The following is a 57,671-nucleotide window of genomic DNA, read 5'->3' on the forward strand; positions in this document are numbered from 1 at the left end:
GAAGCGGCGCGGCACCAATGTGCTGCGGCTCGAATCGAATCTGGCCCGAGTGGAGCCGGACGCGGGCCCCGAGCGCCTGGCTGAGCTGTCGAAGGCCGGGATGCGCTCGTACATGCGCTACTGGATGGAGTCGTTCCGGCTGCCCGTCTGGAGCGCGGAGCGGGTACGGGACAGCGTCGAGATCAAGGACATCCATCTCCTCAACGAGGGCCTGGAGAGCGGGCGGGGCGTCGTCCTCGCCCTGCCGCACCTCGCCAACTGGGATCTGGCGGGGGCCTGGCTGACCCGGGGGATGGGCGTTCCCTTCACGACCGTCGTGGAACGGCTGAAACCCGAATCACTCTTCGACCGCTTCGTCGAATACCGCGAGAGTCTCGGTATGGAGGTGCTGCCGCACACCGGCGGCAGCGCCTTCGGGACGCTCGCCAGGCGACTGCGGGCCGGTGGCCTGGTATGTCTGGTCGCCGACCGCGATCTGTCCGCCTCGGGCGTCGAGGTGACGTTCTTCGGCGAGAAGACACGGATGCCGGCCGGGCCCGCGATGCTGGCGCAGCAGACCGGGGCGCTGCTGTTCCCTGTGACGCTCAACTTCGACGGTCCCAAGCTCATGCGGGGGCGGGTGTATCCGGCCGTCGAGGTACCGGAGACAGGCAAACGCGCCGAGAAGTCGTCTGTGATGACACAGGCCCTGGCGGACAAGTTCGCCGTCGGCATCGCCGAGCACCCGGAGGACTGGCACATGCTGCAACGACTGTGGCTCGCGGACCTCGAACCACGTACCGGCGACAGCGCCGGAGAAGCGGGCAGCGCCGAAGGCGCCGGGAGCACCGAGCGTGCCGGGGGGACCGGGTGAAGATCGGCATCGTCTGCCCGTACTCCTGGGACGTACCGGGCGGCGTGCAGTTCCACATCAGGGATCTCGCGGACCATCTGATCCGCCTCGGCCACGAGGTCTCGGTACTCGCGCCCGCCGACGACGACACACCGCTCCCGCCCTTCGTGGTGTCCGCAGGGCGGGCCGTACCCGTCCCGTACAACGGCTCCGTCGCCCGCCTGAACTTCGGCTTCCTGGCGGCGGCCCGCGTACGGCGCTGGCTGCACGACGGCACCTTCGACGTCATCCACATCCACGAACCCACGGCGCCCTCGCTCGGACTGCTCGCCTGCTGGGCGGCGCAGGGGCCGATCGTCGCGACGTTCCACACCTCGAACCCGCGCTCGCGCGTGATGCTCGCCGCGTACCCGATCCTCCAGCCGGCGCTGGAGAAGATAAGCGCACGGATCGCCGTCAGCGAGTACGCGCGGCGCACGCTGGTCGAGCACCTGGGCGGCGACGCGGTCGTCATCCCCAACGGTGTCGACGTCGGCTTCTTCGCGAAGGCCGAGGTCAATCCGGAGTGGCAGGGCGGCACGATCGGCTTCGTCGGGCGCATCGACGAACCCCGCAAGGGGCTGCCCGTGCTGATGAAGGCCCTGCCGAGGATCCTCGAAGCCTTCCCGCGGACCAGGCTGCTGGTCGCCGGGCGCGGTGACGAGAAGGAAGCGGTGGAGTCGCTTCCCAAGGAGATGCGCGAGCGCGTCGAATTCCTGGGCATGGTGAGCGACGAGGACAAGGCGCGGCTGCTGCGCAGTGTCGACGTGTACGTGGCGCCCAACACAGGGGGCGAGAGCTTCGGCATCATCCTCGTCGAGGCGATGTCGGCGGGCGCGGCGGTGCTGGCGAGCGACCTGGACGCGTTCGCACAGGTCCTGGACCAGGGCGCGGCCGGCGAACTGTTCGCCAACGAGGACGCGGACGCGCTGGCCGAGGCGGCGATACGGCTCCTGGGGGACCCGGAGCGCCGCGACGAACTGCGCCGGCGCGGGAGCGCGCATGTGCGGCGCTTCGACTGGTCGACGGTGGGCGCGGACATTCTCGCTGTCTACGAGACGGTGACCGACGGGGCGGCGTCGGTGGCCACGGACGAACGCGTCGGCCTCCGCGCCCGCTTCGGCCTGGCGACCCGCGACTGACCGGCAGCCGGCCGCTGGGCACGACCTGTCCTCAATCGCCGGACGGGCTCAAGTGAGCCCGTCCGGCGATTGAGGACACCGGGGGGCCGGGGGCCTGTCCCCGGTTTCGGGAAGGGGCGGGGTGGGGGAACTCGGTCCCGCCACCAGTAGCCTGCCGTTCGTGACCGAAACCCTGATCTGGATCTTCGCCGGGCTGTTGGCGATCGGCCTGTACCTCAGCTGGACCGCCGGCCGCCTCGACCGCCTCCACTCACGGATCGACGCCGCACGCGCCTCCCTCGACGCCCAACTGCTGCGCCGCGCCTCGGTCGCCCAGGAGCTGGCCACCGCCGGTGTCCTCGATCCCGCGGCCTCGATCGTGCTCTACCAGGGCGCGCACACCGCCCGCCAGGCCGAGGAGGAGCAGCGCGAGGTGGCCGAGAGCGAGCTGAGCGAGGCGCTGCGGGCCGTGTTCGGGGAGGTCGCGCAGGTCGAGGCCGTACGGGAGGCCCCGGGCGGCGAGGAGGCCGCGCTGGAGCTGGCCGCCGCCGTACGCCGCGTCCCCATGGCCCGGCGCTTCCACAACGATTCCGTACGCGCGGCCCGCGCCCTGCGCCGGCACCGCACGGTCCGCTGGTTCCGGCTGGCCGGCCACGCGCCGTTCCCGCTCGCCTTCGAGATGGACGACGAGCCGCCGGTCGCCCTCGCCGACCGCCCCAGGTAGCGCCCCGCCCCGCCTGCCAGGGCGCGAGAACGATCCACCGGCCTCCCATTGGCCCTTGCTGTGGACTGGTCCGGAGAGGTTTGCTCAGCTCGTCGAACCGCTCCCTTCCCGTTCCCCAGTGAGGTCGTCCCGTGTCCAGCACGCTTCCCACCCCCGGCCAGACCCCCGAGACCGGCACCGCGCGCGTGAAGCGCGGCATGGCCGAGCAGCTCAAGGGCGGCGTGATCATGGACGTCGTCACGCCCGAGCAGGCGAAGATCGCCGAGGACGCGGGCGCGGTCGCCGTGATGGCGCTGGAGCGCGTTCCCGCCGACATCCGTAAGGACGGCGGCGTCGCGCGCATGTCCGACCCCGACATGATCGACGGCATCATCGAGGCCGTCTCGATCCCGGTGATGGCCAAGTCCCGCATCGGCCACTTCGTCGAGGCCCAGGTCCTCCAGTCGCTCGGCGTCGACTACATCGACGAGTCCGAGGTGCTGACCCCGGCTGACGAGGTCAACCACGCGGACAAGTGGGCCTTCACCACACCGTTCGTCTGCGGTGCGACCAACCTGGGCGAGGCCCTGCGCCGTATCGCCGAGGGCGCGGCCATGATCCGCTCCAAGGGCGAGGCCGGCACCGGGAACGTCGTCGAGGCCGTGCGTCACCTGCGCCAGATCAAGAACGAGATCGCCAGGCTGCGCGGCTACGACAACAACGAGCTGTACGCCGCCGCGAAGGAGCTGCGCGCCCCGTACGAGATCGTCAAGGAGGTCGCCGCGCTGGGCAAGCTGCCCGTCGTGCTGTTCTCCGCGGGCGGCGTGGCCACCCCGGCGGACGCCGCGCTGATGCGCCAGCTCGGCGCCGAGGGAGTCTTCGTCGGCTCCGGCATCTTCAAGTCCGGCGACCCCGCCAAGCGCGCCGCCGCCATCGTCAAGGCCACGACCTTCTACGACGACCCGAAGATCGTCGCGGACGCCTCGCGCAACCTCGGAGAGGCCATGGTCGGCATCAACATCGACACCCTGCCCGAGTCCGAGCACTACGCGAACCGTGGCTGGTGACCTGGGCGCCGCGCGCGGCCCGCTGATCGGCGTCCTGGCCCTCCAGGGCGACGTACGGGAGCACCTGGCCGCCCTGGAGGCGGCCGGCGCGGTGCCCACGACCGTACGGCGGCCGGACGAACTGGCCGCCGTCGACGGCCTGGTGATCCCGGGCGGCGAGTCCACGACCATGTCCAAACTGGCCGTCCTCTTCGGGATGCTGGAGCCGCTGCGCGAGCGTGTACGCGCCGGGATGCCGGTCTACGGCACCTGCGCCGGCCTGATCCTGCTCGCCGAGAAGATCCTCGACCCGCGCTCGGGTCAGGAGACCGTCGGCGGGATCGACATGATCGTCCGCAGGAACGCCTTCGGGCGGCAGAACGAGTCCTTCGAGGCGGCCGTCGACGTCACGGGTGTGGGACCGGTGGACGGGGTCTTCATCCGGGCGCCGTGGGTCGAGTCCGTGGGCGCCGAGGTGGAGGTGCTCGCCGAGCACGGCGGGCATGTCGTCGCCGTACGACAGGGCAACGCCCTCGCGACCGCCTTCCACCCCGAACTCACCGGAGACCACCGGCTGCACGCCTTTTTCACGGAGATGGTGCGCTCCGCGGGGTGAGGGGATCCCGGTAGGATCTCTGCCGAACGGAGCAGAATTGGTTACGCGAAGGAGACAGGCAGATGTCCGGCCACTCTAAATGGGCTACGACGAAGCACAAGAAGGCCGTGATCGATGCCAAGCGCGGCAAGCTCTTCGCGAAGCTGATCAAGAACATCGAGGTCGCGGCCCGCACCGGCGGCGCCGACGTCGACGGTAACCCGACCCTTTTCGACGCCATCCAGAAGGCGAAGAAGAGCTCGGTGCCGAACAAGAACATCGACTCGGCCGTCAAGCGCGGCGCCGGCCTGGAGGCCGGTGGCGCCGACTACGAGACGATCATGTATGAGGGTTACGGGCCCAACGGTGTCGCCGTCCTCATCGAGTGCCTCACCGACAACCGCAACCGCGCCGCGTCCGACGTCCGCGTCGCGATGACCCGCAACGGCGGCTCGATGGCCGACCCCGGCTCCGTGTCGTACCTGTTCCACCGCAAGGGCGTCGTGATCGTCCCCAAGGGCGAGCTGGGCGAGGACGACGTCCTCGGCGCGGTCCTCGAAGCCGGCGCCGAGGAGGTCAACGACCTCGGTGAGTCCTTCGAGGTGCTCAGCGAGGCCACCGACCTCGTCGAGGTCCGCACGGCGCTCCAGCAGGCCGGCATCGACTACGACTCGGCCGACACCAACTTCGTTCCGACCATGCAGGTCGAGCTGGACGAGGACGGCGCACGGAAGATCTTCAAGCTGATCGACGCGCTGGAGGACAGCGACGACGTGCAGAACGTCTTCGCCAACTTCGACGTCTCGGACGACGTCATGGAGAAGGTCGACGCCTGACCCGCGGTTGCCGGCGGCGGGCGGTCGCCGGCGCCAACTCGGCTTCACACGGCGGGCCGACGGGGACACGCCCCCCGTCGGCCCGCCGCGTTGTCGGTGCCGACCGATACTGTGCTGATCAGGGGTTCTGACTCACCGGCAGAACGTGTGATCGAGCGGGACCGAGAGTGCGAGGGGGATGGGCGCGATGCGAGTACTGGGCGTGGACCCCGGACTGACGCGGTGCGGTGTCGGCGTCGTCGAAGGCGTCGCCGGGCGCCCGTTGACGATGCTGGGTGTCGGAGTCGTGCGTACGTCCGCCGACGCGGACCTCGGATCGCGACTGGTCGACATCGAGCGGGGCGTGGAAGCCTGGCTGGACGAGCACCGGCCCGAACTGGTCGCCGTGGAGCGGGTGTTCAGCCAGCACAACGTCCGTACGGTGATGGGGACGGCCCAGGCGAGCGCCGTCGCCATGCTCTGCGCCGCACGCCGCGGCATCCCCGTCGCCCTGCACACCCCCAGCGAGGTCAAGGCCGCCGTCACGGGCAGCGGACGCGCCGACAAGGCACAGGTCGGCGCCATGGTGACCCGGCTGCTGCGGCTCGACGCCCCGCCCAAACCGGCCGACGCGGCAGACGCCCTCGCCCTGGCCATCTGCCACATCTGGCGCGCCCCCGCGGTCAACCGCCTCCAGCAGGCGCACGCCGCCGCCAAGGCGTCCCGCCCCTCCAGCCACGTACCCGTACGGAAGGTCCCCCGATGATCGCCTTCGTCAGCGGCCCGGTAGCCGCCCTCGCCCCGACCACCGCGGTGATCGAGGTCGGCGGCGTCGGCATGCTCGTGCAGTGCACGCCGGCCACCCTCGCCGGGCTGCGGATCGGCGAGGAGGCCAGGATCGCCACGTCGCTGGTCGTCCGGGAGGACTCGCTCACGCTGTACGGCTTCGCCGACGACGACGAGCGCCAGACGTTCGAACTGCTCCAGACCGCGAGCGGCGTCGGTCCGCGACTGGCCCAGGCGATGATCGCGGTGCACGCCCCCGACACACTGCGCGTCGCCGTCGCCACGGGTGACGAGAAGACCCTGACCGCCGTCCCCGGCATCGGCAAGAAGGGCGCCCAGAAGCTGCTGCTGGAGCTGAAGGACCGCCTCGGCGAACCTCTCGGTACGCACATCGGCAGACAGGGCGCCGGCGCCCCCGCCCCCGCTTCCTGGAACGATCAGCTCCACTCGGCACTGATCGGCCTCGGGTACGCGACGAGGGAGGCCGACGAGGCGGTCGCGCTGGTCGCGCCCCAGGCCGAGGCGGCGATCGCGGCGGGCGAGGCCCCCGCCGTACCGCGACTCCTGCGCGCCGCGCTCCAGTCGCTCAACCGGACACGCTGACCCGGACCCGCCGCCCCCGCCATGCCGAGCGGCCCGCGCCGGCCGAACTCCACGGGACCGTCCACGGACGACCCGATTCCACGAGGTGATCCACAGTGAACTGGGACGACAGCCGCAGCGGGACGCCGGGAGGCGTACCCCCGGCGGACCCGACCGGCGGACCCGACCCGGCCGAAGGGGCCGACCGGCTCGTCGCCGCGTCGGCCGACGGCGAGGACCAGGCGGTCGAGGCGGCGCTGCGGCCCAAGTCGCTGGACGAGTTCGTCGGGCAGGAGCGCGTACGCGAACAGCTCGACCTCGTCCTGAAGGCGGCCCTCGCCCGCGGCGCCACCGCCGACCACGTCCTGCTCTCCGGCGCCCCCGGCCTCGGCAAGACCACCCTCTCCATGATCATCGCCGCCGAGATGGGCGCCCCCATCCGCATCACCTCGGGCCCCGCCATCCAGCACGCGGGCGACCTCGCCGCGATCCTCTCCTCCCTCCAGGAGGGCGAGGTCCTCTTCCTCGACGAGATCCACCGGATGTCCAGGCCCGCCGAGGAAATGCTCTACATGGCCATGGAGGACTTCCGTGTCGACGTCATCGTCGGCAAGGGCCCCGGCGCCACCGCCATCCCGCTGGAGCTGCCGCCCTTCACCCTCGTCGGTGCCACCACCAGGGCCGGACTGCTGCCGCCCCCGCTGCGCGACCGCTTCGGCTTCACCGCACAGATGGAGTTCTACGAGCCCGTCGAGCTGGAACGGGTGATCCACCGCTCCGCGCACCTGCTCGACCTGGAGATCGACGCGGACGGGGCCGCCGAGATCGCCGGCCGCTCACGGGGCACGCCCCGGATCGCCAACCGACTGCTGCGCCGGGTCCGCGACTACGCGCAGGTCAAGGCCGAGGGTTACATCAACCGCGACATCGCCGCCGTAGCCCTTCGGGTGTACGAGGTCGACGAACGCGGCCTCGACCGACTGGACCGGGCCGTGCTCCAGGCCCTGCTCAAACTGTTCGGCGGCGGACCGGTCGGCCTGTCGACCCTCGCCGTCGCGGTGGGGGAGGAGCGCGAGACCGTCGAGGAGGTCGCCGAGCCCTTCCTGGTACGGGAGGGGCTGCTCGCCCGTACGCCGCGAGGCCGCGTGGCGACCCCCGCGGCATGGGCGCACCTCGGCCTCACGCCACCCCTGCCGGGGCCGGGCGCAAGCGGACAACCGGGGCTGTTCGGGGCGTGAGCGCGCAGTCACTCGCCCCGGCAGGAACCCCGGTGCCATGCTGGGCGTTGTTCCAATGATGCGGACTCGCTTAGACTCCGCCGATGCCGCCCGTAACGGTCGGCTACCCACCCCCGTATACCAGGCCGCTCGACAGCGCGGTCGTGCGAAGGAAGTTCCCTCCCGTGAGTCTCGTGACCCTTCTCCCCTTCATCGTGCTCATCGGGGCCATGTTCCTGATGACCCGGTCCGCCAAGAAGAAGCAGCAGGCCGCCGCGCAGATGCGCGACGAGATGCAGCCCGGCACCGGTGTCCGGACGATCGGGGGCATGTACGCCACCGTCAAGGAAGTTCACGACGACACGGTCCTCCTTGAGGTCGCCCCGGCCGTCCACGCCGTGTACGCGAAGAACTCCATCGGCGCGGTCCTCACCGACGCGGAGTACAACCGCATCGTGCACGGCGACGAGGAGGAGCCGGAGGACGACGCTCCCGTCGTCCCCGACGACGCCTCCTCGCTGACCGAGGACGCCGACGCTCCGAAGCTCGACCTGGGCAAGAAGGACGAGCCCGCCGACGCCGCCGCCGCGGCCGACGACGTCGAGGCGCCCAAGGCCGACGCGGACGCCGAGAAGGCCGAGTCCGTCAAGGACGGCAAGGCCGACGGCGAGAGCGGCGCGAAGTAGTCACGTCCGGTACCGCGCGGCGCCCCCGGGCGCACCGCGGCTCCCGGAGCATGCCCACATTCGCATGTGCAGGTCCCCACAACACTTCGTTGCCGCTCCGTCGCTCACCCGGCGTGGGGCGGTTGGACAGGGAGAAACGAAAAGGTGGCAGCACCTCAGAAGGGCCGAAGGCAGACGGGGGCCCCGGGAAAGCCGGGGCGCACCCTGATTCTGTTCCTGATCGCGATGATCGCCCTCGTCGGAGGGATGTTCGGGGCCGGCGAGCTCACGCCGCGCCTCGGCATCGACCTCGCCGGTGGTACGACCATCACGCTCAAGGCCAAGAGCTCGCCGGGCCAGGCGAACGCGGTCAACGAGACCAACATGAACACCGCGGTCGGCATCATCGAGCGTCGTGTGAATGGTCTCGGCGTTCAGGAGGCCGAGGTTCAGACCCAGGGATCCGACAACATCATTGTCAACATCCCCAAGGGCACGAACTCCCAGCAGGCTCGTGAGCAGGTCGGCACCACCGCTCAGCTGTACTTCCGGCCTGTCCTGACCCTCGGTCCGGGCGACCCCGCCGCGCAGCAGCCGCCGCCGGACGCGAGCCCCGCCCCGAGCGCCGATTCGTCGAAGAGCCCCAGCCCCTCGGGCAGCGACAAGGGCGGCGACAAGCCGGACAAGGAGTCGGCGGACCCGCCGGCGGCCGAGGCTCCCAGCGCCTCCGAGACCACCCAGGGCCGCGCCCTGACGGAGGACCTGAAGGCCGACGCGACGCCCACGCCGTCCGGCTCCGGTAAGCCCGACCCCTCCGGCAGCCCGTCGGCGAGCGAGCCCGCGACGCCGCCCGCCGACCCCGCGACCGAGAAGCTCCAGGCCGATTTCGTCGCGCTCGACTGCACGAACGAGAAGGCCAGGGGCGCCCTCGGGGACAACGCGAAGCCGGGCGAGCCGACGCTGGCCTGCGGCGAGAACGACGGAGTCTGGGAGAAGTACATCCTCGGCCCCGCCGAGGTGGGCGGCAAGGACGTCGACGACGCCAACGCCACCATCAACCAGCAGACCGGCCAGTGGATCGTCCAGATGGACTTCACGGGCGGTGGCTCGAAGAAGTTCCAGGCGATCACCAGCAAGCTCTCGCAGCAGCAGGCCCCGCAGAACCAGTTCGCCATCGTCCTCGACGGTGAGGTCGTCTCGGCGCCCTCGGTGCGCCAGACGCTGAGCGCCAACGCCGAGATCTCCGGCAACTTCACCCAGGAGTCCGCGCAGGACCTGGGCAACATCCTGTCGTACGGCGCGCTGCCCCTCACCTTCCGTGAGGAGACCGTCACCACGGTCACCGCCGCGCTCGGCGGCGAGCAGCTGCACGCCGGTCTGATCGCCGGCGCCATCGGCCTCGCCCTGGTGATCATCTACCTGGTGCTCTACTACCGGGGTCTCGCGCTGATCGCGATCATCAGCCTGCTGGCCTCGGCGGTCATGACGTACGCGATCATGACTCTGCTCGGGCCAGGTATCGGCTTCGCCCTCAACCTTCCCGCGGTGTGTGGTGCGATCGTTGCGATCGGCATCACGGCAGACTCGTTCATCGTGTACTTCGAACGAATCCGTGACGAGATCAGAGAGGGCCGTACGCTGCGGCCGGCCGTCGAACGAGCCTGGCCGAGGGCCAGGCGCACGATCCTGGTGTCCGACTTCGTGTCGTTCCTCGCCGCGGCCGTGCTGTTCACCGTCACCGTAGGCAAGGTCCAGGGCTTCGCGTTCACGCTCGGTCTGACCACGCTGCTCGACGTCGTCGTCGTGTTCTTCTTCACGAAGCCGATCATGACGCTGGTCGCCCGCACGAAGTTCTTCTCGGGCGGTGGTTCGTGGTCCGGTCTCGACCCGAAGCGCCTCGGTGCCAAACCGCCGTTGCGCCGCAGCCCCCGCCGTCTCGGCGCCCCCACCGACCCGAAGGAGGCGTGAGATGTCGCGACTCGGCGATCTCGGCGCCCGGCTCTACCGCGGCGAAGTCGGTTACGACTTCGTCGGGAAGCGCAAGTTCTGGTACGCGCTCTCGATCCTCATCACCATCGCGGCCATCGCGGGCCTGGCGGTGCGGGGGCTCAACATGGGCATCGAGTTCAAGGGCGGTGCCGTCTTCAACACCCCGAAGACGAGCATCTCCGTGGCGGCGGCGCAGGACCACGCGGAGGAGGCCTCCGGCCACGACGCGATCGTCCAGAAGCTCGGCAACGGCGGCCTGCGTATTCAGGTCACCGAGCTGAACACGGCGCAGGCCGACAAGGTGCAGTCCCAGCTCGCCAAAGATCTGAACATCCCCCAGGAGAAGATCAACGCCGACCTGGTCGGTCCGAGCTGGGGCAACCAGATCGCCAACAAGGCGTGGACGGGTCTCGGGATCTTCATGATCCTGGTGGTGATCTATCTGGCGATCGCCTTCGAATGGAGAATGGCGGTCGCCGCGCTGATCGCCCTGATCCACGACCTCACGATCACGGTCGGTGTCTACGCGCTGGTCGGCTTCGAGGTCACCCCGGGTACGGTGATCGGTCTGCTGACCATTCTCGGTTACTCCCTGTACGACACGGTGGTGGTCTTCGACAGCCTCAAGGAGGGGTCGAAGGACATCACCAAGCAGACGCGCTTCACCTACAGCGAGGTCGCCAACCGCAGCATCAACTCCACCCTGGTGCGTTCCATCAACACCACCGTGGTCGCGCTGCTGCCGGTCGCCGGTCTGCTGTTCATCGGTGGCGGTGTCCTCGGCGCCGGCATGCTGAACGACATCTCGCTGTCGCTGTTCGTCGGCCTCGCCGCCGGTGCGTACTCCTCGATCTTCATCGCCACTCCGCTGGTCGCCGACCTCAAGGAGCGCGAGCCGGGGATAAGGGCACTGAAGAAGCGCGTCCTGGCCAAGCGGAAGGCCGCCGCGGCCAGGGGCGAGGCGCCCGACTACTCGGACGAGGGCCCGGACGAGCCGAGGGACTTGGAGCCTGACGACGGCGAGACCTCGGAGCGGGACATCCCGCCCGCCGCCGCGGTCGCGGGTCCCCGGAGCCACGGCGGCCGTGGCCGCGGCCGTCCCTCGGGGAAGCGTCGATGACCGACGACAGTACGAGGGAACTGCTCCTCAGCCGGATCCGTGACGTAGCCGACTATCCGAAGCCGGGCGTGAAGTTCAAGGACATCACGCCGCTGCTCGCGGATCCGAAGGCGTTCACGGCGCTGACCGACGCGCTCGCGGAGCTGTCGGTGCGGCAGGGTGCCACGAAGATCGTCGGCCTGGAGGCGCGCGGCTTCATCCTGGCCGCGCCGGTCGCGGTGCGGGCCGGTATCGGCTTCATCCCCGTCCGCAAGGCGGGGAAGCTGCCCGGTGCGACGCTGTCGCAGGCGTACGACCTGGAGTACGGCAGCGCCGAGATGGAGGTCCACGCCGAGGACCTCCAGGAGGGCGACCGCGTCATCGTCATCGACGACGTGCTCGCCACCGGCGGCACCGCCGCGGCCTCGGTCGAACTCGTACGCCGGGCCGGCGCCGAGGTGGTGGCCGTGGCCGTCCTGCTGGAGCTGGGCTTCCTGGGCGGCAGGGACCGGCTGGAGCCGCATCTGCGCGGCGCTCCGCTGGAGGCACTGATCAAGGTCTGACCCGTCTCGTCACGGGTGACGAGATATCGCCGTGACGAAATACGACATAAGCGGACGCTCCGGGAATTCCACCCGGAGCGTCCGCGTTCTGTTTTCATCACCCCGGAATCCCTCCGCGTCTCTTCGGCAGGTGCTCCGACCTCCCCCGCGGGGGAGTGGGAGGGCGTGTGCGCGCCCGCGCGAGCAGCGGTCTCGTGAGCACCGGCGCGACGGGGTCGATACCATGGCCGTTCCGGACCTGACCGGGGGACCCGGAAACGCACGAGGAGCGCTCTTGCCAGACGAGGCCCAGCCACTCGCCGCCGCCCAGCCCGATCCGCACGCAGACCAGGCCACAGCGGCGCCTGCCACGCCGCAGAAGCCGGCGGACGGGGCGGGGACGGCTGCGCAGACGCCTGCCGAACGCAACGGATCCGGACGTAACGGATCCGAGCCGGCACGGAGCGCGTCGAAGCCCCTGGACCCGGCGACCGGCCCGGCCCCCGCGCCCACCGCGGCTCCCGCCCCGGCGCCCGCAACCGGCTCCTCTCCCGCGAAGAGCCAGCTCCCGGTCCCCGTCACCGCCCCCAAGCCCGCCCCCGCCGCCCCCTCGCGCTCCGGTGGGTCCTCCAACCGTGTACGCGCCCGGCTGGCCCGTCTCGGCGTCCAGCGCTCGTCGCCGTACAACCCGGTCCTCGAACCGCTGCTGCGGACCGTACGCATCAACGACCCCAAGATCGAGACGGCCATACTCCGTCAGATCGAGCGCGCCTACCAGGTCGCCGAGCGCTGGCACCGCGGCCAGAAGCGCAAGAGCGGCGACCCGTACATCACCCACCCCCTCGCAGTGACGACGATCCTCGCCGAACTCGGCATGGACCCGGCCACGCTGATGGCGGGACTGCTGCACGACACCGTCGAGGACACCGAGTACGGCCTGGACACGCTCCGCAAGGACTTCGGTGACCAGGTCGCGCTCCTGGTCGACGGCGTCACCAAGCTCGACAAGGTCAAGTTCGGCGAGGCCGCTCAGGCCGAGACCGTACGCAAGATGGTCGTCGCCATGGCCAAGGACCCGCGCGTCCTGGTCATCAAGCTCGCCGACCGGCTGCACAACATGCGCACCATGCGCTATCTCAAGCGGGAGAAGCAGGAGAAGAAGGCCCGCGAGACGCTGGAGATCTACGCGCCGCTGGCCCACCGCCTGGGCATGAACACCATCAAGTGGGAGCTGGAGGACCTCGCTTTCGCGATCCTCTACCCCAAGATGTACGACGAGATCGTCCGGCTCGTCGCCGAGCGGGCGCCCAAGCGCGACGAGTACCTGGCCATAGTGACCGACGAGGTCCAGTCCGATCTGCGCGCCGCCCGCATCAAGGCGACCGTCACCGGCAGGCCCAAGCACTACTACAGCGTCTACCAGAAGATGATCGTGCGAGGCCGGGACTTCGCCGAGATCTACGACCTGGTGGGAATCCGGGTGCTCGTCGACACGGTCCGCGACTGCTACGCGGCGCTCGGCACCGTCCACGCCCGGTGGAATCCGGTACCGGGGCGGTTCAAGGACTACATCGCGATGCCCAAGTTCAACATGTACCAGTCGCTGCACACGACGGTCATCGGACCCAGCGGCAAGCCCGTCGAGCTCCAGATCCGTACGTTCGACATGCACCGCCGCGCCGAGTACGGCATCGCCGCGCACTGGAAGTACAAGCAGGAGGCCGTCGCCGGGGCGTCCAAGGTCCGTACCGACGTGCCCAAGAACGTGGGCAAGGGCGCCGGCCAGGACACCGTCAACGACATGGCGTGGCTGCGCCAGCTGCTCGACTGGCAGAAGGAGACCGAGGACCCCAGCGAGTTCCTGGAGTCCCTGCGCTTCGACCTGTCGCGCAACGAGGTCTTCGTCTTCACGCCGAAGGGTGACGTCATAGCGCTGCCGGCCGGGGCCACCCCCGTCGACTTCGCCTACGCCGTCCATACGGAGGTCGGCCACCGCACCATAGGAGCGCGGGTCAACGGACGGCTCGTCCCCCTCGAATCGACCCTCGACAACGGCGATCTGGTGGAGGTCTTCACCTCCAAGGCGTCGGGCGCCGGACCCTCCAGGGACTGGCTGGGCTTCGTCAAGTCACCACGGGCCAGGAACAAGATCCGCGCGTGGTTCTCCAAGGAACGCCGCGACGAGGCGATCGAGCACGGCAAGGACGCCATCGCCAAGGCGATGCGCAAGCAGAACCTGCCGATCCAGCGGATCCTCACCGGCGACTCGCTCGTCACGCTCGCGCACGAGATGCGCTACCCCGACATCTCCTCCCTGTACGCGGCGATCGGCGAGGGCCATGTCGCCGCGCAGGGCGTCGTACAGAAACTCGTACAGGCGCTCGGCGGCGAGGAGGCCGCCAACGAGGACATCGCCGAGAGCGCACCGCCCTCGCGCGGACGCTCCAAGCGCCGCTCCAGCAGCGACCCCGGTGTGGTCGTCAAGGGCGTCGAGGACGTGTGGGTGAAGCTCGCCCGCTGCTGTACGCCGGTCCCGGGCGACCCGATCATCGGCTTCGTCACGCGCGGCAGCGGCGTCTCCGTACACCGTGCGGACTGCGTCAACGTCGACTCCCTGTCGCAGCAGCCGGAGCGGATCCTCGAAGTCGAATGGGCGCCCACCCAGTCGTCCGTCTTCCTCGTCGCCATCCAGGTCGAGGCCCTTGACCGGTCCCGGCTGCTCTCCGACGTCACACGCGTGCTGTCCGACCAGCACGTCAACATCCTGTCGGCGGCCGTCCAGACGTCCCGCGACCGGGTCGCCACCTCGCGCTTCACCTTCGAGATGGGCGATCCGAAGCATCTGGGGCACGTACTGAAGGCGGTGCGGGGCGTGGAGGGCGTGTACGACGTCTACCGGGTCACGTCCGCCCGCAGGCCGTAGTTCGGCGGCCGACGCACACGTACGAAGGAGCGGCCCGGCAGTGGGATCACCGCCGGGCCGCTCCTTCGTACGTCTGCGTCAGCCGCCGAACTCCTGAAGACCCTTCAGCGCCTGGTCGAGCAGCGCCTGCCGGCCTTCGAGCTCCCTCGCCAGCTTGTCCGCCCTGGCGTTGTTGCCCGAGGCACGCGCCGTGTCGATCTGCGTACGCAGCTTGTCCACGGCCGCCTGGAGCTGGCCCGTCAGACCCGCGGCACGCGCACGCGCCTCCGGGTTCGTACGGCGCCACTCGTTCTCCTCGGACTCCTGAAGCGCCCGCTCGACGGTCTGCATCCGGCCCTCGACGCGGGGCCTGGCGTCGCGCGGCACATGCCCGATCGCCTCCCAGCGCTCGTTGAGCGCCCGGAACGCGGCACGGGCCGCCTTCAGGTCCGTCACCGGGAGCAGCCGCTCGGCCTCGGTCGCCAGCTCCTCCTTGAGCTTCAGATTCTCCGTCTGCTCCGCGTCCCGCTCGGCGAAGACCTCACCGCGGGCGGCGAAGAAGACGTCCTGGGCGCCGCGGAAGCGGTTCCACAGATCGTCCTCGGCCTCGCGCTGCGCGCGGCCCGCGGCCTTCCACTCCGTCATCAGCTCGCGGTACCGGGCCGCGGTCCCGCCCCAGTCGGTCGAGCCCGAAAGCGCCTCGGCCTCGGTGACCAGCTTCTCCTTGCCCTTACGGGCCTCCTCGCGCTGCGCGTCGAGCGAGGCGAAGTGCGCCTTGCGGCGCTTGGAGAACGCCGAGCGCGCGTGCGAGAAGCGGTGCCACAGCTCGTCGTCGGACTTCCGGTCGAGCCGCGGCAGGCCCTTCCAGATGTCCACCAGCGCGCGCAGCCGCTCACCCGCGGACCGCCACTGGTCGCTCACGGCCAGTTCCTCGGCCTCCGCGACCAGAGCCTGCTTCGACTCACGCGCGGCGTCCGTCTGCTTGGCCTTCTGTACCTTGCGCTCCTCACGGCGCGCCTCGACCGTGGCGACAAGCCCGTCGAGACGCGTACGCAGGGCGGCGAGATCCCCGACGGCGTGATGCTCGTCCACCTGCGCCCGCAGATGGTCGATGGCGGACTGCGCGTCCTTGGCCGAGAGATCGGTGGTCTTCACCCGCTTCTCAAGAAGGCCGATCTCGACCACCAGGCCCTCGTACTTGCGCTCGAAGTAGGCCAAAGCCTCCTCGGGAGAGCCTGCCTGCCACGATCCGACGACCTGCTCGCCCTCGGCCGTGCGCACGTACACGGTGCCTGTCTCGTCGACACGGCCCCACGGGTCGCTGCTCACAGCGCCTCCTCCACCTGATGCCTGCGAGGGGTGCCCCCCGGGCATCGTCCACAGTTTCCTGGACGGGCCTCGCCCGTCTTCCGCGACGCGAAAGCCGATCCGCCGAAGCCGATCCGCGCGCCGCACAACGCCAATCTAGGTGACCGGCGGCCCGGCTGTCCGCACTCCGCACGGCCGAAATTCGCGGGGTCCGGCAGTGGGGTGCTCCGAGGGGCCGTGCCATGGGCCGGGCCGCCGGTCACCCGCTCTCACGTCTTGTCGACGGTGCCCTTCTCGATCGTGACGGTCTTCTTCGGCGCACCGTCACCCTTGTTGTCACCGGTGACACCTCCGGCGGCGACGGCCTTCACGGTCTTCAGGCCGTCGGCGTCCATCGTCCCGAACGGGGTGTACGACGGCGGGAGCTTGGTGTCCTTCCAGACGAGGAAGAACTGGCTGCCACCGCTGTTCGGCTGGCCGGTATTCGCCATCGCCACCGACCCCGCGGGGTAGGTCACCGCGCCGTCCGCGGCGGGCTTGCCGAGCGCGTCCAGATTCTCGTCCGCGATGGTGTAGCCCGGACCGCCCGTACCGTCGCCCTTGGGGTCGCCGCACTGGAGGACGAAGATGTTCTCCGTGGTCAGGCGGTGACACTTCGTGCTGTCGAAGAACTTCTTGTCGGCGAGCGACTTGAAGGAGTTCACCGTTTCGGGCGTCTTCGCCGCGTCCATCTCGATACCGATGTCACCCTGGCTCGTCTTGAGCGACATCGTGTACTTGGCCTTGGCGTCGATCGTCATCTTCGGCCCGGCGGGCTTGCTCTCGCTCGGCGACGGCGGCGCCGACGGGTTGTCCGCGGCGCTGTCCTTCTTGCCGCCGTCGTCCGTCAGACCCGCGATGGCGTACGCGCCGCCACCCGCCGCCACCACGACGGCCAGCGCCGCGGCGATGACCGCGTTACGGCGCCGGGCCTTGTTGCGATTCTCCGCCCGGCGCTGCTGCTGCCGCTCGAACTTCTCCCTGGCAAGCTGGCGCCGGCGCTGCTCGCTGTTGACCACCGGGTCGTCTCCTCGTGTCTTCGTGGGCCTTGTTGAAAGCGGTGCTCAGGCGATGCCCCGTACCAAGTCCTATGAACGCCTGACTAGCCCCGTACGGTATATGGGTTACCTGTGTAATGAGGAGCGCCGGTAGGCTCTGATCTGCTGCAATCTCCCGACGGACGACATTTGAGGACGATCGTGCTTATTGCCGGGTTCCCGGCCGGGGCCTGGGGGACCAACTGTTATCTGGTCGCCCCCGCCGCGGGCGAGGAGTGCGTGATCATCGACCCCGGCCACCAGGCCACCGAGGGCGTCGCGGAGACGATCGCCAAGCACCGTCTCAAGCCCGTCGCCGTCATCCTCACCCACGGCCACATCGACCACGTCGCGTCGGTGGTCCCCGTGTGCGGCGCCCACGGGGTGCCCGCGTGGATCCACCCGTCGGACCGGTACATGATGAGCGACCCCGAGAAGGCCCTCGGCCGCTCCATCGGGATGCCGCTCATGGGCGAGCTGACCGTGGGGGAGCCCGACGACGTCAAGGAGCTGGGTGACGGCGTGGAGCTGGAACTGGCGGGCCTGCGCCTCGGCGTCGCGCACGCGCCCGGCCATACGAAGGGGTCGGTGACCTTCAGGGTGCCCGAGGCCGCGGACATTCCGCCCGTCCTCTTCTCGGGTGACCTGCTGTTCGCCGGCTCCGTCGGACGCACGGACCTGCCCGGCGGCGATCCGGCCGAGATGCTCGAATCGCTGGGCCGTGTGTGCCTGCCGCTCGACGACTCGACCGTGGTGCTGTCCGGCCACGGCCCCCAGACGACCATCGGCCGGGAGCGAGCCACCAACCCGTATCTGCGCGAGGTGGCCGCAGGCTACGGAAGCGGCGAGAGCGCCGCTCCGCGACGAGGAATGTGACGCAGCGAATCCCATGAACACCTTTCAGGCCCCCAAGGGCACGTACGACCTGATCCCGCCGGACTCCGCCGTGTACCTCGCGGTGCGCGAGGCGATCTCCGCACCGCTGAAGAACTCCGGTTACGGCTACATCGAGACCCCAGGCTTCGAGGACGTCGAACTCTTCGCCCGCGGCGTCGGCGAGTCCACCGACATCGTCACCAAGGAGATGTACACCCTCACCACCAAGGGCGGCTCCGAGCTTGCGCTGCGCCCCGAAGGCACGGCCTCCGTACTGCGCGCGGCGCTCGAAGCGAACCTGCACAAGGCCGGCAACCTCCCCGTCAAGCTCTGGTACTCGGGCTCGTACTACCGCTACGAGCGCCCGCAGAAGGGCCGCTACCGCCACTTCTCGCAGGTCGGTGCCGAGGCGATCGGCGCCGAGGACCCGGCGCTCGACGCCGAGCTGATCATCCTCGCCGACCAGGCGTACCGCTCACTCGGGCTGCGCGGCTTCCGCATCCTGCTGAACTCCCTGGGCGACAAGGAGTGCCGCCCCGTCTACCGGGAGGCGCTCCAGGGCTTCCTGCGCGACCTCGACCTGGACGACGACACCCGTCGGCGTATCGAGATCAACCCCCTGCGGGTCCTCGACGACAAGCGGCCCGACGTACGGCGGCAGCTCACCGACGCCCCGAAGCTGCGCGACTACCTGTGCGAGGCGTGCCGGGCGTACCACGCGGAGGTGCGCGACCTGCTGACCGCGGCGGGTGTCGCGTACGAGGACGACGAACGGCTCGTACGGGGCCTGGACTACTACACCCGTACGACCTTCGAGTTCGTCCACGACGGCCTCGGCGCGCAGTCCGCGGTCGGCGGCGGCGGGCGCTACGACGGGCTCTCGGAGATGATCGGCGGCCCCGCGCTGCCGTCCGTCGGCTGGGCGCTCGGTGTGGACCGTACGGTGCTGGCACTGGAGGCCGAGGGCATCACGCTCCAACTGCCGCCCGCCACCAGCGTGTTCGCGGTGCCGCTCGGCGAGGAGGCGCGCCGGCTGCTGTTCGGCGTGGTCACCGAGCTGCGCCGGGCCGGGGTCGCGGCGGACTTCAGCTACGGCGGCAAGGGGCTCAAGGGCGCCATGAAGAACGCCAACCGCTCGGGCGCGCGCTTCACGATCGTCGCCGGTGAGCGTGATCTCGCCGAGGGTGTGGCCCAGGTCAAGGACATGGAGAGCGGCGAGCAGAAGCCCGTACCGCTCGACGCGCTGGTGGCCGACCTCACCGCGAAGCTCGTCTGACCGCGCGGGACAGCGAAAAGACCCCGGACGCCACCGAGTGTCCGGGGTCTTTCGCGTACCTCCTTATGTCCAGCGAACGGTGGACACGGGCACCGTTGCGGCAGAATGGCTGAGCCCTCTGCTTCAGGTGCAGGCCACGAGTGATGGAACGGCGATATGACGAGTGCAGCGCTTGACGACGTGTCCGCCGACCGGGCGGAGCACGGCGCCACCGGTCCCATCGGGGCGGGGCGGGTGCTGGCGTGGCTGTTGGTGGTGACGGGCGCCGCGGGTGTGCTGGCGTCGTGGGTGATCACGATCGACAAGTTCAAGCTGCTGGAGGACCCGAGTTTCACGCCGGGGTGCAGTCTGAACCCGGTGGTCTCGTGCGGGAACATCATGAAGAGCGACCAGGCGTCGGCCTTCGGGTTCCCCAATCCGATGCTGGGTCTGGTGACCTACGCGGTCGTGGTGTGTGTGGGCCTGGGGCTGCTGGCGGGGGCGCGGTACCGGCGGTGGTTCTGGCTCGGGCTGAACGCCGGGATGCTGTTCGGCGTCGGTTTCTGCACCTGGCTCCAGTACCAGTCGCTGTACAACATCAACTCGCTGTGCCTGTGGTGCTGTCTCGCGTGGGTGGCGACGATCGTGATGTTCTCCTACGTCACCACGCACAACGTCACACGCGGGATCATCCCGGCGCCCCGGTGGCTTCGCGGCGCGATGGGCGAGTTCCACTGGGTGCTGCCCGTGCTGTGGATCGGGATCATCGGGATGCTCATCCTGACCCGCTGGTGGGACTTCTGGACGAGCTGACCGCACCGGTTCCGCGCCCATGGCGCCGATCGCCCTGGTCGCACTGTCGGTGGGCTGACATAGGCTTCGGAATGTGGAGCCCGACCTCTTTACCGCAGCGGCCGAAGACCGCCAGGAGAACGACCCGTCCAGCAGCCCCCTCGCTGTACGGATGCGCCCCCGAGTCCTGGACGAGGTCGTCGGCCAGGGGCATCTGCTGAAGCCCGGTTCCCCGATGCGGCGACTGGTCGAGCGGGCCGGGCAGGGCAGGGGACCCGCCGGCCCCTCGTCGGTGCTTCTCTGGGGCCCGCCCGGTACGGGCAAGACGACCCTCGCCTATGTCGTCTCCAAGGCCACCGACGCGCGCTTCGTGGAGCTCTCCGCGATCACCGCGGGCGTCAAGGAGGTCCGCGCCGTCATCGACGGTGCCCGGCGCGCGTCCGGCGGCTTCGGCAAGGAGACCGTCCTGTTCCTGGACGAGATCCACCGCTTCAGCAAGGCCCAGCAGGACTCCCTGCTGCCCGCCGTGGAGAACCGCTGGATCACGCTCATCGCGGCCACCACCGAGAATCCGTACTTCTCGATCATCTCCCCGCTGCTCTCTCGCTCCCTGCTGCTGACGCTGGAGCCGCTCACTGACGACGACCTGCGCGCCCTGCTGCGGCGCGCGCTCACCGAGGAGCGCGGCCTCGGCGGCGCGGTCTCCCTCCCGGACGACTCCGAGGCGCATCTGCTGCGGATCGCCGGGGGCGACGCCCGGCGGGCCCTGACCGCCCTGGAGGCGGCGGCGGGCGCCGCGATCTCCAAGGGCGAGAAGGAGATCAGCCTCGGCACGGTCGAGGAGACGGTCGACCGCGCGGCCGTGAAGTACGACCGCGAGGGCGACCAGCACTACGACGTGGCGAGCGCGCTCATCAAGTCGATCCGGGGCTCGGACGTGGACGCGGCCCTGCACTATCTGGCCCGCATGATCGAGGCGGGCGAGGACCCCCGGTTCATCGCCCGCCGGCTGATGATCTCGGCCAGCGAGGACATCGGCCTGGCGGACCCGACGGCGCTGCCCACCGCCGTCGCCGCGGCCCAGGCCGTGGCGATGATCGGCTTCCCGGAGGCGGCGCTCACCCTGAGCCACGCCACCATCGCGCTGGCACTGGCCCCCAAGTCGAACGCGGCGATGGCCGCGATCTCCGCCGCGCTGGAGGATGTGAAGAAGGGGCTGGCCGGTCCCGTACCGCCGCATCTTCGCGACGGTCACTACAAGGGCGCGGCCAAGCTCGGTCACGCGCAGGGGTACGTCTATCCGCACGACGTGCCGGGCGGTATCGCCGCGCAGCAGTACGCCCCGGAAGAGGTACGGGGCAAGCGGTACTACGAACCGACGCGGTACGGCGCGGAGGCGCGGTACGCGGACGTGGTCGAGAAGGTCCGCGACCGGCTGCGCGGCGACGCCCCCTCCAACTGAGCGGTGCGCGTTCTTCCGATCGTCCCGCAGCCGCTCAGCCGCTCAGCGGCTCGCGGCGTCGAACAGCGCGTGCATGGCGCGGCGCAGTTCGCCCACGTCACGCACCGGCTCGGGGAAGTCGAAGCGGGCGTCGAAGCAGTTGACGCCCGTGAAGCGCACCCGCAGTCCGAAGCGGTCCACACCGACCGGTACGGCCGCCGTCCCGCCGGACCGCTCGCCGAGCAGCGAGCGCAGCGTCCGCACCTCGGCGCTGTGCGCGGCGTGCAAGTGCTGGAGCAGTTCGGCCTCGTGCTCCGACAGCGGGTCCGGTTCGGCCGCGGCGAACTCGTCCGCCTCCACCGGTTCCGCGCCCCACAGGTCGTCCACGAACGCCTCGCCGACCTCCAGCCGCAGCATTGTCCGGCCGGGCTCCGCCCCGTGCGGGAGGCGCGTCAGCCAGCCGGAGACCCAGGCGCGGCCCCGGATACGGTGGGGCACGGAGACGGGTGCGACATCCGTCACCTCCAGCACCGCGGCCAGTTCGTCGGCCTGCGCGTGCGTCGCCGCCCTGACGACGGGGGAGTCGGCCGCGAAGGCCAGCAGCACGTCACCGTCGGTGTCGACGGTGCGCGCGTCCGGCATCAACTGGTCGGGCCGCAGCGCGTCCAGGCCCGGGACGAGCAGCACCGCTGAGCATGTACTCTGTACGAGAGTTCGTGTGCGTTCGGCTGCTGACGGCATCCGGGCGATTTCAAGCCCGCTGGGACGCGGCTGACCATGAGCTGATCGGACCTCCGTCGTATCGATGCCCTGCGCGTCGAGACTGTCTGTGATGCGTGTGGTGTTCCCAGGGCGACGAGACATGCGATCTCCTTTGAGTAAGGTGAGCCTAACCTAACCTACAACGGAGGTCTGGAGAACGTGCCTAACCAGTCGCGTCCCAAGGTCAAGAAGTCACGCGCGCTCGGTATCGCGCTGACGCCGAAGGCCGTGAAGTACTTCGAGGCCCGTCCCTACCCGCCGGGCGAGCACGGCCGCGGCCGCAAGCAGAACAGTGACTACAAGGTCCGTCTGCTCGAGAAGCAGCGTCTGCGTGCCCAGTACGACATCAGCGAGCGCCAGATGGCCCGCGCCTACGACCGCGCCCGCAAGGCCGGCGGCAAGACCGGCGAGGCCCTGGTCGTCGAGCTGGAGCGTCGTCTCGACGCCCTGGTCCTGCGTTCGGGCATCGCCCGCACCATCTACCAGGCCCGTCAGATGGTCGTCCACGGCCACATCGAGGTCAACGGCGGCAAGGTCGACAAGCCGTCGTTCCGCGTCCGTCCCGACGACGTCATCATGGTCCGCGAGCGCAGCCGCGAGAAGGTTCCCTTCCAGGTCGCCCGCGAGGGTGGCTACGACACGGACGGCGAGACCCCGCGCTACCTCCAGGTCAACCTGAAGGCGCTGGCGTTCCGTCTGGACCGCGACCCGCTGCGCAAGGAAATCCCGGTCATCTGCGACGAGCAGCTCGTCGTCGAGTACTACGCCCGCTGATCCAGGCGTAGTTCGCGTCACCGCGATCGACCGCGCTTCAGCCCGCCGCTTCCCCGCCGATCTGGCCGGGGGAGCCGGCGGGCTCTCGCGTTTCCCGGTCCGTCACGCGACCGGTCTCCCGGTCCCGGTCCTGGTCCCGCGCCGTTCCCCCCGTTTCCCGCTCCGTCTCCCGGTCCCGCGTCGGCCCGCGGTCGCCCGGCGGCCGGCTCGCCGGCACGGACGCGGACGACCCGCGCGGCCCGGCCAGCGCCCGCTCGACGGCCGCCGCCTGCGGCAGGGCGCGCCCCTCCGCCACCCGGGCGCCGTACGCCTCCGCCCCCAGCGCCTGCCTCGCCCTCCGTTCGCACTGCTCGTGCGGGGCCCCGAAGGTGGCGGAGCCGAACAGGGGAACCCCGACCGACCGCCAGAGCCGGCCGGCCGCGCCCTGGAGCACCGCGGCCTCCGCCGGGTCCCCCTCGCCCGCCGTCACCAGCGCCATCAGCTCCATCGCCAGCACCAGACCGACCAGGTCGTTGAAGGTGTGGTGGATGGTGATGGCCTCGGCCAGCAGGGCGCGCGCCTCACCGAGCCGGCCGCGCGTCCAGGCCGCGTAGGCGTGGACGTAGAGCGCGTAGGACCGGGCCCAGCGCTCGCCGCTCTCCTCGCAGATCCGCCGCACATCGGCGCACAGCGCCACGGCCGCGTCCAGGTCGCCCAAGAAGACGAGGGACAGGGCGAGTTCCGCCCGGCCCATCAGTACGTTGCTGTTGATCTCGCCCAGCTCGCGGTACGAGCCGAGCGCGGAACGCAGCAGCCGCTCGGCGCGCGGCATGTCGCCGGTGAGGAGCGCGAGACAGCCCAGCCGGTGCACCCCGTAGGCGTGCGCGAGCGCGTTCCCCGTACGGGCGGCCTCTTCCCGGCACTCGTACAGCGCGCCCACCGCGGCCGCGTTGTCGCCCTGGAGGATCGCCACATAGCCCAGCACCCAGAGGGCCTTGAGCCGCGAGTCCTCGTGCCGTGACCCCTCGTGCGACGGCTCGTGGGGTGAGTCGTGGGGCCGGGCGGCCGGCGCGAGGGCCCGGTCCAGCCAGTGCCGTCCCTCGGTGAGCCGTCCGCAGCCCGCCCAGTAGAACCAGAGCGTGCCCGCCAGATACCGGCCCAGATAGGTCTCGCCCTCCGTCTCCAGGCAGAGTTCGATGGCGGCCCGCAGATTGGGCAGCGCGCTGTCGGCGACCGCGGCGATCTCCGCCTGCCGCGGGCTGAACCAGTCCAGTTCGCACCAGGTGGCCAGGCCCATGTACCAGTCACGGTGTCTTCTGCGCATCCGGCCCGTGTCCGCCAGGGCGTCCAGCCACTCGGCGCCGTACGCCCGCACCGTGTCCAGCATCCGGTAGCGCACCCCGGCGGCCGTGTCCTCGCGTACGACCACGGACTGGGCGATCAGCTCGCCGAGTACGTCGAGGACGCTCCCGGCCGGCAGATCGGGGCCGGCGCACACGTATTCGACGGCCTCCAGGTCGAAGTGCCCGACGAAGACGGAGAGCCGCGCCCAGAGCAACCGCTCGGCGGGGGCGCACAGTTCATGGCTCCAGCCGATCGCGGTACGGAGCGTGCGGTGGCGCGGCAGTTCGCCGCGCGAGCCCTCGGTGAGCAGGTGGAAGCGGTCGTCGATCCGGCGCAGGATCTGCTCGATGGACAGGGCGCGCAGCCGGGCGGCGGCCAGTTCGAGCGCGAGCGGGATGCCGTCGAGGCGGCGGCACAACTCCCGTACGGTGTCGCCGTGTTCGCTCAGCGAGCAGCCTCCGGCCAGTACGTCGGCGGCCCGGTCGGCGAAGAGCCGCGCCGCGTCGGTCTCGTCCATCGGGGCCAGCTGGAAGGCGCGTTCGCCCTCCAGCCGGAGCGGCCGGCGGCCGGCCGCCAGCACCTGGAGGCCGGGGCAGCGGCGCAGCAGGTCCCGGACCAGCTCGGCGCAGGGGTCGACGAGCTGCTCGAAACCGTCCAGCACCAGCAGGAGGCGGCGGTCGGCGAGATGGGTGCGCAGCACCTCACGGGCCGACCGGCCGCTGTGGTCGGTGACGCGCAGCGCGTCGAGGAGCGCGTGGTCGAGCAGTCCGGGGTCGCGGATCGAGGAGAGTTCGGCGAGCCGGACACCGTCGCAGTAGCGTTTCTCCAGATCCTCCGGACCCAGGGTCGACAACGCTTGCCCGGCCGCGTGCACGGCCAGCCGTGTCTTGCCGACACCGCCCACCCCCACCAGGGTGATCAGCCTGAATTCGGCGAGAAGGCGTGTCAGCTCGGCCAGTTCGTCGGCACGGCCCACGAACCGGTTCAGCTCCGCGGGGAGATTGCCGGGGACAGGTCGCATGGGACACGCACAGTACTCACACGGACGCACTGCGTACAATCCGCTGCCGCGACTCCCCCTCCGTACCCCCGTGGATGGGGTAGGGTCCGCGACCGCGTCAAACCGGTACGGGGAGTCACTCCAGGCGCGATAGGGTCGAGGGAGGACTTTCTCAGGTCGCCCGGATCCGTCGGATCCGAGCCGGCCGACCAACGACGCAGAGAGCGGTGCAGCGTGACCGGTGGAGAGGTTGCCGGGATCCTGGTGGCCGTCTTCTGGGCGGTTCTGGTCACCCTCCTCGCCGTGGTGCTCGTGAGGCTGGCCCAGACGCTCAAGGCGACCACCAAACTCGTGGCGGACGTGACCGAACAGGCCGTACCGCTGCTGGCCGACGCGTCGGCGACGGTACGCGCGGCGCAGAACCAGCTCGACCGGGTCGACGCCATCGCGACGGACGTCCAGGAGGTCACCTCCAACGCGTCGGCGCTCTCCACCACCGTGGCGTCGACCTTCGGCGGACCCCTCGTCAAGGTCGCGGCGTTCGGCTACGGGGTACGGCGGGCGATGAGCCGCAAGGCGCCGGCCGAGCCGGCGCGCGCCGACCGTGAGGCACCGGCGCCGGCACCGGCGCCGGCACCGGCCGCGCGCGGACGCCGCACCGTCATCGTGGGCAGGACCGTTCCGGCCGCCCGACGCAGCAGGAAGCAGAAGGGCTGAGGCCGATGTTCCGCCGTACGTTCTGGTTCACCGCGGGCGCGGCGGCCGGCGTGTGGGCCACCACCAAGGTCCACACCAAGCTCCGGCAGCTGACGCCCGAGAGCCTCGCCGCGCAGGCCGCCAACAAGGCGGTCGACGCCGGACACCGGCTCAAGGACTTCGCACTCGACGTCCGGGCGGGCATGGCCCAGCGCGAGTCCGAACTCGGCGAGGTGCTGGGGCTCGACGCACCCGCCGACCCCGAACTCGCCGCGAGCCGCCGCCTCGCAGTCGAGGCTCGCGCACAACGCCGGTCCGACGAGCACCGGTACGACCAAGACCACAGCGACAGATTCAACTCGCGCACACCGCACAACCGGAATGAGGACCACTGATGGAGTCGGCTGAAATCCGCCGCCGCTGGCTGAGCTTCTTCGAGGAGCGCGGGCACACCGTCGTCCCTTCGGCGTCGCTCATCGCGGACGACCCGACTCTGCTCCTGGTCCCCGCGGGCATGGTGCCCTTCAAGCCGTACTTCCTCGGCGAGGCCAAGCCGCCGGCCCCACGCCTGACCAGCGTCCAGAAGTGCGTCCGTACGCCGGACATCGAAGAGGTCGGCAAGACCACCCGGCACGGCACGTTCTTCCAGATGTGCGGCAACTTCTCCTTCGGTGACTACTTCAAGGAAGGCGTCATCCCGCTCGCCTGGGAGCTGCTGACCAGCTCCGTGGCGGACGGCGGCTACGGCCTGGACCCGGAGAAGCTGTGGGTCACGGTCTACCTGGACGACGACGAGGCCGCCGACATCTGGACCGAGAAGGTCGGTTTCCCCGCCGAGCGGCTCCAGCGGCTGGGTATGAAGGAGAACTACTGGTCCATGGGCGTGCCCGGCCCCTGCGGACCCTGTTCGGAGATCTTCTACGACCGCGGCCCCGAGTTCGGCGAAGCCGGCGGCCCGGCCGTCAACGACGAGCGCTACGTGGAGATCTGGAACCTGGTCTTCATGCAGTACGAGCGCGGCGAGGGAGAGGGCAAGGAGAACTTCCCGATCCTGGGCGACCTCCCCTCCAAGAACATCGACACCGGCCTCGGCCTCGAACGTCTCGCCATGGTCCTCCAGGGCGTCCACAACATGTTCGAGATCGACACGTCGATGGCCGTCATCGACAAGGCCACCGAACTGACCGGTGTCCGCTACGGCGCCGATGCGGCCTCGGACGTCTCTCTGCGCGTCGTCACCGACCACATGCGCACCTCCGTGATGCTCATCGGCGACGGGGTCACCCCCGGCAACGAGGGCCGCGGCTACGTCCTGCGCCGCATCCTGCGCCGCGCCGTACGCAACATGCGGCTCCTCGGCGCCACCGGACCGGTCGTCGCGGACCTGCTCGACGTGGTCATCGGGTCCATGGGCGAGCAGTACCCCGAGCTGATCACCGACCGCAAGCGCATCGAGACCGTCGCCCTCGCCGAGGAAGCCGCCTTCCTCAAGGCCATCAAGGGCGGCACCAACATCCTCGACACCGCCGTCACCGAGACCAAGGCCGGCGGAGGCTCGGTCCTGGCCGGCGAGAAGGCGTTCCTGCTCCACGACACCTGGGGCTTCCCGATCGACCTCACCCTCGAAATGGCCGCCGAACAGGGCCTGTCCGTGGACGAGGACGGTTTCCGCCGGCTCATGAAGGAGCAGCGGGACCGGGCCAAGGCCGACGCCAAGGCCAAGAAGACCGGCCACGCCGACCTCTCCGCCTATCGCGAGGTCGCCGACACCTCCGGCTCCACCGAGTTCACCGGTTACACCGGCACCGAGGGCGAGTCGCGGATCGTCGGTCTGCTCGTCGACGGCGTGCCGTCGCCCGCCGCCACCGAGGGGGACGAGGTCGAGGTCGTGCTCGACCGCACCCCGTTCTACGCCGAGGGCGGCGGCCAGCTCGCCGACCAGGGCCGGATCAAGCTCGACACCGGCGCCGTCATCCAGGTGCGCGACGTCCAGCAGCCGGTCCCCGGCGTCTCCGTGCACAAGGGGTCCGTGCAGGTCGGCGAGGTCACGGTGGGCTCCGCCGCGTTCGCCGCCATCGACACCCGGCGCCGGCGCGCCATCGCGCGCGCCCACAGCGCCACCCATCTGACGCACCAGGCGCTGCGCGACGCCCTCGGTCCGACGGCCGCCCAGGCGGGTTCCGAGAACTCGCCGGGCCGCTTCCGCTTCGACTTCGGCTCGCCCGCCGCCGTACCCGGCACGGTCCTCACCGACGTCGAGCAGAAGATCAACGAAGTCCTCGCCCGTGAACTCGACGTCCAGGCCGAGGTCATGTCGATCGACGACGCCAAGAAGCAGGGCGCCATCGCCGAGTTCGGCGAGAAGTACGGCGAGCGGGTCCGGGTCGTCACCATCGGCGACTTCTCCAAGGAGTTGTGCGGCGGCACGCACGTGCGCAACACCGCCCAGCTGGGTCTGGTGAAGCTGCTCGGCGAATCCTCGATCGGCTCCGGCGTGCGCCGTATCGAGGCGCTGGTGGGCGTGGACGCGTACAACTTCCTGGCCAGGGAGCACACGGTCGTCGCCCAGCTCCAGGAGCTGGTGAAGGGCCGCTCCGAGGAGCTGCCGGAGAAGATCGCCGGCATGCTCGCCAAGCTGAAGGACGCCGAGAAGGAGATCGAGAAGTTCCGCGCGGAGAAGGTGCTGGCCGCCGCCGCCGGACTGGTCGAGGGCGCCAAGGACGTACGGGGCACGGCCCTGGTCACCGGCCAGGTGCCGGACGGCACGTCGGCCGACGACCTGCGCAGGCTGGTGCTCGACGTGCGCGGGCGGATCGCCGGGGACCGGCCGGCCGTCGTCGCGCTGTTCACGACGGTGGGCGGTCGCCCGCTGACGGTGATCGCCACCAACGAGGCCGCCCGTGAGCGCGGGCTCAAGGCCGGCGAGCTGGTGCGCGCCGCCGCCAAGACCCTTGGTGGCGGAGGCGGCGGCAAGCCGGACGTCGCCCAGGGCGGCGGTCAGAACCCGCAGGCAATCGGGGACGCCGTGGCCGCCGTCGAGCGCCTTGTCGCCGAGACGGCCTGAGGACGTGGCCGGGGACGTGAAGTCGACGTGACGGCGCTCGTGCGCCGGGGCCGCAGACTGGCCGTGGACGTCGGGGACGCCCGGATCGGGGTCGCCTCGTGCGACCCCGACGGGGTCCTCGCGACGCCGGTGGAGACCGTGCCGGGACGTGATGTCCCGGCCGCCCACAGACGGCTCGTACAGCTGGTGGAGGAGTACGAGCCGATCGAGGTGGTGGTCGGCCTGCCGCGCTCGCTCAGCGGCGGCGAGGGCCCGGCGGCGGTCAAGGTTCGGGCGTTCGCGGAGGAAGTGGCACGTCGTATCGCGCCTGTTCCGGTGCGTCTCGTGGATGAGAGAATGACCACGGTGACCGCCGGCCAGGGGCTGCGCGCCTCGGGTGTGAAGGCCAAGAAGGGCAGGTCCGTCATCGATCAGGTGGCGGCCGTCATCATCCTGCAGAACGCGCTGGAGTCGGAGCGGGCATCGGGTGCACCGCCCGGTGAGGGTGTGCGGGTTCAGACCTGAAACGCCTGATCGGGCGAAACCGGAACGTACTTACGTTTATCGGTCTGCGCGGATGAAGGTCGTCTGATCGCGATACGGTAACGTTCCGCGCGATGCGGCGGGGATTCGAACAACTGCCGCACAAAGAGAGGCGTTACGGACACCGGGCCATCCGCGCCCGGCACCGGCCGCCTCGCGGCTCTAGGGGATCGATGACTGACTATGGCCGGGGTCGAGGCCCTGAACCGTGGCACCCCGAGGATCCCCTTTACGGGGACCAGGGATGGGGGGCGCAGCAGGCCGCCGACGGCCAGGCTCCCTACGACGCCCGGGCTCAGCCTCAGCAGCCCCACCCGCAGCAGCAACAACACCCTCAGCAGCAGTACGACCCCCAGTACCAGTACGACGGTGGTGGCTGGGACACGGGCCAGCAGCAGTACGCGCAGCAGCAGCAACACCAGCAGCAGTACGACCCCCAGTACGACGGCGGTGGCTGGGACACCGGTCAGCAGCAGTACGTCCAGCAGCAACAGCAGCCGCAACATCCGCAGCACCAGCAACAGCAGCACCCTCAGCAGCAGTACGACCCCCAGCAGCAGCCCCAGTACCCGCAGCAGCAGTACAACGACCCGCAGTACGGCGGCCAACCCCAGTACTCCGGTGAGCAGCCCAACAACCCCCAGTACGACGGCGGTTGGGACACCGGCCAGCAGGGTGCCATGCCGTACGGCGAGAACCGGGGCGACCCCTACGCGGGCGGGCAGGGCCCCGGCCACGGCGGCGAGAGCCCCGACCCGTACGGCGCGTCCGAGGCGTACCCGCCGCAGGGCCCCCCGGTCCGCCGCCGGCAGGAGCCCCCGCCGCCCCCGCCCCAGCCGGAGAACGACTGGGACGGTCCGCAGCCCGAGGAGACGCACCCGTTCTTCACCGGCGCGGACCACGACGGCGGGCGTGACGACGACCGGCCCCGTCTCCTCGACGACCGGGACGAGCGGGACGACGACCCCGAGTACGACGACGAGGGCGGCGGCCGGCGCGGCGGCGGCGGCCGTGACCGCCGCGGCAAGTCGAAGAAGAAGCGCCGCGGTGGCGGCGCCTGCCTCGTGGCCTCCCTCGTCCTGGTCGCCGGTGTGGCCGGCGGCGGGTACTACGCCTACCAGTTCTGGCAGGAACGCTTCGGCCCGCCCGCCGACTTCTCGGGCGCCGGTACGGGCATCGTCCAGGTCGAGATCCCGCAGGGCGCGGGCCTCGCCGAAATGGGCGGCCTTCTCAAGAAGAGCGGCGTGGTCAAGAGCGCCCAGGCATTCATCGACGCGGCGGGTGAGCACCCCAAGGGCAAAGCAATTCAGCCCGGTCTCTATCCGATGAAGAAAGAGATGTCGGCCAAGGCCGCGGTCGATCTCATGACCAACCCGGCCAATCTGAATTCGCTGACCATCGCCGAGGGCGTTCGTGCCGTCACGGTGTACGAGTTCATCGACACGAAGCTCAAGCTCGACCCCGGCACCACCGCGGACGTGGCCAAGGCCGAAGCGGACAATCTCGGCCTGCCGGACTGGGCCGACGACGACAAGAACATAAAAGACCCGCTCGAAGGATTCCTCTACCCCGCGCGTTACGAGATCGGTGAGAAGACCAAGCCGGAGGACATCCTCAAGCAGATGGTCGCGCGCTCCAACCAGGAGTACAAGAAGTACGACCTGGAAGGATCGGCCGAGGAGCTCGGTCTCGACTCGCCGCTCGACGTCGTCACCGTCGCCAGCCTGGTGCAGGCCGAGGGAATCACCCACGACGACTTCAAGAAGATGGCGTCCGTCGTCTTCAACCGGCTCAAGCCGACGAACACGGTCACCAATCAGAAGCTCGAATTCGACTCGGCGTTCAATTACCTGAAGAACGAGTCCGAGATCGATATCTCCACCTCGGAGATCAGGAACAACCCCGACCCGTACAACACGTACTTCCACAAGGGTCTTCCGCCGGGTCCGATCGGAAATCCGGGCGCCGACGCGCTGAAGGCCACGAAGGCGCCGGACGCGGGTGCCTGGATGTTCTTCATCTCCATCGACGGCAAGACCACCGAATTCACCAAGACCCTGGCCGAGCACGAGAAGCTGGTCAAGGAATTCAACGAACGACGGAAGAATGCGAACGACTAGCACCACCGGACGCAGGGCGGCCGTCCTCGGATCGCCCATCGCGCACTCGCTCTCCCCGGTACTGCACCGGGCCGCGTACGCGGAACTGGGCCTCACCGACTGGTCGTACGACCGCTTCGAAGTGGCCGAGGCACAGCTCCCGGCCTTTCTGGGCGGCCTCGACCCGTCCTGGGCCGGTCTCTCCCTGACCATGCCGCTGAAGCGCGCCGTCATTCCGCTGCTCGACGCCGTCAGCGGGACGGCGGCATCGGTGGAGGCCGTCAACACCGTCGTCATCGACGGCGACGGCCGCCGCACGGGCGACAACACCGACATCCCCGGCATGCTCGCCGCCCTGCGCGAGCGCGGCGTCACCGCGGTGGAGTCGGCGGCCGTCCTCGGCGCCGGCGCGACCGCGTCGTCCGCGCTCGCCGCGCTCTCCCAGCTCTGTACGGGCCCGGTCACCGCCTACGTACGCAGTGAGGCCCGCGCCGACGAGATGCGCGGCTGGGGGACACGGCTCGGTGTCGACGTCCGCACCGCCGACTGGTCGGAGGCGGCCGACGCGCTCACCGCGCCACTGGTGATCGCGACGACCCCCGCCGGAGCGACCGACGCGCTGGCGCAGCGGATCCCCGGCCGCCCCGGAACCCTCTTCGACGTGCTGTACGACCCCTGGCCCACCGCACTCGCCGCGGCATGGTCCGCACAGGGCGGTCCCGTCGTCGGCGGCCTCGACCTGCTCGTGCACCAGGCCGTCCTCCAGGTCGAGCTGATGACCGGCCGGGCACCCGCGCCGCTCGCCGTGATGCGCAAGGCCGGCGAACAGGCACTCGGGGCTCACCGGAGCTGACGGCTCGCCCACCTATCCGCCGGCTGGACGAGTCACGGATCGGGGGGCCGGTCATGGCAGGATCGAGGACCTGAGGATGCGTACCGGATTCGTACCGTCGAAGCTGTCGAAGTTACCGAGGAGCACCGTTGAGCAGGTTGCGCTGGCTGACCGCGGGGGAGTCGCACGGCCCCGCACTCGTCGCGACTCTGGAGGGCCTTCCCGCAGGTGTGCCGATCACCACGGAGATCGTCGGCGATCATCTCGCCCGGCGGCGCCTGGGCTACGGACGTGGCGCACGCATGAAGTTCGAGCGCGACGAGGTCACCTTCCTCGGCGGCGTACGGCACGGCCTGACCATGGGATCGCCGGTCGCGATCATGATCGGCAACACCGAGTGGCCCAAATGGGAACAGGTCATGGCGGCCGACCCGGTCGACCCCGAGGTGCTCGCCGGTCTCGCCCGTAACGAGCCCCTGACCCGCCCGCGCCCCGGTCACGCCGATCTCGCGGGCATGCAGAAGTACGGCGCGTCCGAGGCCCGGCCCATCCTGGAGCGTGCCAGCGCCCGGGAGACCGCGGCCCGGGTCGCGCTCGGCGCGGTCGCGCGGTCGTACTTGAAGGAGACCGCCGGGATCGAGATCGTGTCGCACGTCGTCGAACTGGCCGCCGCCAAGGCCCCGTACGGCGTCTACCCGACCCCCGGCGACGTCGAGCGGCTCGACGCCGACCCCGTGCGCTGCCTCGACCCCGAGGCGAGCGACGCGATGGTCGCCGAGATCGACCAGGCCCACAAGGACGGCGACACCCTCGGCGGTGTGGTCGAGGTGCTCGCGTACGGAGTGCCCGTCGGACTCGGCTCGCACGTCCACTGGGACCGCAGGCTCGACGCCCGCCTCGCCGCCGCCCTCATGGGCATCCAGGCCATCAAGGGCGTCGAGGTCGGCGACGGCTTCGACCTCGCCCGCGTGCCCGGCTCCCGGGCGCACGACGAGATCATGGTCACCGACCAGGGCATCAGGCGCGCCTCGGGCCACTCCGGCGGTACCGAAGGCGGTCTGACGACGGGTGAACTGCTGCGCGTACGGGCCGCGATGAAGCCCATCGCGACCGTGCCCCGCGCGCTCGCCACCGTCGACGTCGCCACCGGTGAGCCCGCCAAGGCGCACCACCAGCGCTCAGACGTCTGCGCGGTGCCCGCAGCGGGCATCGTCGCGGAGGCCATGGTCGCGCTGACCCTCGCCGACGCCGTGGCCGAGAAGTTCGGCGGCGACAGCGTTCCCGAGACCCGGCGCAACGTCGAGTCCTACCTGAAGAACCTGGTGGTCCGATGAGCGGCCCGCTGATCGTCCTGGTCGGCCCCATGGGGGTCGGCAAGACCACCGTCGGCGCGCTGCTCGCCGAACGGCTCGGCACCGGCTACCGGGACACCGACGCGGACATCGTCGCCGCGGAGGGCCGGGAGATCTCGGACATCTTCTTCGACGACGGCGAACAGCACTTCCGCGACCTGGAGCGGGCCGCCGTACGGAGCGCGCTCGCCGAACACCCCGGCGTCCTCGCGCTCGGCGGCGGCGCGATCCTCGACAAGGACACCCGCGAACTGCTCGCCGGGCTCCCCGTCGTCTATCTCTCCATGGAGGCGAACGAGGCGGTGCGGCGCACCGGGCTCGGCCTGGCCCGTCCGCTGCTCGCCATCAACCCCCGCCAGCAGTGGAAGCAGTTGATGGAGGAGCGCCGCGCCCTCTACACGGAGGTCGCGCGCGCGGTCGTCCCGACCGACGAGCGGGCGCCCGAGGTAGTCGCCGAAGCCGTCATCGAGGCGCTGGAACTGGGCACGGCGGCCGTTCCCGGCGCGGATCCGTCCGCCACCCCCGGCAAGGAGAACCAGGCATGACGACGGACCAGGACCAGCAGGTCACCCGGATCCAGGTCGGCGGCACCGCGGGCCACGACCCGTACGAGGTGCTGATCGGGCGGCGGTTGCTGGGCGAGCTGCCCGTACTCGTCGGCCCCCGGGCCAAGCGCGTCGCCGTGCTGCACCCGGAGGCGCTCGCCGAGACCGGTGAGACCCTGCGCCAGGACCTGGCGGACCAGGGGTACGAGGCGGTCGCCATCCAGCTCCCGAACGCGGAGGAGGCCAAGACCGTCGAGGTCGCGGCCTACTGCTGGAAGGCGCTCGGCCAGACCGGCTTCACCCGCAGCGACGTCATCGTCGGCGTCGGCGGCGGCGCCACGACGGATGTCGCGGGCTTCGTCGCCGCGACCTGGCTGCGCGGGGTGCGGTGGATCGCCGTACCGACGACCGTCCTCGGCATGGTCGACGCGGCGATCGGCGGCAAGACCGGCATCAACACCGCCGAGGGCAAGAACCTCGTCGGCGCCTTCCACCCGCCCGCCGGAGTCCTCTGCGACCTCGCGGCGCTGGACTCGCTGCCCGTGCACGACTACGTGAGCGGCATGGCCGAGATCATCAAGGCCGGATTCATCGCCGATCCGGCCATTCTCGATCTGGTGGAGGCCGACCCCGAAGGCGCGCGTACCCCCGCCGGACCGCACACCGCCGAGCTGATCGAGCGCTCCATCCGGGTCAAGGCCGAGGTCGTGTCCAACGACCTCAAGGAGTCCGGCGTACGCGAGATCCTCAACTACGGCCACACACTCGCCCACGCCATCGAGAAGAACGAACGCTACAAATGGCGGCACGGCGCGGCCGTCTCCATCGGCATGGTCTTCGCCGCCGAACTGGGCCGGCTCGCGGGCCGGCTCGACGATGCCACCGCCGACCGGCACAGCGAGGTCCTCAAGTCCGTCGGACTGCCGCTGACCTACCGCGGCGACCAGTGGCCCAAGCTGCTCGAAACCATGAAGGTCGACAAGAAGTCCCGCGGTGACCTGCTGCGTTTCATCGTCCTCGACGGCCTGGCCAAGCCGACCGTACTGGAGGGACCGGACCCGGCGGTGCTGCTCGCCGCGTACGGGGAGGTGTCCGAGTGACCCGTCAGGTCCTGGTGCTCAACGGCCCCAACCTGGGCCGCCTCGGCTCGCGCGAACCGGACGTCTACGGCTCCGTCTCGTACGCCGGACTTGTGGAGACCTGCCAGTCGACCGGCAAGGAACTGGGCCTGGACGTCGATGTGCGCGAGACGAACGACGAGGGCGAGCTGATCCGCTGGCTGCACGAGGCGGCCGACGGATCGATCCCCGTCGTGCTCAACCCCGGGGCCTTCACGCACTATTCGTACGGAATGCGGGACGCGGCCGCGCAGCGCACCGCCCCACTGATCGAGGTGCACATCTCGAACCCGTACACACGTGAGGAATTCCGCCACACGTCGGTCGTCGCGGCAGTCGCCAGTGGCACGATCGCGGGGTTCGGCATCGGCTCGTACCGACTGGCGCTGCGCGCCGTCGCCGAGGAACTGGACGGCTGACGGCGGCTGACGGGAAAGCCCGAACGGGCGGCCGGGCACTCGGGGCGGGCTTCTGACGTTCTTCCGGGGACGGCCGGTGACGGTACCGTTCGAAAACAAGTCGGCCGGGTGGCCGAGCGATCAGCGTCAGACGTACGAGACGGAGTGGCACCGGATGCAGCACGCAGTGGGGGCTCCGCTGCCGCCTCCCCATGGCTCGGCGCACGGCGCGGGCGGCCAGGGGCCGGGCGGGTGGGCGCACGGCTCCCCGCCCCACGGTCCGCCACCGCACGGCGCACCGCACTCCGGCCCGCCGGCCGGCCGCCCCGCGCCCCACGGGCACCAGCCCGTCCCGGGCGCGGTGCCGTACGGCGGGCAGCCGGGCCCCGGTGGCCCGCCGGGGCAGCACGCGCACGGCGCACCGCCGCCGCACGGCGCACCGCATCCGGGTCCGCCACCGGTCGGCCGGCCCAGCGGACCGCAGCGGATCCCGCCGGGGCCGCCGGGGGCCCCCGTGCCCCAGCAGGGCCCCCCGGCCCCGCCGCCGGACTCGACCGGGCACATCCAGCTGCCACCGGGCGGGCCGGTCCCCCTCCCCGTGCCGCATCCCGCCGACAGCGGTACGGGCGCCGCCACACTGGCCGTCCTGTTGATCGGACCCGCCGGTGCGGGCAAGACGACCGTCGCCCGGCACTGGGCGGCCCGCCGGCAGGTGCCCACCGCGCACATCAGCCTGGACGACGTACGCGAATGGGTCTGCTCCGGTTTCGCCGATCCGCAGTCGGGGTGGAACGAGCACTCCGAGGCGCAGTACCGCCTGGCCCGCCGCACCTGCGGCTTCGCCGCCCGTAACTTCCTCGCCAACGGGATCTCCTGCATCCTCGACGACGCGGTCTTCCCCGACCGCCCCGTCGTCGGACTCGGCGGCTGGAAGCGCCACGTCGGCCCCGGCCTGCTGCCCGTCGTCCTGCTGCCCGGCCTGGAGATCGTGCTGGAGCGCAACGCGGAACGCAGCGGCAACCGCAGGCTCTCGGACGAGGAAGTGGCGGGCATCCACGGCCGGATGGCCGGCTGGTACGGCTCCGGACTGCCGATCATCGACAACTCCAAGTACGACGTCGAGACGACGGCCCGCGTCCTGGACGATGTCCTCGCCCGGTCGATCGCGAGCCCGCCCACCTGGTAGCGGGCGCCCGCCGGGGCGTCCGAGTCCGGGCCGCCCCGCGCTCCGGCCGCCCCGGTCGGACGCGCCGACCGCGCCGAGCCGGGCCCGCGCTCATAGGCTCGATACATGTCAGAGGTGTTCGCGGTCCGTCGCGGGCGGCTGCGCGACCGGTGCTCCGCGGCCGGCACCGATGCCGCCCTGGTGTCACTGCCCGCCAACGTCCGCTATCTCGCCGGCGGCGCGCCACCGGGCGCGGTCCTGCTGCTCGGCGTCGCCGACCAGCGCGACGTACTGCTCTGCCCCCGCACCTCGACCGGCGACCCCGCCGACGGCCGCCCCGACGAGCAGCTGCGGCTGAGCGTGCTGCCGACCACGACGGGCGATCCGGCCGTCGCCGCCGCGGACCTCCTCGACCCGGCCACGGCCCGCACCCTCGCCGTCGAGGAGCACCACCTGACCGTCGCCCGGCACCGCGCCGTCCGCTCCGTGGCACCCCGGCTGCTCCTCGCCGATCTCGGCCGCACCGTGGAACAGCAGCGGACGGTCAAGGACGAGGAGGAGATCTCCCAGCTGCGGATCGCGGCCGAGATCTCCGACCAGGCACTGGGCGAACTGCTCGAATCGATCCTCGTCGGCCGCACCGAACGGCATCTCGCCCTGGAACTGGAGCGGCGTCTGGTCGACCACGGCGCCGACGGACCGGCGTTCCGGACCTCGGTCGCCACCGGGCCGAATTCGGGCCGCGCCGGCCACCGGCCCTCGGACCGCAGGGTCGAGGAGGGCGATTTCCTCTCCGTACGCCTCGGCGCCAACTACCACGGATATCGCTGCGAGATCGGCCGCACCTTCGTCATCGGATCGTCGCCGGCCGACTGGCAGATCGATCTCTACGACCTGGTGTTCGCCGCACAACGGGCAGGTCGGGAGGCTCTGACGCCCGGTACCGCCTACCGCGACGTGGACCGCGCGGCCCGCCGTCCGCTGGAGTCGGCGGGGTACGGCGAAGGGCTCGCGGCCCGTACCGGGCACGGTGTGGGGCTCGAAATCGACGAGGACCCGCAGTTGGCACCCACCGCCATGGGTAAACTGGACGCTTGTGTGCCGGTCACCGTCGAACCGGGGGTCCACCTCCCGGGCCGGGGCGGTGTCCGGATCGATGACACGCTCGTCGTCCGCCCCGAGGCGGACGGCGGACCCGAGCTACTCACCATTACGACCAAGGAACTGCTCGCGCTCTAGTGCTCCGGCAAGCTTTTCGCCGGTCGCGGTGGTGGCGCGCACCCGTGGTCCCACCCCGCTTCAGTCCAGGAGATTCCGCAACCGTGGCTTCCACGAACGACCTCAAGAACGGCATGGTTCTCAAGCTCGACTCCGGCCAGCTCTGGTCCGTCGTCGAGTTTCAGCATGTCAAGCCCGGCAAGGGCCCCGCCTTTGTGCGCACCAAGCTGAAGAACGTGCTCTCCGGCAAGGTCGTCGACAAGACCTTCAACGCCGGCGTGAAGGTCGAGACGGCCAACGTCGACCGCCGCGACATGCAGTTCTCGTACATGGACGGCGAGTACTTCGTCTTCATGGACATGGGCACCTACGACCAGATCCACATCAGCCGGGAGGTCGTCGGCGACGCCGCGAACTTCCTCCTGGAGGGCTTCGAGGCCACGGTGGCGATGTACGAGGGCAACGCGCTCTACGTCGAGCTGCCCGCCGCCGTCGAGCTGGTCATCGAGCACACCGACCCCGGCGTGCAGGGCGACCGCTCCACCGGCGGCTCCAAGCCCGCGAAGCTGGAGACCGGTTACGAGATCGGTGTCCCGCTCTTCATCACGACCGGCGAGAAGATCAAGGTCGACACGCGCTCCGGTGAGTACCTCGGCCGGGTGAACAGCTAACCGTGGCTGCCCGCAACAAGGCCCGTAAGCGCGCCTTCCAGATCCTCTTCGAGGCCGACCAGCGCGGGGCGCCCGTGCAGACGGTCCTCGCGGACTGGCTGCGGCACGCCCGGACCGACGACCGCCAGCCGCCGGTCAGCGAATACACGATGGAGCTGGTCGAGGGGTACGCGCGGTACGCGGACCGGATCGACGAGCTCATCACCACCTACTCGGTGGGCTGGTCGCTCGACCGCATGCCGGTCGTCGACAGGAACATCGTGCGGCTCGGCACGTACGAACTGGTGTGGGTGGACGGCACACCCGACGCCGTGGTGATCGACGAGGCGGTACAGCTCGCCAAGGAGTTCTCCACGGACGACTCGCCGTCCTTCGTGAACGGCCTCCTCGGCCGCTTCAAGGACCTCAAGCCGAGCCTGCTCCGCGCCGACGCCGACTAGCCGACTAGGTCGTATCCGGGCGATATCGCGCCCCCGGGAACGCAGATCGTCGGCCGGGCCGCACACGCGGCCCGGCCGGCGATCGAAGTCGGCCGTCGATGGCTGGGCCATTCGTGTGACTCGTGGGCCCATGCGCCCGCCTCCGCTGTTGTACTCGCGTTCGATCCGGCGATGCGCGCGGTGACATCTCTCCCGGTCGGCGCGGGCCCTCAGTTCCATGACTCCGTTCCATGACGCCGGTCCCGCGGGGCCACCTACGCCGTCTGTGCGGTCCGCGGGACCGATCGGCGCCCCAACGGCCACGCGGCGCCCGCCGCGCGTGCACCGGGCGCCCACGGCCCCTGCCGACGGCGACACGCCGGAGGGGCGGCCCGCCGATCGCGGTCCGCCCCTGTCGGATGTGACGTTTCTGCTGTTCTGTACCGCGGTGTCAGCCCTCGTCGTGAGCCACGGCGCGGCGCGCGTCCGCGTCCAGCACGCCCCAGCTGATCAGCTGCTCGGTGAGGACCGACGGCGACTGGTCGTAGATCACCGCGAGCGTGCGCAGGTCGTCCTGGCGGATCGACAGCACCTTGCCGTTGTAGTCACCGCGCTGGCTCTGGATGGTCGCCGCGTAACGCTGGAGCGGGCCCGCCTTCTCCTGCGGGACATGGGCGAGACGCTCCAGGTCCAGGACGAGCTTCGGCGGCGGCTCGGCGGCTCCGCCCGGCGTCGTGCCCGGCAGCAGCTCCTGCACCGGGACACCGTAGAAATCGGCCAGCTCGGCGAGGCGCTGCACGGTCACCGCGCGGTCGCCGCGCTCGTAAGACCCCACCACCACGGCCTTCCAACGGCCCTGTGACTTCTCCTCCACGCCGTGGAGGGAAAGGCCCTGCTGGGTGCGGATGGCGCGGAGCTTGGCCCCGAGCTGCTTTGCGTATTCGCTGGACATAAGGCTCCCCGGACGCTGGGACAATCTGCGGCTCCGCCGCGTGGCTGGTAACTCACTGTGAGGTTACGCAGCGTGACTTGGATGCGTCAAGCCGAATGGTCCGTACCCACCCCTCCACAAGTCCGGAAAAGGGCGCCGGACCTGGTAATGTCGACGGCGCAAATCCGACGTCCTTTAACGTCCGTCCCGTGAGGCGGAGAAGGAGGTCCGTTTCTTATGGACACGCACAGCTCTGATGCCGCCCGCCCCGTGCTCGAGGCACCCGACATCGCACGGGCACTGACCCGTATCGCCCACGAGATCGTCGAACGTGCCAAGGGCGCCGACGACGTGGTTCTGCTCGGCATCCCCACCCGTGGCGTCTTCCTGGCCCGGCGGCTGGCCGACAAACTCGAAGAGATCACCGGCGGCAAGATCCCGGTCGGCTCCCTCGACATCACGATGTACCGCGACGACCTGCGCATGCGGCCCGCCCGCGCGCTGGCCCGCACCGACATCCCGGCCGACGGCGTCGACGGACGTCTCGTCGTCCTCGTGGACGACGTGCTCTTCTCCGGCCGCACGATCCGCGCCGCCCTCGACGCGCTGGGCGACATCGGCCGGCCGCGCGCGGTCCAGCTCGCCGTCCTGGTCGACCGGGGCCACCGCGAACTGCCCATCCGCGCCGACTACGTGGGCAAGAACCTCCCCACCTCGCTGCGCGAGACGGTCAAGGTCCAGCTCGCCGAGGAGGACGGCCGCGACACCGTGCTGCTGGGCCTGCGGAAGCCCGACCCGGCCGGCGAGCAGTAGCGGGCCCCGCCCGTACACCGCAGACCCGTACACGGCCCGCGCGTCGGCGCGCCCTGACGCCGCCGTGCCCGCCCGGGGAGACCCGGGAACCAGGAACCACCTCCACACAACGGAGCACACCCGATGCTGCGCCTCCCAGGGGCAAGCCCCCGAACCCCCGGCCATCTCATCTCCGCCGCCGATCTCACCCGCGACGACGCCGTACTGATCCTCGACACCGCCGAGGAGATGGCAAGGGTCGCCGACCGGCCCATCAAGAAGCTGCCGACACTGCGCGGCCGTACCGTCGTCAACCTCTTCTTCGAGGACTCGACCCGCACCCGGATCTCGTTCGAGGCCGCCGCCAAGCGCCTGTCCGCCGATGTCATCAACTTCTCGGCCAAGGGCTCGTCGGTCTCCAAAGGAGAGTCGCTCAAGGACACCGCGCTGACGCTGGAGGCGATGGGCGCCGACGCCGTCGTCATCCGGCACGGCTCGTCCGGCGCCCCGTACCGGCTCGCCAACTCCGGCTGGATCGACGGCGCCGTCATCAACGCGGGTGACGGCACGCACGAACATCCCACCCAGGCCCTGCTCGACGCCTTCACTATGCGCCGCAGGCTGGTCGGCGCCGACGCGGGCATCGGCCGGGACCTCGAAGGCCGCCGCATCACGATCGTCGGCGACATCCTGCACAGCCGGGTCGCCCGCTCCAACGTCCTGCTGCTGCACACCCTCGGCGCCGAGGTCACGCTCGTCGCCCCGCCGACCCTGGTGCCGATCGGCGTCGAGAAGTGGCCCTGCGAGGTGTCGTACGACCTCGACCGGGTGCTGCCCAAGTCCGACGCCGTGATGATGCTGCGGGTCCAGCGCGAGCGGATGAACGCCGCGTTCTTCCCCACCGAGCGCGAGTACTCACGGCGCTACGGGCTCGACGGCGAGCGGATGGCCCGGATGCCCGACAACTCGATCGTCATGCACCCCGGCCCGATGAACCGCGGCATGGAGATCACCGCCGAGGTCGCCGACTCCGACCGCTGTACGGCCGTCGAGCAGGTCGCCAACGGTGTCTCGACCCGGATGGCCGTCCTGTATCTGCTTCTGGGCGGCAACGAGCCCGCCGTCACCCATTCCCGCCCGGCGTCCGCCACCGAGGAGAACAAGTAACCATGAGCAAGATCCTTATCCGTGGCGCCAGGATCCTCGGCGGCGAGGCGCGCGACGTCCTCATCGACGGCACGGTCGTCGAACGCGTGGACACCGGCATCGAGGCCGGCGACGCCACCGTGGTGGAGGCCGAGGGACAGATCCTGCTGCCCGGCCTCGTCGACCTGCACACACATCTGCGCGAGCCCGGCCGTGAGGACTCCGAGACCGTCCTCACCGGCACCAGGGCGGCGGCGATCGGCGGCTTCACCGCCGTGCACGCCATGGCCAACACCTTCCCCGTCGCCGACACCGCCGGCGTGGTCGAGCAGGTCTGGCGGCTCGGCCGGGAGTCCGGCTACTGCGACGTACAGCCCGTCGGCGCCGTCACCGTCGGCCTGGAGGGCAAGCAGCTCGCCGAACTCGGCGCCATGCACGACTCGGCCGCCGGTGTGCGGGTCTTCTCCGACGACGGCAAGTGCGTGGACGACGCGGTGATCATGCGCCGGGCCCTGGAGTACGTGAAGGCGTTCGACGGCGTCGTCGCCCAGCACGCCCAGGAGCCCCGGCTCACCGAGGGCGCCCAGATGAACGAGGGCATCGTCTCCTCCGAACTCGGACTCGGCGGCTGGCCGGCCGTCGCCGAGGAGTCGATCATCGCCCGCGACGTGCTGCTGGCCGCCCACGTCGGCTCCCGCGTCCACATCTGCCACCTCTCCACCGCCGGTTCGGTCGAGATCGTCCGCTGGGCCAAGTCGAAGGGCTGGAACGTCACCGCCGAGGTCACGCCGCACCACCTGCTGCTGACGGACGAGCTCGTACGGACCTACAACCCCGTCTACAAGGTGAACCCGCCGTTGCGCACCGAGGCCGACGTGCTGGCGCTGCGCGAGGCCCTGGCGGACGGCACGATCGACTGCGTCGCCACCGACCACGCCCCGCACCCGCACGAGGACAAGGACTGCGAGTGGGCGGCGGCGGCCATGGGCATGGTCGGCCTGGAGACCGCGCTGTCCGTCGTCCAGCAGACGATGGTCGACACCGGTCTCATCGACTGGGCGGGCGTCGCCGACCGGATGTCGGTGCGGCCCGCGCAGATCGGCCGTCTCGCCGGTCACGGCCGTCCCGTCTCGGCAGGTGAGCCCGCCAACCTCACGCTCGTCGATCCCGCTTACCGTGGAATGGTGGACCCCGCGGGCTTCGCCTCCCGCAGCCGTAACACCCCCTACCAGGGCCGTGAGCTGCCGGGACGCGTCACCCACACCTTCCTGCGGGGCCGTGCCACGGTCGTCGACGGGAATCTGGCGTGAGCGCTGCACTGATCAATCTGGCCGCCGAGCAGAAGTCGGCGGAGGTGACCGACTGGGCCGCCCGTATCGGGTGGGTGGTGGGTCTGCTCCTGTTCATCGCGTTCGTCTACTGGCTGATGCGCCAGGGATGGAAGTGGCGCGGAAGCCTCCAGTCCGATCTGCCGGAGCTGCCGGTGGCCCCCGAGGAGACGGCGGGGGACGTGACGCTGCGGCTCAGCGGCAGGTACCACGGCTCCACGACCGCCGGTCAGTGGCTGGACCGGATCGTCGCCCAAGGCCTCGGGGTCCGCAGCCGGGCGGAGCTCACGCTCACCGACGCGGGCGTGGCCGTCGTACGGCCCGGGGCCACCGACTTCTTCGTCCCGGCGGGCCAACTGCGCGCCGCCCGGCTCGACAAGGGCATCGCCGGCAAGGTCCTGGCCGAAGGCGGACTGCTGATCCTCACCTGGCAGCACGGCGACCGGCTGCTCGACTCCGGCTTCCGCTCCGACCGCGCGGCGGAGCACGCCGCCTGGGTCGAGGCGATCAACCTCATGAACCAGTCCATCACGACGAATCAGACACCGACCACGAACGCGTCGACCACGCCGACCGACGACGCGCCCTTCACGACGGAAGGCACCGCACGATGACCCTCTCCACCCGGGGAGCCGCCAAAGCTCCCGCCGTACTCGTCCTGGAGGACGGCCGGAGTTTCCGCGGCCGTGCCTACGGGGCCGAGGGGGAGACCTTCGGCGAGGCGGTGTTCTCCACCGGCATGACCGGCTACCAGGAAACCCTCACCGACCCCTCGTACCACCGCCAGGTCGTCGTCATGACCGCCCCGCACATCGGCAACACCGGCATCAACGACGAGGACGACGAGTCCGGCCGGATCTGGGTCGCCGGCTATGTCGTACGCGACCCCGCCCGCATCCCCTCCAACTGGCGCTCCCGGCGCTCCCTGGACGAGGAACTGCTGCGGCAGGGCATCGTCGGCATCAGCGGTGTCGACACCCGCGCCCTCACCCGCCATCTGCGCGAGCGCGGCGCGATGCGCGTCGGCATCTTCTCCGGCGACGCGCTCGCCGGCGGCGCCCTCGACGACGACACGGCGCTGACCGCACGCGTGAAGGAGGCGCCCCTGATGAAGGGCGCGAACCTCTCCGCGGAGGTCGCCACCACCGAGACGTACGTCGTCCCGGCCGTCGGCACCAAGCGGTTCACCGTCGCCGCCCTCGACCTCGGCATCAAGGGCATGACCCCGCATCGGATGGCCGAGCGCGGCATCGAGGTGCACGTCCTGCCCGCCACCGCCACCGCCGAGGACGTGTACGCGGTCGAGCCCGACGGCGTGTTCCTCTCCAACGGCCCCGGCGACCCCGCCACCGCCGACCTCACCGTCGTCAAGGCGGTGCTCGAGCGCGGTACGCCGCTCTTCGGCATCTGCTTCGGCAACCAACTCCTCGGCCGCGCACTGGGCTTCGGCACGTACAAGCTCAAATACGGCCACCGCGGTATCAACCAGCCGGTGCAGGATCGTTCCACCGGCAAGGTCGAAGTCACCGCGCACAACCACGGGTTCGCCGTCGACGCCCCGCTCGACCAGATCTCCGACACCCCCTACGGCCGCGCCGAGGTCTCCCACGTCTGTCTCAACGACAACGTGGTCGAGGGGCTCAGGCTGCTCGACCGGCCGGTCTTCAGCGTCCAGTACCACCCCGAGGCGGCCGCCGGCCCGCACGACGCCGCGTACCTCTTCGACCGCTTCACATCCCTGATGGAGGGCCAGCGTGCCTAAGCGCTCCGATATCCGGTCCGTCATGGTCATCGGCTCGGGCCCGATCGTCATCGGCCAGGCCGCCGAGTTCGACTACTCGGGAACCCAGGCCTGCCGCGTACTCAAGGCCGAGGGCCTGCGCGTCATCCTCGTCAACTCCAACCCCGCGACGATCATGACCGACCCGGAGATCGCCGACGCCACGTACGTCGAGCCGATCACCCCCGAGTTCGTCGAGAAGATCATCGCCAAGGAGCGCCCCGACGCGCTGCTGCCCACCCTCGGCGGCCAGACCGCGCTCAACACCGCGATCTCCATGCACGACAACGGCGTCCTTGAGAAGTACGGCGTCGAGCTCATCGGCGCCAACGTCGAAGCCATCAACAAGGGCGAGGACCGCGACCTCTTCAAGGGCGTCGTCGCGGCCGTCCACGCCAAGATCGGCCACGGCGAGTCCGCCCGCTCCGTCATCTGCCACTCGATGGACGACATCCTGGCCGGCGTCGAGGAACTGGGCGGCTACCCCGTCGTCGTACGCCCCTCCTTCACCATGGGCGGCGCCGGCTCCGGCTTCGCCCACGACGAGGACGAGCTGCGCCGCATCGCCGGACAGGGCCTGATGCTCTCGCCGACCACCGAGGTGCTCCTGGAGGAGTCCATCCTCGGCTGGAAGGAGTACGAACTGGAGCTGATGCGCGACAGGAACGACAACGTCGTGGTCGTCTGCTCCATCGAGAACTTCGACCCGATGGGCGTCCACACCGGCGACTCCATCACCGTCGCGCCGGCGATGACCCTCACCGACCGCGAGTACCAGCGGCTGCGCGACATCGGCATCGCGATCATCCGCGAGGTCGGCGTCGACACCGGCGGCTGCAACATCCAGTTCGCCGTCGACCCGGTGGACGGCCGGATCATCGTCATCGAGATGAACCCCCGTGTCTCGCGCTCCTCCGCGCTCGCCTCCAAGGCCACCGGCTTCCCGATCGCCAAGATCGCCGCGCGCCTGGCGGTCGGCTACACGCTGGACGAGATCCCGAACGACATCACCGAGAAGACCCCGGCGTCCTTCGAGCCGACCCTCGACTACGTCGTGGTGAAGGTCCCGCGCTTCGCCTTCGAGAAGTTCCCCGCCGCCGACGCCACCCTCACCACCACCATGAAGTCGGTGGGCGAGGCCATGGCCATCGGCCGCAACTTCACCGAGTCGCTCCAGAAGGCGCTGCGCTCGCTGGAGAAGAAGGGCAGCCAGTTCGACTTCACCGGCCACCCCGACGACCTCGGTACCAAGGCCGAGCTGCTGGAGCTGGCGAAGGTCCCCACCGACGGCCGGATCAACACCGTCATGCACGCGATCCGCGCCGGAGCCACCCAGGAAGAGATCTTCGACGCGACGAAGATCGACCCCTGGTTCGTCGACCAGCTCTTCCTGATCAAGGAGTACGCGGACGAGCTGGCCGCCGCAGACCGCCTCGACCCCGGACTCCTCGCCGAAGCCAAGCGACACGGCTTCTCCGACGCCCAGATCGCCGGGATCCGCGGACTGCGCGAGGACGTCGTACGCGAGGTACGGCACGCGCTCGGTGTCCGCCCCGTCTACAAGACGGTCGACACCTGTGCCGCCGAGTTCGCCGCCAGGACCCCGTACTTCTACTCCTCCTACGACGAGGAGAGCGAGGTCGCGCCGCGCGAGAAGCCCGCCGTGATCATCCTCGGCTCCGGCCCCAACCGCATCGGCCAGGGCATCGAGTTCGACTACTCCTGTGTGCACGCCTCCTTCGCGCTGAGCGAAGCCGGGTACGAGACCGTGATGGTCAACTGCAACCCGGAGACCGTCTCCACCGACTACGACACCTCCGACCGGCTCTACTTCGAGCCGCTCACCCTGGAGGACGTCCTGGAGATCGTCCACGCGGAGACCCTCGCCGGGCCCGTCGCGGGCGTCATCGTCCAACTCGGCGGCCAGACACCCCTCGGCCTCGCACAGGCGCTCAAGGACAACGGAGTGCCGGTCGTCGGCACACCCCCGGAGGCCATCCACGCCGCCGAGGACCGCGGCGCCTTCGGCCGCGTCCTCGCCGAGGCCGGCCTGCCCGCGCCCAAGCACGGCACGGCCACCACCTTCGAAGAGGCCAAGGCCATCGCCGACGAGATCGGCTACCCCGTGCTGGTCCGGCCCTCGTACGTGCTGGGCGGACGCGGCATGGAGATCGTGTACGACGAGGCCCGCCTCTCCTCGTACATCGAGGAGTCCACCGAGATCAGCCCCACCCGGCCCGTCCTGGTGGACCGCTTCCTCGACGACGCCATCGAGATCGACGTAGACGCCCTCTACGACGGCACCGAGCTCTACCTCGGCGGCGTCATGGAGCACATCGAGGAAGCCGGCATCCACTCCGGCGACTCGGCGTGCGCCCTGCCCCCGATCACCCTCGGCGGCTTCGACATCAAGCGGCTGCGCGCCTCCACGGAGGCCATCGCGCGCGGGGTCGGTGTCCGCGGCCTGATCAACATCCAGTTCGCGCTGGCCGGGGACATCCTCTACGTCCTGGAGGCCAACCCGCGCGCGTCGCGCACCGTGCCCTTCACCTCCAAGGCCACCGCCGTACCACTGGCCAAGGCCGCCGCCCGGATCTCCCTGGGCGCCACGATCGCCGCCCTCCGTACGGAGGGTCTGCTGCCCGCGAACGGCGACGGCGGCACCCTGCCCATGGACGCGCCGATCTCCGTCAAGGAGGCCGTCATGCCGTGGTCGCGCTTCCGCGACATCCACGGACGCGGCGTCGACACCGTCCTCGGCCCGGAGATGCGCTCCACCGGCGAGGTCATGGGCATCGACTCCGTCTTCGGCACGGCGTACGCCAAGTCGCAGGCGGGGGCGTACGGCCCGCTTCCCACGAAGGGCCGCGCCTTCATCTCCGTCGCCAACCGCGACAAGCGCTCGATGATCTTCCCGGCGCGTGAACTGGTCGCGCACGGCTTCGAACTGCTCGCCACCTCCGGCACCGCCGAGGTCCTGCGCCGCAACGGCATCAACGCCACGATCGTACGCAAGCAGTTCGAAGGCACCGGCCCGAACGGCGAGCGGACCATCGTCCAGCTCATCCACGACGGCGAGGTCGACCTCATCGTCAACACCCCGTACGGCACCGGTGGCCGGCTCGACGGCTACGAGATCCGCACCGCCGCGGTGGCGCGCGGAGTCCCGTGCCTGACGACGGTGCAGGCGCTCGCCGCCGCCGTACAGGGCATCGACGCACTCAACCACGGAGGCGTCGGAGTCCGTTCGCTCCAGGAACACGCCGAGCACCTCATCGCCGCGCGCGAAGAGTAAGGAGAGCCTGTTTCCATGTACCGACTCCTCTTCCGGCTCCTGTTCCGACGCATGGACCCCGAGCAGGCCCACCACCTGGCCTTCCGCTGGATCCGGCTCGTCGTCCGCGTCCCGGTGCTGCGCACCTTCGTCGCCGCGGCGCTCGCCCCTCGTTACGAGGCGCTGCGCACCGAGGCCTTCGGGCTGCGGATGCACGGCCCCTTCGGTCTCGCCGCGGGCTTCGACAAGAACGCCGTCGCCGTCGACGGCATGTCGATGCTCGGCTTCGACCACGTCGAGATCGGCACGGTCACCGGGCAGCCGCAGCCGGGCAACGCCCCGCAGCGGCTGTTCCGGCTGCCCGCCGACCGGGCGCTGATCAACCGCATGGGCTTCAACAACGACGGATCGGCCACCGTCGCCCTGCGCCTGGCCACCCGTCGCGAGATCTTCCGTACGACGGTCGGCGTCAACATCGGCAAGACCAAGGCCGTAGCGGACGACGCGGCGATCGGCGACTACGTGACGTCGACCGAGCGCCTGGCCGCCCACGCCGACTACCTCGTCGTCAACGTCTCGTCCCCGAACACCCCCGGTCTGCGGAACCTCCAGGCCGTCGACCAGCTGCGCCCGCTCCTGACGGCCGTACGCGAGGCCGCCGACCGCGTCGTCCCGGAGCGGCGGGTCCCGCTCCTGGTCAAGATCGCCCCCGACCTCGCCGACGACGACATCGACGCCGTCGCCGACCTGGCCGTGGAGCTGGGCCTGGACGGCATCATCGCCACCAACACCACCGTCGCGCGCCACGGCCTCGGCCTGAAGACGGCCCCGTCCCTGCTCGCCGAGACCGGCGGACTGTCCGGGGCGCCCCTGAAGGCGCGCTCGCTGGAGGTCCTGAGGCGGCTGTACGGGCGTGTGGGCGACCGGATCACCCTGGTCGGCGTGGGAGGCATCGAGAACGCCGAGGACGCCTGGCAGAGGATCCTGGCGGGCGCGACGCTCGTCCAGGGCTACAGCGCCTTCATCTACCAGGGCCCTTTCTGGAGCCGGGGCATCCACAAGGGTCTCGCCGCCCGGCTGGCCACCAGCCAGTACGCCACCCTCGCCGAGGCGGTCGGCTCCGACACCAGGAAGGTGCACGCGTGAACGCCACCGTCTCCGCCGCGTCCGTGGACGCCGACACGGAGCGGGAGCCCTTCGGGGCGCGCCTGCGCCGCTCCATGGACACCCGGGGCCCGCTCTGTGTGGGCATCGACCCCCATGCCTCGCTGCTGCACGACTGGGGCCTGAGCGACGACATCGCGGGCCTGACGGCCTTCACCCGTACCGTCGTCGAGGCGCTGGCCGACCGCGTCGCCGTACTGAAGCCGCAGTCGGCGTTCTTCGAGCGGTTCGGCTCGCGCGGTGTCGCCGTCCTGGAGAAGGCGGTCGCCGAGGCACGGGCCGCCGGCGCGCTCGTCCTGATGGACGCCAAGCGCGGCGACATCGGCTCGACCATGGCCGCGTACGCGGCCACGTACCTCGACAAGGACAGCCCGCTCTTCTCCGACGCCCTCACGGTCTCGCCGTACCTCGGCTTCGGCTCGCTGCGCCCGGCGCTGGACGCCGCGCGCGTCAGCGGCTCCGGTCTCTTCGTGCTGGCGCTCACCTCCAACCCGGAGGGCGCCGAGGTCCAGCGGGCCACCACCGAAGGTGGTCTCTCCGTCGCGCAGACGATCCTCGACCACGCGGCCGAGGAGAACGCCGGGGCGACGCCGCTCGGTTCGGTCGGCGCCGTCGTCGGGGCGACCCTCGGCGAGGCCGGGGTCGATCTCGCGATCAACGGGCCGCTCCTCGCCCCCGGCATCGGGGCGCAGGGCGCGACCCCCGCGGACCTTCCGGCTGTGTTCGGCGCGGCCGTCGGCGATGTGGTGCCGAGTGTGAGCCGGGGAGTACTCCGTCATGGACCGGATGTTTACGCCCTGCGTGCGGCGGCGGAGCGGTTCGGCGACGAGGTCCGGACGGCGGTCGAGGGCGCTCGGCGAGCGCGCTGACGCGGTTCGAACGCCGATCCTGACAGAAAAGCGGGTTGTTTTGCCGGAAATGTCCCGGTCGAGCGATGCTGACCAGGACTTTTCGGCTGTTCTCGCTGACGAGAGCGGTCTACACCGCTAGTCTCCGTCGAGAGTCAACGCGCGGAACCTTCGCTCGTTGCTCGCCTGGTGTGGGACGAACCAGTTCCGCACCGGTCCGTATCCGACAGTTCGACATCCGAGGTGACGTAGGCGTGGCTCTTCCGCCCCTTACCCCTGAACAGCGCGCAGCCGCGCTCGAAAAGGCCGCCGCGGCTCGCCGGGAGCGGGCCGAGGTCAAGAATCGACTCAAGCACTCCGGCGCCTCCCTCCACGAGGTCATCAAGCAGGGTCAGGAGAACGACGTCATCGGCAAGATGAAGGTCTCCGCCCTCCTCGAGTCTCTGCCCGGCGTGGGCAAGGTGCGCGCCAAGCAGATCATGGAGCGACTCGGCATCTCCGAGAGCCGCCGTGTCCGGGGTCTCGGCTCCAACCAGATCGCGTCGCTTGAACGCGAGTTCGGCGGCAGCCCTGCCTGACGTTCCCGGGCACTCCCGGGAACCTGGATAATCGCTGCATGGCACCAGAGGTACATCCGCGGCTGACCGTGCTCTCCGGCCCTTCGGGCGTCGGCAAGAGCACGGTCGTCGCGCATATGCGCAAGGTTCACCCCGAGGTCTGGCTCTCGGTGTCGGCCACCACCAGAAAGCCGCGTCCCGGCGAACGCCACGGCGTCCAGTACTTCTTCGTCACCGACGAGGAGTTCGACAAGCTGGTCGCCAACGGCGAGCTGCTGGAGTGGGCCGAGTTCGCGGGCAACCGCTACGGCACACCGCGTCGCGCGGTGCAGACACGCCTCGAGGCGGGCGAGCCCGTGCTCCTGGAGATCGATCTCCAGGGCGCCCGGCAGGTCAAGGACTCGATGCCGGACTCACAGCTGGTCTTCCTGGCCCCGCCGAGCTGGGACGAGCTGGTCCGCCGGCTCACCGGCCGGGGCACCGAGTCGCCCGAGGTGATCGAGCGCCGGCTGGTGGCCGCGAAGGTGGAGCTGGCCGCCGAGTCGGAGTTCGACATCAGCCTGGTGAACACCTCCGTCGAGGACGTGGCGCGCGAGCTGCTAGCCTTGATGGCAGTTGTCTGACCTCTGTCTGCTTTCGCGCAGCCGTCGGCAGCACCCGGTATTTCCTGTATTTCCCTGATTTTTCTTCGGAAGGCAAGAGAGTGTCCTCTTCCATTTCCACGCCCGAGGGCATCATCAACCCGCCGATCGACGAGCTGCTCGAGGCCACGGACTCGAAGTACAGCCTCGTGATCTACGCGGCAAAGCGGGCGCGTCAGATCAACGCGTACTACTCGCAGCTCGGCGAGGGCCTGCTCGAGTACGTCGGTCCGCTGGTGGACACGCACGTCCACGAGAAGCCGCTCTCGATCGCCCTGCGTGAGATCAACGCGGGTCTGCTGACGTCCGAGGCCATCGACGGCCCGGCGCAGTAACGGCGACAATTCCTCTCACCACGGGCCCGGCAGCGCGACTGCCGGGCCCGTGGTGTGTCATGGGGGAGACGAATCCATCCGAATACGGGGAGACACGGTGGACCAGGCGGGCCAGACGGAGCGGTCGGAACAGTCGGGGCGGCCGGGCGGCGGCAGGCCCAGGGTCGTCCTGGGAGTGAGCGGCGGGATCGCCGCGTACAAGGCGTGCGAGCTGCTGCGCCGCCTCACCGAGTCGGGCCATGACGTACGGGTCGTGCCGACCGGGTCCGCCCTGCACTTCGTCGGCGCCGCGACCTGGTCCGCGCTCTCCGGTCACCCCGTCTCCACCGAGGTCTGGTCGGACGTCCACGAGGTGCCCCACGTACGCATCGGGCAGTCCGCCGACCTCGTCGTCGTCGCCCCCGCCACCGCCGACCTGCTGGCCAAGGCCGCCCAGGGCCTGGCCGACGACCTGCTGACCAACACGCTCCTCACCGCGCGCTGCCCGGTGGTCTTCGCTCCGGCCATGCACACCGAGATGTGGGAGCACCCCGCGACCCGGGCGAACGTCGCGACCCTGCGCGAGCGCGGAGCGGTCGTCATCGAGCCCGCCGTCGGCCGCCTCACCGGAGTCGACACCGGCAAGGGGCGGCTGCCCGACCCGGGCGCGATCTTCGAGGTCTGCCGCCGGCTGCTGGCGCGTGGCGTGAGCGTGCCCGACCTGGCGGGGCGGCATGTCGTCGTCTCCGCGGGCGGAACGCGCGAGCCGCTCGACCCCGTGCGCTTCCTCGGCAACCGCTCCTCGGGGAAGCAGGGGTACGCCCTGGCCCGTACGGCGGCGGCCCGTGGCGCCCGGGTCACCCTCATCGAGGCCAACACCGGGCTGCCGGATCCGGCGGGCGTCGACGTGGTGCGCGTCGGAACCGCCGTACAACTCCGTGAGGCGGTACTGAAATCAGCCGCCGACGCCGACGCCGTGGTCATGGCGGCGGCCGTGGCCGATTTCCGCCCCGCCTCCTACGCCGAGGGAAAGATCAAGAAGAAGGACGGCGAGGAGCCGGCGCCGATCGTGCTCGTCCGCAACCCGGACATCCTCGCGGAGATCGGCGCGGAGCGCGCCAGGCCCGGACAGGTGATCGTCGGCTTCGCCGCCGAGACGGACGACGTGCTCGCCAACGGCCGGGCGAAGCTGCGCCGCAAGGGCTGCGACCTGCTGGTCGTCAACGAGGTGGGGGAGCGCAAGACCTTCGGTGCCGACGAGAACGAAGCGGTGATCCTCGCCGCGGACGGCGGCGAGACGCCGGTCCCCCACGGTCCCAAGGAGGCGCTCGCCGACACGGTCTGGGACCTCGTCGTACCGGCACTCGGGTCCGCGTAGACGAACGGAAAGTTAATTCTTCGTTCCCTCTTCCGGGCGTGTGAAATCGGCCCAAACCCGATGTTTGGGGTCGGGATAGGGGGTGATCGTCGTATCGCAGGACGGAGTGACAACCCCTAACTCCACTCCCACTGGCCGAGACGCCTGGACCTTTCTCGCGGTCTGCCGGATAAACTGGCCGCGGAACGTCGCGGGGCGCAGCTCCCCGCCCGTTCCGCCAAGGATCTAGCCAGCAGCCGCTGCAACCCCAGGGAGCGATGTGTCGCGCCGTCTGTTCACTTCGGAGTCTGTGACCGAAGGTCACCCTGACAAGATCGCTGACCAGATCAGCGACACCATTCTCGACGCACTCCTGAGGGAGGACCCCACCTCGCGGGTGGCCGTCGAGACCCTGATCACGACCGGCCTGGTCCATGTGGCCGGTGAGGTCACCACCAAGGCTTACGCGCCCATCGCGAAGCTGGTCCGGGACAAGATCCTGGAGATCGGCTACGACTCGTCGAAGAAGGGCTTCGACGGCGCCTCCTGCGGCGTCTCGGTGTCCATCGGTGCCCAGTCGCCCGACATCGCCCAGGGTGTCGACACCGCCTACGAGAAGCGGGTCGAAGGAGAGGGCGACGAGCTCGACAAGCAGGGCGCCGGCGACCAGGGCCTGATGTTCGGCTACGCCTGCGACGAGACGCCCGAGCTGATGCCGCTCCCGATCCACCTCGCCCACCGGCTCTCGCGACGGCTCTCCGACGTCCGCAAGAACGGGACCATCCCGTACCTGCGCCCCGACGGCAAGACCCAGGTCACCATCGAGTACGACGGCGACAAGGCCGTCCGCCTCGACACGGTCGTCGTCTCCTCGCAGCACGCGTCGGACATCGACCTGGACTCGCTCCTGGCGCCCGACATCCGCGAGTTCGTCGTCGAGCACGTGATCAAGCAGCTCCTCGAGGACGGCATCAAGCTGGAGACCGAGGGCTACCGCCTGCTGGTCAACCCGACGGGCCGCTTCGAGATCGGCGGCCCCATGGGCGACGCCGGCCTCACCGGCCGCAAGATCATCATCGACACCTACGGCGGCATGGCCCGCCACGGCGGCGGCGCCTTCTCCGGCAAGGACCCGTCCAAGGTGGACCGCTCGGCCGCGTACGCCATGCGCTGGGTCGCCAAGAACGTGGTGGCCGCGGGCCTCGCCTCGCGCTGCGAGGTCCAGGTCGCGTACGCGATCGGCAAGGCCGAGCCGGTGGGCCTCTTCGTCGAGACCTTCGGCACGGCCTCGGTCGACGTCGAGAAGATCGAACAGGCCATCGCCACGGTCTTCGACCTCCGCCCGGCCGCGATCATCCGTGACCTGGACCTGCTCCGCCCGATCTACGCCCAGACGGCGGCGTACGGCCACTTCGGCCGCGACGAGCCGGACTTCACCTGGGAGCGCACGGACCGCGTGGACGCGCTGCGCGAGGCGGCCGGTCTGTAAGGCATTCCGCGTACGTCGGCGGCGACGGGCCCCGGACACCGATGGTGTCGGGGGCCCGTCGCCGTGTCGCGGGTGGGTACGTGATCTCCGGCACCCGACGAGCCGCCACCACCTCGCGGGGGCCGTCCGCCGACGGTCCGCGGGTGTCAGTGACGTCTGGTAAGAATTTGGCTGTGAGCAGCGACGACGAGCAGCCCGAGGAGTCCGCCGGGGGCGGTGGGCCGGAGCAGCTCGCGTTCATTCGGGAGACCGTGCGGGCCGCCAAGGTGCCCCGTGCCAAGCCCCGGACCTGGCGGGGGGCGCCGTTGGCGGGGGAGTTGCCCGTCGCGCGCGTCGTGGTGAACAAGGGGGTGCTGCATCTCGACCAGTTCTTCGACTACGCCGTGCCCGAGGAACTGGACGAGGCCGCGCAGCCGGGCGTGCGGGTGCGGGTGCGGTTCGGGGCCGGGGCGCATCAGGTGCGGGGCGGGCGGCGGGAGGGCGGGCGGCTGATCGACGGGTTCGTCATCGAGCGGCGGGCCGAGTCGGACTACGCGGGACCGCTCGCTGCGCTGGCCGGTGTGGTGTCGCCGGAGCCGGTGCTCAGCCCCGAGCTGCTGGGGCTCGCGCGGGCCGTCGCCGACCGTTACGCGGGCAGCCTCGCCGACGTACTGCAACTGGCGGTGCCACCGAGGAACGCGCGCGCGGAGGCCAAACCGTCGCCCGATCCGCTGCCCGCGCCCGGCAGGCAGGAGGCGGGCACCTGGGAGCGGTACGCGAAGGGCGCGGCCTTCCTGGCCGCGCTCGCCGACGGCGGCTCCCCGAGGGCCGTGTGGACCGCGCTGCCCGGACCGCACTGGGCGGACGAGCTGGCGCGGGCCGTCGCGGCCACGCTCGCGTCGGGGCGCGGGGCGCTCGTCGTCGTCCCGGACGGCCGGGCGGCGGCGCGCGTCGACACCGCGCTCACGGCGCTGCTCGGCGAGGGACACCACGCGCTGCTCACCGCTGAGGCGGGCCCGCAGAAGCGGTACGGGCAGTGGCTCGCCGTCCGGCGCGGCGCGGTGCGGGCCGTCGTGGGGACCCGCGCGGCCATGTTCGCTCCCGTACGCGATCTCGGGCTCGTCGCCATCTGGGACGACGGCGACTCCAGCCACAGCGAACAGCACGCGCCGCTGCCGCACGCCCGCGAGGTCCTCCTGCTGCGCGCCGCGCACGACAAGTGCGCCTTCCTGCTGGGCAGTACGGGCTGCACCGTCGAGGCGGCCCAACTGGTCGAGACGGGCTGGGCGTTGCCGATGACGGCCGACCGGGAGCGGTTCCGAACGGCCGCGCCCCTGATCCGGACGGTGGGGGACGGCGAGCTGGCGCGCGACGAGGCCGCGCGCGCGGCCCGGCTGCCGAGCCTGGCCTGGCAGACCGTCCGGGAAGGGCTCAAGACCGGCCCGGTCCTCGTACAGGTGCCCCGGCGCGGGTACGTGCCCCGGCTCGGCTGCGAGCGCTGCCGCGCGCCCGCCCGCTGCCGCCACTGCGCCGGACCCCTGGAGGCGCCCGAGCAGCGGGAGTTGCACTGCGGGTGGTGCGGACGTGGCGAGCCCGCCTGGCGCTGCGCGGAGTGCGGCGGTACGCGGCTGCGCGCCAGCGTCGTGGGCGCGCGGCGTACGGCGGAGGAGCTCGGCCGGGCGTTCCCGGCTGTCCCGGTGCGTACGTCGGGCCGCGATCACATCCTCGACACGGTGCCCGGCCGTCCCGCGCTGGTGGTGAGCACGCCCGGCGCCGAGCCCGTCGCCGAAGGCGGCTACGCGGCGGCGCTGCTCCTCGACGGCTGGGCGATGCTCGGCCGGCCCGACCTGAGGGCGGGGGAGGAGGCGCTGCGGCGCTGGCTGCACGCCGCTTCGCTGGTCCGGGGCCAGGCCGACGGCGGCACGGTCGTGGTCGTGGCCGAGCCGACGCTGCGGCCCGTACAGGCGCTCGTGCGATGGGATCCCGTGGGCCACGCCCAGCGCGAGCTGGCGGAGCGGGCGGAGCTGGGCTTCCCGCCGGTGTCGCGGATGGCGGCGGTGACCGGCGGGCCCGACGCGGTGGCCGCGTTCCTGGCCGCCGCCGAACTGCCGCCCGACGCCGAGGTCCTGGGCCCCGTCCCGCTGCCGGTCACGGACCCGGCCCGGCCCCGCAGGACCGGTGACCCGCCACCGGGCGAGATGTGGGAGCGCGCACTGCTGCGCGTGCCGCCGGGCAGCGGCGCCGCGCTGGCGACGGCCCTGAAGTCGGCCCAGGCGGGCCGGCTGGCACGGGGTGGCGGCGACCCCGTCCGTATCCGGATCGATCCCCCGGACATCGGCTGAGGGGACGCGGGACACCGGCGGCCGGGCGGGTCCCCCCGGTCCCCGACGTCCCCGACCGGCGGGTGGGCCGCACCGCGGCCGACCCGTCCA

The 57,671-nt window shown here is 70.7% G+C and carries 52 protein-coding genes (1 of these 52 cut by a window edge); 47 read left to right on the plus strand and 5 right to left on the minus strand.

The features are described 5' to 3' along the window. The 14 genes from ACFWHU_RS20035 to ACFWHU_RS20100 all read left to right on the plus strand — a co-directional run. Positions 1–853: the 3' portion of a phosphatidylinositol mannoside acyltransferase gene (locus ACFWHU_RS20035; protein ID WP_387226013.1), read on the plus strand. The gene continues 119 nt to the left of window position 1, outside the view; the window shows 853 of its 972 coding nt (coding positions 120–972); its start codon lies beyond the left edge, outside the window; it ends in the stop codon at positions 851–853. Next, positions 850–2,013 carry a glycosyltransferase family 4 protein gene (locus tag ACFWHU_RS20040; protein WP_385803485.1) on the plus strand — a complete coding sequence of 388 codons (1,164 nt, stop codon included), beginning with the start codon at positions 850–852 and terminating at the stop codon, positions 2,011–2,013. The genes ACFWHU_RS20035 and ACFWHU_RS20040 overlap by 4 nt, the downstream gene beginning before the upstream one ends. Positions 2,014–2,173: 160 nt before the next feature. Beyond that, a complete protein-coding gene (locus ACFWHU_RS20045) occupies positions 2,174–2,716 on the plus strand; it encodes a hypothetical protein (protein WP_385803483.1) in 543 nt (180 codons plus the stop codon). Between the two features lie 131 nt (positions 2,717–2,847). Further along, positions 2,848–3,762 carry a pyridoxal 5'-phosphate synthase lyase subunit PdxS gene (gene pdxS, locus ACFWHU_RS20050; RefSeq protein ID WP_383840635.1) on the plus strand — a complete coding sequence of 305 codons (915 nt, stop codon included), beginning with the start codon at positions 2,848–2,850 and terminating at the stop codon, positions 3,760–3,762. Beyond that, positions 3,752–4,357 carry a pyridoxal 5'-phosphate synthase glutaminase subunit PdxT gene (gene pdxT, locus ACFWHU_RS20055; RefSeq protein ID WP_385803480.1) on the plus strand — a complete coding sequence of 202 codons (606 nt, stop codon included), beginning with the start codon at positions 3,752–3,754 and terminating at the stop codon, positions 4,355–4,357. Before pdxS ends, pdxT begins: the two co-directional genes overlap by 11 nt. Positions 4,358–4,419: 62 nt before the next feature. Beyond that, positions 4,420–5,172: a YebC/PmpR family DNA-binding transcriptional regulator gene (locus tag ACFWHU_RS20060; protein WP_387226017.1), complete on the plus strand. Its 753-nt coding sequence runs from the start codon at positions 4,420–4,422 to the stop codon at positions 5,170–5,172. Positions 5,173–5,359: 187 nt separating this feature from the next. Beyond that, positions 5,360–5,917 (plus strand): crossover junction endodeoxyribonuclease RuvC, encoded by a 558-nt coding sequence (gene ruvC, locus ACFWHU_RS20065; RefSeq protein ID WP_385801494.1) that lies wholly within the window; start codon positions 5,360–5,362, stop codon positions 5,915–5,917. Continuing rightward, positions 5,914–6,540 (plus strand): Holliday junction branch migration protein RuvA, encoded by a 627-nt coding sequence (gene ruvA / locus ACFWHU_RS20070; protein ID WP_387226020.1) that lies wholly within the window; start codon positions 5,914–5,916, stop codon positions 6,538–6,540. The genes ruvC and ruvA overlap by 4 nt, the downstream gene beginning before the upstream one ends. A 95-nt stretch (positions 6,541–6,635) precedes the next feature. Beyond that, on the plus strand, positions 6,636–7,757 hold the full coding sequence (gene ruvB, locus ACFWHU_RS20075; protein ID WP_385801490.1) for a Holliday junction branch migration DNA helicase RuvB: 1,122 nt from the start codon (positions 6,636–6,638) through the stop codon (positions 7,755–7,757). 164 nt (positions 7,758–7,921) lie between these two features. Next, a complete protein-coding gene (yajC, locus tag ACFWHU_RS20080) occupies positions 7,922–8,422 on the plus strand; it encodes a preprotein translocase subunit YajC (RefSeq protein WP_385801488.1) in 501 nt (166 codons plus the stop codon). Between the two features lie 144 nt (positions 8,423–8,566). Next, on the plus strand, positions 8,567–10,369 hold the full coding sequence (gene secD / locus ACFWHU_RS20085; protein WP_385801486.1) for a protein translocase subunit SecD: 1,803 nt from the start codon (positions 8,567–8,569) through the stop codon (positions 10,367–10,369). Position 10,370: 1 nt separating this feature from the next. Then, on the plus strand, positions 10,371–11,510 hold the full coding sequence (gene secF, locus ACFWHU_RS20090; RefSeq protein ID WP_385801484.1) for a protein translocase subunit SecF: 1,140 nt from the start codon (positions 10,371–10,373) through the stop codon (positions 11,508–11,510). Beyond that, positions 11,507–12,052, plus strand: coding sequence for an adenine phosphoribosyltransferase (locus ACFWHU_RS20095; RefSeq protein WP_387226024.1), 546 nt, complete (start codon positions 11,507–11,509; stop codon positions 12,050–12,052). The genes secF and ACFWHU_RS20095 overlap by 4 nt, the downstream gene beginning before the upstream one ends. Before the next feature lie 274 nt (positions 12,053–12,326). After that, on the plus strand, positions 12,327–14,954 hold the full coding sequence (locus ACFWHU_RS20100; RefSeq protein WP_385801480.1) for a RelA/SpoT family protein: 2,628 nt from the start codon (positions 12,327–12,329) through the stop codon (positions 14,952–14,954). A gap of 78 nt (positions 14,955–15,032) precedes the next feature. Here ACFWHU_RS20100 and ACFWHU_RS20105 read toward each other — a convergent pair whose 3' ends face one another. Both ACFWHU_RS20105 and ACFWHU_RS20110 read right to left on the minus strand, forming a co-directional pair. After that, positions 15,033–16,262 carry a DUF349 domain-containing protein gene (locus ACFWHU_RS20105; protein ID WP_385801478.1) on the minus strand — a complete coding sequence of 410 codons (1,230 nt, stop codon included), beginning with the start codon at positions 16,260–16,262 and terminating at the stop codon, positions 15,033–15,035. Between the two features lie 248 nt (positions 16,263–16,510). After that, positions 16,511–17,299, minus strand: coding sequence for a peptidylprolyl isomerase (locus tag ACFWHU_RS20110; RefSeq protein ID WP_387226026.1), 789 nt, complete (start codon positions 17,297–17,299; stop codon positions 16,511–16,513). A 180-nt stretch (positions 17,300–17,479) separates the two neighbouring features. On the opposite strand from ACFWHU_RS20110, the gene ACFWHU_RS20115 reads away from it, so the two are divergent. From ACFWHU_RS20115 to ACFWHU_RS20130, 4 genes are all read left to right on the plus strand, one after another. Further along, complete coding sequence (locus ACFWHU_RS20115) at positions 17,480–18,193, plus strand: MBL fold metallo-hydrolase (protein ID WP_387226117.1); 714 nt, start codon at positions 17,480–17,482, stop codon at positions 18,191–18,193. 13 nt (positions 18,194–18,206) lie between these two features. Then, positions 18,207–19,469, plus strand: a complete 1,263-nt coding sequence (gene hisS / locus ACFWHU_RS20120; protein ID WP_385801472.1) for a histidine--tRNA ligase — start codon at positions 18,207–18,209, stop codon at positions 19,467–19,469. Positions 19,470–19,625: 156 nt separating this feature from the next. Further along, positions 19,626–20,261: a vitamin K epoxide reductase family protein gene (locus tag ACFWHU_RS20125; RefSeq protein WP_078078313.1), complete on the plus strand. Its 636-nt coding sequence runs from the start codon at positions 19,626–19,628 to the stop codon at positions 20,259–20,261. 73 nt (positions 20,262–20,334) lie between these two features. After that, a complete protein-coding gene (locus tag ACFWHU_RS20130) occupies positions 20,335–21,702 on the plus strand; it encodes a replication-associated recombination protein A (RefSeq protein ID WP_387226028.1) in 1,368 nt (455 codons plus the stop codon). 42 nt (positions 21,703–21,744) lie between these two features. Here the strand turns inward: ACFWHU_RS20130 and ACFWHU_RS20135 are convergent, their stop codons facing one another. Beyond that, positions 21,745–22,422 (minus strand): DUF2470 domain-containing protein, encoded by a 678-nt coding sequence (locus ACFWHU_RS20135; protein WP_387226031.1) that lies wholly within the window; start codon positions 22,420–22,422, stop codon positions 21,745–21,747. Positions 22,423–22,602: 180 nt separating this feature from the next. Here ACFWHU_RS20135 and rpsD point away from each other — a divergent pair, with 180 nt between their 5' ends. Next, a complete protein-coding gene (gene rpsD, locus ACFWHU_RS20140) occupies positions 22,603–23,217 on the plus strand; it encodes a 30S ribosomal protein S4 (RefSeq protein WP_023542962.1) in 615 nt (204 codons plus the stop codon). A 37-nt stretch (positions 23,218–23,254) separates the two neighbouring features. On the opposite strand, the gene ACFWHU_RS20145 is transcribed toward rpsD, so the two are convergent. Beyond that, positions 23,255–25,561 (minus strand): ATP-binding protein, encoded by a 2,307-nt coding sequence (locus ACFWHU_RS20145; RefSeq protein WP_387226033.1) that lies wholly within the window; start codon positions 25,559–25,561, stop codon positions 23,255–23,257. Between the two features lie 213 nt (positions 25,562–25,774). On the opposite strand from ACFWHU_RS20145, the gene ACFWHU_RS20150 reads away from it, so the two are divergent. The 14 genes from ACFWHU_RS20150 (at position 25,775) to nusB (ending at position 39,660) form a co-directional block, all read left to right on the plus strand. Then, positions 25,775–26,257 carry a DUF948 domain-containing protein gene (locus ACFWHU_RS20150; protein WP_387226035.1) on the plus strand — a complete coding sequence of 161 codons (483 nt, stop codon included), beginning with the start codon at positions 25,775–25,777 and terminating at the stop codon, positions 26,255–26,257. 5 nt (positions 26,258–26,262) lie between these two features. Beyond that, positions 26,263–26,631 (plus strand): DUF6167 family protein, encoded by a 369-nt coding sequence (locus tag ACFWHU_RS20155; RefSeq protein WP_385801461.1) that lies wholly within the window; start codon positions 26,263–26,265, stop codon positions 26,629–26,631. Next, positions 26,631–29,300: an alanine--tRNA ligase gene (gene alaS, locus ACFWHU_RS20160; RefSeq protein ID WP_385801459.1), complete on the plus strand. Its 2,670-nt coding sequence runs from the start codon at positions 26,631–26,633 to the stop codon at positions 29,298–29,300. The genes ACFWHU_RS20155 and alaS overlap by 1 nt, the downstream gene beginning before the upstream one ends. Before the next feature lie 27 nt (positions 29,301–29,327). Beyond that, positions 29,328–29,804 carry a Holliday junction resolvase RuvX gene (ruvX, locus tag ACFWHU_RS20165; protein WP_385801457.1) on the plus strand — a complete coding sequence of 159 codons (477 nt, stop codon included), beginning with the start codon at positions 29,328–29,330 and terminating at the stop codon, positions 29,802–29,804. A gap of 191 nt (positions 29,805–29,995) precedes the next feature. Then, positions 29,996–31,942: an endolytic transglycosylase MltG gene (mltG, locus tag ACFWHU_RS20170; protein WP_387226038.1), complete on the plus strand. Its 1,947-nt coding sequence runs from the start codon at positions 29,996–29,998 to the stop codon at positions 31,940–31,942. Beyond that, positions 31,929–32,774: a shikimate dehydrogenase gene (locus tag ACFWHU_RS20175; protein ID WP_387226041.1), complete on the plus strand. Its 846-nt coding sequence runs from the start codon at positions 31,929–31,931 to the stop codon at positions 32,772–32,774. Before mltG ends, ACFWHU_RS20175 begins: the two co-directional genes overlap by 14 nt. Positions 32,775–32,902: 128 nt before the next feature. Beyond that, a complete protein-coding gene (gene aroC, locus ACFWHU_RS20180; RefSeq protein WP_385801451.1) occupies positions 32,903–34,087 on the plus strand; it encodes a chorismate synthase in 1,185 nt (394 codons plus the stop codon). Further along, positions 34,084–34,650, plus strand: a complete 567-nt coding sequence (locus ACFWHU_RS20185) for a shikimate kinase (RefSeq protein WP_387226043.1) — start codon at positions 34,084–34,086, stop codon at positions 34,648–34,650. Before aroC ends, ACFWHU_RS20185 begins: the two co-directional genes overlap by 4 nt. After that, positions 34,647–35,750, plus strand: a complete 1,104-nt coding sequence (gene aroB, locus ACFWHU_RS20190; protein ID WP_385801447.1) for a 3-dehydroquinate synthase — start codon at positions 34,647–34,649, stop codon at positions 35,748–35,750. Before ACFWHU_RS20185 ends, aroB begins: the two co-directional genes overlap by 4 nt. Next, complete coding sequence (gene aroQ, locus ACFWHU_RS20195; RefSeq protein WP_387226046.1) at positions 35,747–36,187, plus strand: type II 3-dehydroquinate dehydratase; 441 nt, start codon at positions 35,747–35,749, stop codon at positions 36,185–36,187. The genes aroB and aroQ overlap by 4 nt, the downstream gene beginning before the upstream one ends. 154 nt (positions 36,188–36,341) lie before the next feature. After that, complete coding sequence (locus ACFWHU_RS20200) at positions 36,342–37,352, plus strand: AAA family ATPase (protein WP_387226048.1); 1,011 nt, start codon at positions 36,342–36,344, stop codon at positions 37,350–37,352. Between the two features lie 105 nt (positions 37,353–37,457). Next, positions 37,458–38,570, plus strand: coding sequence for an aminopeptidase P family protein (locus ACFWHU_RS20205; protein ID WP_385801441.1), 1,113 nt, complete (start codon positions 37,458–37,460; stop codon positions 38,568–38,570). An 83-nt stretch (positions 38,571–38,653) separates the two neighbouring features. Continuing rightward, positions 38,654–39,220 carry an elongation factor P gene (efp, locus tag ACFWHU_RS20210; RefSeq protein ID WP_381904266.1) on the plus strand — a complete coding sequence of 189 codons (567 nt, stop codon included), beginning with the start codon at positions 38,654–38,656 and terminating at the stop codon, positions 39,218–39,220. A 2-nt stretch (positions 39,221–39,222) separates the two neighbouring features. Then, the gene (nusB, locus tag ACFWHU_RS20215; RefSeq protein ID WP_385801437.1) at positions 39,223–39,660 is read left to right on the plus strand and encodes a transcription antitermination factor NusB; all 438 of its coding nucleotides are present in this window, start codon (positions 39,223–39,225) and stop codon (positions 39,658–39,660) included. Between the two features lie 430 nt (positions 39,661–40,090). On the opposite strand, the gene bldD is transcribed toward nusB, so the two are convergent. After that, entirely contained in the window at positions 40,091–40,591 is a 501-nt protein-coding gene (gene bldD, locus ACFWHU_RS20220; RefSeq protein ID WP_023542978.1) for a transcriptional regulator BldD, read from the minus strand. 216 nt (positions 40,592–40,807) lie between these two features. On the opposite strand from bldD, the gene pyrR reads away from it, so the two are divergent. The 14 genes from pyrR (at position 40,808) to ACFWHU_RS20290 (ending at position 57,581) form a co-directional block, all read left to right on the plus strand. Then, a complete protein-coding gene (gene pyrR / locus ACFWHU_RS20225; RefSeq protein WP_383842960.1) occupies positions 40,808–41,383 on the plus strand; it encodes a bifunctional pyr operon transcriptional regulator/uracil phosphoribosyltransferase PyrR in 576 nt (191 codons plus the stop codon). A gap of 123 nt (positions 41,384–41,506) precedes the next feature. Continuing rightward, positions 41,507–42,529, plus strand: a complete 1,023-nt coding sequence (locus tag ACFWHU_RS20230; RefSeq protein WP_385801434.1) for an aspartate carbamoyltransferase catalytic subunit — start codon at positions 41,507–41,509, stop codon at positions 42,527–42,529. Positions 42,530–42,531: 2 nt separating this feature from the next. After that, positions 42,532–43,818: a dihydroorotase gene (locus ACFWHU_RS20235; protein WP_387226052.1), complete on the plus strand. Its 1,287-nt coding sequence runs from the start codon at positions 42,532–42,534 to the stop codon at positions 43,816–43,818. A gap of 11 nt (positions 43,819–43,829) precedes the next feature. Further along, positions 43,830–44,450 (plus strand): hypothetical protein, encoded by a 621-nt coding sequence (locus ACFWHU_RS20240; RefSeq protein WP_387226119.1) that lies wholly within the window; start codon positions 43,830–43,832, stop codon positions 44,448–44,450. After that, on the plus strand, positions 44,447–45,598 hold the full coding sequence (gene carA / locus ACFWHU_RS20245; protein ID WP_387226054.1) for a glutamine-hydrolyzing carbamoyl-phosphate synthase small subunit: 1,152 nt from the start codon (positions 44,447–44,449) through the stop codon (positions 45,596–45,598). Before ACFWHU_RS20240 ends, carA begins: the two co-directional genes overlap by 4 nt. Next, the gene (carB, locus tag ACFWHU_RS20250; protein ID WP_387226056.1) at positions 45,591–48,911 is read left to right on the plus strand and encodes a carbamoyl-phosphate synthase large subunit; all 3,321 of its coding nucleotides are present in this window, start codon (positions 45,591–45,593) and stop codon (positions 48,909–48,911) included. Before carA ends, carB begins: the two co-directional genes overlap by 8 nt. A gap of 15 nt (positions 48,912–48,926) precedes the next feature. Then, positions 48,927–50,036: a quinone-dependent dihydroorotate dehydrogenase gene (locus ACFWHU_RS20255; protein WP_385801425.1), complete on the plus strand. Its 1,110-nt coding sequence runs from the start codon at positions 48,927–48,929 to the stop codon at positions 50,034–50,036. Then, positions 50,033–50,923 carry an orotidine-5'-phosphate decarboxylase gene (pyrF, locus tag ACFWHU_RS20260; protein WP_387226058.1) on the plus strand — a complete coding sequence of 297 codons (891 nt, stop codon included), beginning with the start codon at positions 50,033–50,035 and terminating at the stop codon, positions 50,921–50,923. Before ACFWHU_RS20255 ends, pyrF begins: the two co-directional genes overlap by 4 nt. A 233-nt stretch (positions 50,924–51,156) precedes the next feature. Continuing rightward, positions 51,157–51,480, plus strand: coding sequence for an integration host factor (locus tag ACFWHU_RS20265; protein ID WP_003970367.1), 324 nt, complete (start codon positions 51,157–51,159; stop codon positions 51,478–51,480). Positions 51,481–51,518: 38 nt separating this feature from the next. Beyond that, on the plus strand, positions 51,519–52,082 hold the full coding sequence (gene gmk / locus ACFWHU_RS20270; protein ID WP_078078336.1) for a guanylate kinase: 564 nt from the start codon (positions 51,519–51,521) through the stop codon (positions 52,080–52,082). 80 nt (positions 52,083–52,162) lie between these two features. Continuing rightward, positions 52,163–52,435: a DNA-directed RNA polymerase subunit omega gene (gene rpoZ / locus ACFWHU_RS20275; protein ID WP_023542989.1), complete on the plus strand. Its 273-nt coding sequence runs from the start codon at positions 52,163–52,165 to the stop codon at positions 52,433–52,435. Positions 52,436–52,532: 97 nt separating this feature from the next. Then, entirely contained in the window at positions 52,533–53,792 is a 1,260-nt protein-coding gene (gene coaBC, locus ACFWHU_RS20280; protein ID WP_387226061.1) for a bifunctional phosphopantothenoylcysteine decarboxylase/phosphopantothenate--cysteine ligase CoaBC, read from the plus strand. A gap of 259 nt (positions 53,793–54,051) precedes the next feature. Further along, positions 54,052–55,260, plus strand: a complete 1,209-nt coding sequence (gene metK / locus ACFWHU_RS20285; RefSeq protein ID WP_385801418.1) for a methionine adenosyltransferase — start codon at positions 54,052–54,054, stop codon at positions 55,258–55,260. Between the two features lie 173 nt (positions 55,261–55,433). After that, a complete protein-coding gene (locus tag ACFWHU_RS20290) occupies positions 55,434–57,581 on the plus strand; it encodes a primosomal protein N' (RefSeq protein WP_387226063.1) in 2,148 nt (715 codons plus the stop codon). Positions 57,582–57,671: the final 90 nt, after the last annotated feature.

Origin of the sequence: Streptomyces sp. NPDC060366, from assembly GCF_042725135.1 — a bacterium.
Lineage (GTDB): Bacteria > Actinomycetota > Actinomycetes > Streptomycetales > Streptomycetaceae > Streptomyces.

Excerpts from the sequence above, each read along its gene's own strand:
- ACFWHU_RS20060 (WP_387226017.1), top strand. The coding sequence starts at position 4,420 with ATGTCCGGCCACTCTAAATGGGCTACGACGAAGCACAAGAAGGCCGTG.
- ruvC (WP_385801494.1), top strand. The coding sequence starts at position 5,360 with ATGCGAGTACTGGGCGTGGACCCCGGACTGACGCGGTGCGGTGTCGGC.
- ruvA (WP_387226020.1), top strand. The coding sequence starts at position 5,914 with ATGATCGCCTTCGTCAGCGGCCCGGTAGCCGCCCTCGCCCCGACCACC.
- secF (WP_385801484.1), top strand. The coding sequence starts at position 10,371 with ATGTCGCGACTCGGCGATCTCGGCGCCCGGCTCTACCGCGGCGAAGTC.
- ACFWHU_RS20095 (WP_387226024.1), top strand. The coding sequence starts at position 11,507 with ATGACCGACGACAGTACGAGGGAACTGCTCCTCAGCCGGATCCGTGAC.
- hisS (WP_385801472.1), top strand. The coding sequence starts at position 18,207 with ATGAACACCTTTCAGGCCCCCAAGGGCACGTACGACCTGATCCCGCCG.
- ACFWHU_RS20125 (WP_078078313.1), top strand. The coding sequence starts at position 19,626 with ATGACGAGTGCAGCGCTTGACGACGTGTCCGCCGACCGGGCGGAGCAC.
- ACFWHU_RS20135 (WP_387226031.1), bottom strand. The coding sequence starts at position 22,422 with ATGCCGTCAGCAGCCGAACGCACACGAACTCTCGTACAGAGTACATGC.
- ACFWHU_RS20145 (WP_387226033.1), bottom strand. The coding sequence starts at position 25,561 with ATGCGACCTGTCCCCGGCAATCTCCCCGCGGAGCTGAACCGGTTCGTG.
- ACFWHU_RS20155 (WP_385801461.1), top strand. The coding sequence starts at position 26,263 with ATGTTCCGCCGTACGTTCTGGTTCACCGCGGGCGCGGCGGCCGGCGTG.
- alaS (WP_385801459.1), top strand. The coding sequence starts at position 26,631 with ATGGAGTCGGCTGAAATCCGCCGCCGCTGGCTGAGCTTCTTCGAGGAG.
- mltG (WP_387226038.1), top strand. The coding sequence starts at position 29,996 with ATGACTGACTATGGCCGGGGTCGAGGCCCTGAACCGTGGCACCCCGAG.
- ACFWHU_RS20175 (WP_387226041.1), top strand. The coding sequence starts at position 31,929 with ATGCGAACGACTAGCACCACCGGACGCAGGGCGGCCGTCCTCGGATCG.
- ACFWHU_RS20185 (WP_387226043.1), top strand. The coding sequence starts at position 34,084 with ATGAGCGGCCCGCTGATCGTCCTGGTCGGCCCCATGGGGGTCGGCAAG.
- aroB (WP_385801447.1), top strand. The coding sequence starts at position 34,647 with ATGACGACGGACCAGGACCAGCAGGTCACCCGGATCCAGGTCGGCGGC.
- ACFWHU_RS20200 (WP_387226048.1), top strand. The coding sequence starts at position 36,342 with ATGCAGCACGCAGTGGGGGCTCCGCTGCCGCCTCCCCATGGCTCGGCG.
- ACFWHU_RS20205 (WP_385801441.1), top strand. The coding sequence starts at position 37,458 with ATGTCAGAGGTGTTCGCGGTCCGTCGCGGGCGGCTGCGCGACCGGTGC.
- bldD (WP_023542978.1), bottom strand. The coding sequence starts at position 40,591 with ATGTCCAGCGAATACGCAAAGCAGCTCGGGGCCAAGCTCCGCGCCATC.
- pyrR (WP_383842960.1), top strand. The coding sequence starts at position 40,808 with ATGGACACGCACAGCTCTGATGCCGCCCGCCCCGTGCTCGAGGCACCC.
- ACFWHU_RS20230 (WP_385801434.1), top strand. The coding sequence starts at position 41,507 with ATGCTGCGCCTCCCAGGGGCAAGCCCCCGAACCCCCGGCCATCTCATC.
- ACFWHU_RS20235 (WP_387226052.1), top strand. The coding sequence starts at position 42,532 with ATGAGCAAGATCCTTATCCGTGGCGCCAGGATCCTCGGCGGCGAGGCG.
- carA (WP_387226054.1), top strand. The coding sequence starts at position 44,447 with ATGACCCTCTCCACCCGGGGAGCCGCCAAAGCTCCCGCCGTACTCGTC.
- ACFWHU_RS20255 (WP_385801425.1), top strand. The coding sequence starts at position 48,927 with ATGTACCGACTCCTCTTCCGGCTCCTGTTCCGACGCATGGACCCCGAG.
- gmk (WP_078078336.1), top strand. The coding sequence starts at position 51,519 with ATGGCACCAGAGGTACATCCGCGGCTGACCGTGCTCTCCGGCCCTTCG.